Raw genomic sequence first — 57671 nt, 5'->3', positions numbered from 1 at the left:
CGCGCTGCTGGTCGGCGCCTCCGGGGTGTCCGACGACCTGCGGGACGCCCCCGGGCTCTGGGCGGTCGGCCGATGGCAGTCGACCGGCCGTGAGGTGCTCGTCCCCGCCGCTGCCGTGTACCTGCGCCACCGGCCCCCGCCGGGCTGCCGGGCGGCCCTCGGCGCGGGATCCACCGGCCTGGCGGCGCACCCCGACGAGGCGTCGGCCGAAGCGCATGCCCAGTGGGAGATCCTGGAGCGCGACCTGATCCGCCGCAGCTGGTACGGCGACGGCAGCGTGTCTCCCACCACCGTGTCGTGGCAGCCCGAGCCGGTGATGCGCAGCGCACTCGCCCTCCTCGGGGTCGAAGCCGTGGCCTTCCTCCTGCCGGCTCCCGCCGGTGCCGCCTGCGTGGTGGTCTGTGTGCACCGCCCGGACCGGACCGGGCAGGCGTTCGGGGCCCGCTGCGGGCCCGCCGGGCAGGTTCCGGCGCTGGCCGAGAAGGCGGCGTACGAGGCCCTGATGGTCCGGTGGAGCATGGGGACCGAGGTGGCCCGGCGCACCTGGGCGCAGTGGGCCGGCAGGACCAGCCCGGGCACGGCGCTCCAGCATGCGCTCTGGACCTACCACCGACAGGACAGCCTCGGCCTCTGGCTCACCGACCCCGGCCCGGCCGCCCCCCGGCCACCGGTCACCGCGACCACCGGCCCGGCGGCGCTGCTCTCCGCACACACCGGCGAGGACCTGGTCGTCGTTCCGACGCCGACGCCGCTGGCCGAGGAGGCGGGACTGCACGTGGTCCGCGTCGTCGCCCCGGGAGCCCGGCCCCTGCCCGCCCGCCCGCCCGTCACCACCGGGCGGGGCCGCGCCGACCACCCGCACCCCTTCGGCTGACACCCCGACGTCCGCACCGCACCGCCGTGATCAGGAGGGCCGTCCACCCGTGGCCGACCAGGACCCCTACTATGCCGCCGCCTTCGCGGCCCACTACGACGACTGGTTCCCCTCGTACGTCACCGACAGCACCGTCGCGCTCCTGGCCGACCTCGCCGAGTCCGCCGGCGCCGGGCCGGTGCTCGAACTGGGCTCCGGCACCGGCCGGATCGCCGTACCACTGGCCCGACGCGGCCTGGACGTCCACGGCATCGAGGGCACCCCGGCGATGACCGACCGTCTCCGGTCCAAGCCCGGTGGGCACGCGATTCCCGTGACCACGGGCGACTTCAGCCACGTCCCCGTCGACGGCGAGTTCGCCCTGGTCTACGTGGTCAACGGAACGTTCTTCGAACTGCCCACCCAGGAAGCCCAGATCCGCTGCTTCGCGAACACCGCGGCCCGGCTCGGTCCCGACGGCCTCTTCGTCCTCGACGCCCATGTCCCGGAAGCCCTGGCCGCCCCCGAGGCCGCTGTCGCCTCCCTTCCGATCCCCGGCGGGGTCACGGTACGGACGCGCCGGATCAACCGCGCCACCCAGCAGTACACCTCGCACTATCTGGTCCACGAAGGCGGAACCGTGCACCATGTACCGGTCTCCTTCCGGTACGCGGCCACCGGCGAACTCGACCTGATGGCCACCATGGCCGGCCTGCGCCTACGGGACCGCTACGGCGACTGGAGGGGCGGAGCGTACACCTCCGCCAGCACCTATCACGTCTCCGTCTACGAACGCCCGGCCTGACCCGGCCGAGCACGGCCCACCCGCGACCACCCGGCCCGTCACCGCACCGGGCCGCAACCGGCCCGCCACCGCACCGGTTCGGCGGGCCCGCGCCGGAACCACCCGTGGCACGACCGGATGCGGTGGCACCGGTCCGACCGACCCCTCGGACGTACGGGAGGCTTCCCATGCCCACACCAGCCCGCAGGACCGGGCACGCCACCACCGGACACCACGAGATCCTGGAGCTGCACCCCGGCCCCGACAGCCTCGGCGTGCCCCTGCGCCAGGTCGTCGACGAGGGCCGGCTCGTCGTCGTCAAGCACGGCCTGCACCACCTCGACGCGCTGGAACCACTGCTCCGCGCCACCGCCCGCACCGCCGCCGACCATCTTCCCGCCGACGCCTGCACCACCGTCGGACGCGCCGGCATCGAGGCACTGCACACCATCGCGACCGTCGAACAGGCCACGGCCTTCCGCACCGGCCTGGAGGCGAGCCTGCGGCCCCTCGCCGCCGACGCGGCCCTGGCCTTCGCCGCGAAGGCCGACCCCGACGGCCCCCGGGTCTACGTGAGCCACCACCTGGGGGTGCGCCTGATGCTGCCACACACCGCCGTCGCCGGCCGCACCGAACTCGACCCGCTCGCAGGCTTCATGGTGCCCCACGCCCTCCACGTCGACTCGTGGTTCAACACGGCCCTGAACTCCGTCAACCTGTGGATGGCCCTCGGCCGGGTCCGGCCCGGCAACGGCCTGCTGATCTACCCCGACCTCTACCGCGCCCCGGTACGCCGGACCGGCTTCCGCCTCGCCGCCGACCAGGACCGCGGCATCCCCGTCCGGGTCAGCCTCGACCCCGGCGACATCCTGGTCTTCGCCGGCGACCACGTCCACGGCTCCGAGACCAACACCACCGACGAGACCCGCTACATCATCACCAAACGGATCAGCGTCGGCGCACCGCGCTTCAACCCGCAGGGCAGCGGCTGGATCCCGTACCACGACCCGCGCCTGCTCCGCGGACGCCTGCCCGCACTCGCGTCGCTGCGCTCCCGGGCCACCACCGGCTACGCCAGACACCTGCTGCGCACCGCCCTGCGGCGCCCGCCCGCGTACGAGCTCCCCCAGCCGCCCGCGTCCTCCGAGGAGTAGCCGCCCATGCGTATCGCCTACCTGCACGGCGGCAGCATCCCCTCCGTCTACGCCAACGGCATCCACGTCATGCGGATGTGCGACGCCTTCACCGAGGCCGGGCACGACGTCACCCTGTACGCGCTGCCCGGCTCGTACCCGGCCGGCGACCCCCACTCCTACTACGGCACCCGCCACCGGTTCCCCGTGCGCACCGTCCCCGCCGCCGACGGCGGGGCGGCCGGATACCGGGATCGCGCGGCAGAGGTCTCCGAGTTGCTGCTCCGAGGCCCCGCCCCCGACCTGATCTACGGCCGCGACGTCCACAGCCTCGGCCAGGCACCCGCCCTCGCCCCGCTCGTCTACGAGACCCACCTCCTCCGGGACGAGCCGGACCTGCGCCGGGCCGAGCAGGAACTGCTCGAACGGCCCGACCTCGTCCGGATCGTCGTCATCACCCACGCCCTCGCCGATGACTTCCGCCGCGCCCACGCGGCCCGGGACACCGCTCCGCTCCTCGTCGCACCCGACTGCGCCGACCCGCCCACCACCCTCACGTCCCCCGCACCGGCGCCACGGCTGCCGGGCCGTCCCGGCGCACCCAGGGTCGGGTACGTCGGCCACCTCTACGAGGGCCGCGGTATCGACCTGATCCTGGACCTCGCCGGACGGCTCCCCGCGGTGGACTTCCACCTCGTCGGCGGCACCCCCGAGGACCGGGCGCGCTGGGAGCGGCCCTGCCGACTCACCAACGTGCACTTCCACGGACACGTCCCGCCCGGCGCGGTCCCCGCCTACTTCCCGCTCTTCGACGTGGTCCTCGCGCCCTACCGGAGGAAGGTCTACACCGCCGGAGCACTCGCGGAGACCGGCCGATGGGCGTCCCCCTTGAAGCTCTTCGAGTACCTCGCCCACGGACGCGCCGTCATCGCCTCCGACCTCCCCGTCCTGCGCGAGGTCCTCCAGGACGGCGTCAACTGCCTGCTCCGCCCACCGGACGAGCCCGCCGCCTGGGAGCAGGCGCTCACCACGCTCCTCGCCGACCCCGCGCTGCGCGCGTCCCTCGGCGACCGGGGGCGCCGCCAGGTCCTCGACCGGTACACCTGGCGACACCGGGCCGACCAGGTCCTCGCCGGTCTGGACCTCCAGCCGGCTGCGGACCGTGCAGGCCGCCCGCGGAGACCGAACCCGGGGCGGTCGGCGATGCCCTCGACTTGAGCGCGCCCTGGGTGCCTTGCCGGTCGCCAGGGGTTTCGCGGCACCGCCGACCCGGACGGATCGACCAACGCCCCGCGCCGCGCGCCCCGGCGTCCCCGGCGTCCTCGGCGTCCTCAAGGTCGCCACCGCGGACCGACTCCACCGACCGGGGCGCCTTGGCGCGGCGTCCAACAAGCCGTGCCCGCACGTGGGTTGCTCCCGTCGCCGTCCGGCCGGGCGGCGGGCAATGCCGCCCGGCCGGACGGTCGGGCTACAGGGCGCCGGTGAACAGCAGGAGGTTGGGAGTGTCCGCGCCTAGATCGGTCAGGACGTTCTCGGTGGCGGTCCGTCGGAGGAAGGCGGAGGTCTCGGCGGGGTCCGCGTCCGGGTGCTCGGCGGTGTAGAGGGCGGCGGTGCCGGTGACGTGGGGAGCGGCCATGGATGTGCCGCTGCGGGTGGAGCTGCCGCCGCCGGACCGGGCGGACTCGATGGCCTGGCCGGGTGCGTGGAGGGTGACGCAGGGGCCTCGGTTGGAGAAGCCGCTCTGTCGGTCCTGGCGGTCGGTGGCGGCCACGGTGACGACCCGCTTCGCCGAGGCGGGGGAGGCGGTGCAGGCGTCGGTACCGTCGTTGCCGGCGGAGACGACCGGCAGCACACCGCGATCCGAAACGGCCGTAGCGGCGTTGTTGAGGGCCGTGGAACGCTCCTCGCCGACGGAGGCGTTGAGGACGGCGGGGAGCCGGGCGTCGCGGGCGACCCAGTCGAGGCCGGCGATCATCTGGGCGGTGTCGCCGTTGCCGGTGCAGTCCACGATGCGTACCGAGACGAGGCGGGCGGCGGGGGCGACGCCGTAGGTGCGGCCGGCGACGGTGCCCGCGACATGGGTGCCGTGGCCGTGGCAGTCGAGACCGTTCCTGCCGTCGCCGACGGCGTCGAAGCCAGCGGCGGCGCGGCCGCCGAATTCGGGGTGGTCGTAGTCGATTCCGGTGTCGAGGATGTAGGCGGTGGCGCCGGCGCCGCGGCCGTGGGTGGTGAACCGCCCGTCCAACGGCAGGGTCCGCTGGTCGATGCGGTCCAGACCCCAGGTCGCGGCCGGAATTCGGGTGGCGCGATCGAGTCGCCCCGCCTCGTCGTCGGCGTCGTTGCCGGCTTCGGGGGACGGGACGGGGACCCCTACGGCGGCGTTCTCCTCCACGGCCTCAACGGCGGGGCTGGCCCGTACGGCCCGCAACAGGGGCGGGGAGAGGACGGCGGCGAAGCCGTTCAACGCGGCGGTGTAGGTGAACCTGGGGGTGATGCCGAGGGCCCGAAGGACCTCGCCGGGGTCGCGGCCGTGCTTGAGAGTGACGATGTACTGCCCGGGAACGGCTGTGGTGGAGCGCTCGACGCCGACGGCGTCGGCGGGTGGTCGCGCAGCGTGTGCGGCGGGGGCGGTGACGGCTGAGAGGAGCAGCAGGGCCGCCGCGCTCCGGTACAGGGGGAGTGGCACGGTATCGCTCCGAGCGGGTCGGCTCGCCGGGCCGGACGACCCGGGCACCCCGCATCATCGAACGTGGGGGTTCCGCTGCCCGCCGCGACCTGCCGGTGCTGGTTTACGGACAACCCGTGGGAGTGAAGGGGGCGGACGTGGGCACGGCGACGACCGACCTCACCGGGAGCTGCGGCGCGGTGCTGGACCACACGGGCGCGACGGACGCGCCCGCCATCGTCCGCCGTGGCCCGCCCGGCCACCGGCTCCGCACCAGCTGACGGCCTCCGCACCTGGCAGGCGGCAGGGGACGCTCCCGGCCCAGGTGAGGACGGCGGCGCGCCGGCAGGCTATCCGGTGGTCGCCGTCCCGGCGGAGCTCGGATCACCTGGGCCGCGCCTCGGTTGATCGTGACGACGATGATCGCTGGTGGTACCGGCGCTGCCGTTGCGCGCCCCGGCCCGGCCGGGCCTGCACGTGGACGATGGGAGGGCCCGGAGCATCGGGATGCTCCGGGCCGCTCGCGGTCGCCTTCCCGCACCGGGTGGATGGCTCAGGCGTTGACCAACTCCTTCTCGCGCGGCGCGGAAACGGCCGGGACCCGCGGCTGGATGCCCTTGAACAGGATCACCAGGCCCGCCGTGACGACCATGCCGGCGGCGACGGCGACCACGTAGGGCAGCGGGCCGCCGATCAGCGGAAGCACCCAGATGCCGCCGTGCGGGGCGCGCAAGGTGGAGCCGAAGGCCATCGACAGGCCACCTGCGGTCATGCTGCCGACGATACTGGCGGGGATCACCCGCAGCGGATCGGCCGCGGCGAACGGGATCGCGCCTTCGGTGATGAACGAGGCACCGAGCACCCAGGCGGCCTTGCCGTTCTCACGCTCCTCCGTGGTGAACAGCTTGCGGCGCAGCACCGTCGCCAGGGCCAGGCCGAGCGGCGGGGTCATGCCGGCGGCCATCACGGCGGCCATCACCTTGAGGCTGCCGGCATCCGGGGCCGAACCTGCCGTGGTGAGGGCGCCGGCGGCGAAGGTGTACGCGACCTTGTTGAGCGGGCCTCCCATATCGAAGGCCATCATCGCGCCGAGCAGGATGCCGAGCAGGATCGCGTTGGTGCCGGAGAGCCCGTTGAGCCAGTCGGTGACTGCGGTCATGGCGGAGGCGATCGGAGAGCCGAGCAGGACGAGCATGAGGAACCCGACGGCGGCGACGGACAACAGCGGGATCACCACGACCGGCATGATGCCCTTGATCGCCTGCGGAACCTTCCACTTGACCATCCACAGCACCAGGAAGCCCGCCGCCAGCCCGGAGACGATGCCGCCGAGGAAGCCGGCACCTACCGCCACCGAGATCGCGCCGCCGACGACGCCCGCCGCGAGTGCGGCCCGGTCGGCGATGGCATACGCGATGTAGCCGGAGAGGACGGGGACCAGGAAGCCGAACGCGGCCTTGCCCGCCTGGAACAGCATCGCTGCCCAACTGGCCTGCGAGGTCCAGTCGAAGCCGCCGACCACGGACGGCGCGGAGGCGATCTCGTAGCCGCCGATAGCGAAGCCCAGCGCGATCAGCAGCCCGCCCGCCGCGACGAACGGGATCATGTAACTGACCCCGGTCATCAGGTACTTGCGAAGCCTGGAGGCCCAGTGTTCGCTTCGGGGGCCGGAGTTCTGCGCGAGCGCCGGGGCAGCGGCTCCGGCCGGTTCGGCCAGCCGGGCGGCCTGGGCGACCAGTTCGTCGGCCCGGTTGACGCCGGCCTTCACCCCGACGTCCACGAGTGGCTTGCCCGCGAAGCGCTCGCGGTCGCGGACCTCGACGTCGTGCGCGAAGATCACCGCGTCGGCGGCGGCGATCATCGCCGGGTCGAGGGGAGTCGAGCCGGCCGCGCCCTGGGTCTCCACCTGGATCTGCGCGCCGGCCCGGGCCGCTGCCCGCTCCAGGGACTTGGCGGCCATGTAGGTGTGCGCGATGCCGGTCGGGCAGGAGGTCACCGCCACCAGCCGCAGACCGCGGTCGGCGGCCGCGACCGGGCTCGCGACCACCGGACCCGAGACCGTGGTGGCCTGCGGCTTCTCCTTGTCGTCGACCAGCGCGACAACCGCTGCCGGGCTGTCCGCCGAGCGGAGTGCGCCGGTGAACTCCGGTTCCATCAGTCGCCGGGCGAGCGCGGCGAGGATTTGCAGATGGGCGTCGTCCGCGCCGTCCGGGGCCGCGATCATGAAGATCAGGTCGGCCGGTCGGCCGTCCGGGGCGCCGAAGTCGACGCCCTTGGCACTGTGGCCGAACGCCAGACTGGGGCGGGTGACGTGGGCGGAGCGGCAGTGCGGGATACCGATGCCGTCGCCGAGACCGGTCGGGGCCTGTGCCTCCCGGGCCGCGATGTCGGCGAGGAAGCCTTCGAGGTCGGTGACCCGGCCTTCGGCGACCAGCCGCTGGGCCAGCGCGCGCAGCGCCTCGGCCTTGTCCGAGGGGGCGAGGTGGAGGTCCACGAGCGCGGGGGTGATCAGTCTGCCGGTGGGGTCGGCGTTGGAGTAGCTCATCGTTCGGGTCCTTCGGTGCTGGGTGGTGCGTGTGTGGTTTCCTTTGCCCCCGGGATGTGGTCTGCTCCGGTGTGGATCTCACCGGCCGGAGCCGGTTCAACCGTCGAGCAGCCGCTTCAGCGGGATCTCCGCCGTCACGGCCACCGCGGCCGGGTCCAGGTCGGCCGGGGTCGGCATGACGCTCCCCGGCAGTTGCACGGCCGCCGCGCCGTGCGCCAGTGCCGCGGCCAGGGCCTCGGGGCCCGAGCCGCCGGCGCCGAGGAAGCCGGCCAGCGAGGCATCGCCGGCTCCCACGTCGCTGCGCACCGCCACGACGGGGGCGGTGCCGTACCAGGTGCCCTCGTCGGCGACCAGCAGCATGCCGTCCGCGCCGAGCGAGGCGAGGACCTGCTGCGCGCCGAGTTTCCGGAGCTCGCGGGCCGCGTCGACGGCGTCGCCGACGGTGAGCAGTTTGCGGCCGACCGCCTCGGCCAGTTCCTCCCGGTTGGGCTTGACCACGTCCGGGTGAGCGGCGAGCGAGGCGAGCAGGGCGGGTCCCGAGGTGTCCAGGGCGATTCGGGCGCCGCCGAGGTGGGCCTCGGCGACCAGGTCCGCGTACCACGTGGGGTCCAGGCCGCGCGGGAGGCTGCCGCAGCAGGCCAGCCACTCGACTTTGGAGCCGTCGGCGGTGTATGTGGTCGGCGCGCTGCGGACGGCGGTCAGCAGGGCCGCGGACTCCTGCGCGGTCAGGACCGGGCCCCGCGCGTTGATCTTGGTGAGGGTGCCGCCGTTCTCGGCGATCGAGACGTTGATCCGGGTCTCCCCGGCGACCGGGACGGTGGCCACCTCGATGCCCTGGCGGCGCAGCAGTTCGGACAGCAGTTGCCCGGAGAGCCCGCCGAGCGGCAGGACCGCGGCCGTCCGGTGGCCCGCCGCGGTCAGCGCGCGGGAGACGTTGACGCCCTTGCCGCCCGGGTCGAGGCGGTCGCCGGTGGCCCGGTTGACCTCGCCGCGGGCCAGAGCCGGGAGTTCGTAGGTCCGGTCCAGGCTGGGGTTCGGGGTGATGGTGACGATCATGCGCGGATGACTTTCGGTCCGTGGTTCTCGATCGCGGCGGTCTGCTCGTCGGTCAGCCCGGTGTCGGTGACCAGGATGTCGATGTCTTCGAGCGAGCCGAAGCGGGCGAAATGGCGGGCGCCGTACTTGCTGGAGTCGGCGACCAGCACTGTCAGGCGGGCGCCGGCCACCATGGCGCGCTTCACGGCGGCCTCCGCGAGGTCGGGCGTGGAGAGCCCGACCTCGGGGGAGAAGCCGTTGGTGGCGACCACCGCGACGTCGGCGTGGACGTCCGCCAGATCGCGCAGCGCCCAGGCGTCCACCGCGGCCTGGGTGCGGTGCCGCAGCCGGCCGCCCACCAGGTGCAGGGTGAGCGCCGGGTGGTCGGCCAGCCGCGCGGCGATCGGCAGCGCGTGGGTGACCACGGTGAGCGGGGAGTCGAGCGGCAGCAGGGCGGCCAGCCGGGAGACGGTGGTGCCCGCGTCCAGGAGCACGCTGCCTTCGGTGGGCAGCAGGGCCAGCGTCGCGGCAGCGATCCGCTCCTTCTCGCCGGCCGCGGTGGTGTCGCGTTCGGCCAGGCCCGGCTCCAGGTTCAGTACGCCGGTCGGCAGGGCGCCGCCGTGCACCCGGCGCAGCAGGCCGGCCCGGTCGAGGGTGCTCAGGTCACGGCGGATGGTCTCCTGGGTGACGCCGAACTCCTCGGCGAGCGAGGGCACGTCGACCCGGCCGCGCTGCTGGGCGAGGCGGAGGATCTGCTGCTGGCGCTCCGGAGCGTACATGTGGGATTGGGTCCGTTTCATGTCTGTTTAAGCCTGGTTAAGGCTGACCATACGCTTCCTGCGCCAGAAATCAAGGGTTCATCTCCTTTCCCTGTCGGCCAGTTCGCATGCCTGAATGTGTTGACATGCTGGCCGATTCGGGCGTAAAACCAATCGAAACGCCCCACTGGCGGATGTGAAACCACACCGACCGCCCGGCCCGCGGCGCGCCCCCGATCGCGGAGCCGGGCGTACGGCGGCGGCAGCCCGCGCCTCACCCCCCGGCCGCGGCCTGCCGCCGCCCCCTCGGCCTGCGGCAGCGGCCCTCCCCGCAGGTCGCCCAGACACTCCCAGACACTCCCAGGAACTCCGATGCCTCGACTCCTCGCCACCGTCGGCTCTCGCAACGGACTGCACGCGCGTCCGGCCTCCCTGTTCGTGCAGGCCGCCGCCCGCCACCCGGTCAAGGTCAGCGTCGGCAAGCCCGGCGGGACGCCGGTCGACGCCCGCAGCCTGCTCTCCGTCCTCGCACTCGCCGCCCGTCACGGTGAGACCCTGGAACTGCACGCCGAAGGCGACCAGGCGCAGGACGCCCTCGAAGAACTCGCCGGGCTCCTTGCCACCGATCTGGACACGACCTGAACGGTCGGCGCACGGCCGCTACGGCAACAGGCCGTCAGCCCGGCGCCGTTCGGACAGTCACCGGCGCCTGAACAGGGGCCCCGGGTGTGACCCGCCGGGCCGGCCCTGACCGATGTCACCGAGAGCGTGGCCGGCCGGGGGTCGGCCGAGGGCCGCGGCACCCGCTACGACGTCCGCGACGTCCTGATCTGGGCTGCACGCCGCGGCCACGGCCGCGTCCTCGTTCCCGCCCGCCCGCCCGCGGCCGGGCCGCCCCGCTCGCCTTCATCTCCCCCTATCTGCACTACCAACTGCCCCGCACGGGTGATCAATGCCGAAATTCCGTGCCCGTCACCGAGGCGAGGCGCTATACCCGCATACGAACCAGATGTCGTCCGGAGCCGTGTCCTGACCTGGTCTCATCCTGTGACCACGGAGGAACCATGCGACACCCCGCAACCCGTCTGCGCGCGCGAGTGCCGGTCGTGGGACTGGCCGTGCTGGCGGTGACCGCGCTCCTTCCCTCGGTCGCCGCCGAGGGGAGAGGCGACCGCTACGAGTGGGCCGCGTTGGGCGACTCGTACACCGCCGGCCTCTTCGTCGGAGACCCGCGGCCCCCGCTGGGCAGCTCCTCGCGGGACGGGTGCGACCGGACCACCGGCTCCTACCCCGACCTCGTCCGGCGGGCGCTGGCCGCCCGCCCGCTCGACAGGCCCGTGAACCTGACCGACGTCAGCTGCGACAATGCCGCCGTCGGCAACGTCGCGTGGGAGAGGCAGCAGCCGACCAGTCAGGTGCAGCCACCCGACGGGGATCCCGCCAGGTGGCCGATGGTGGATCCCCAGATCCGCCGCGCCCGGCTCGGCGATCGCACCGACGTCGTCACCGTCGGCATCGGCGCGATCAGCTTGCCCTTCGGCGAGTGCCTGGAGCTCAGCCTCGCCCAGCGGTCGTGCAGGCAGTACTACACGAATCCACCCGAGGGCGTGGAGGGCATCGACGCCAAACTCTCCAGGATCCGCGACGAGTACGGTCGGATGCTCGACGCGATCCACCACGCCGCACCGCACGCCGAGGTCATCACGGTCGGCTACCCGGCCATCCTGCCGGAGCGCGGCAGCGCCTGCGGCGGCGGCCCGACGCAGGTCGGCCCGATCAGCCCCGCCGACATCGACTGGCTGCGCGACGACACCCTGAAGGCCCTGAACAAGATCATTCACCGGGAGGCGGCGACGCACGGCGACCGCTACGTCGACCTCTACACCTCCAGCATCGGCCACGACGTGTGCCAACCCGAGGACACCCAGTGGATCGAAGGAATCTGCGGCGACGCCGCACCCTACTGGCCGACCCAGCCGCCCGGTGGCCTGCCGTTCGACTGCGCCGCCATCGGCAAACGCGCCACACTGCTCCACCCCAACGCCAGGGAACACATCAACGCCGCCCCCCTCGTCGAACGCGCCGTGCTCGACGCCCTTGTCGAAGGCTGACTGCGGTGGGGAGTACGTGGCTCGGCGGGTGAAGGTGCCCGCCGCCGCGTGGGCGGACTACGCCTGGCAGGGCAAGACGGATCAACGGCACCGGAGCGAGATCCGCGACCGGCGCGACGAATACCGCGAACAGGTCGCCAAGCTCCACTCACCCGAGCGCCACGCGTACGTCGCGGTCGCCGAGGCCGAGGACAGCATCGCGGGCTACATCGCGTGGAGCGTCGACCCGGCCCGCGGGGACGGCAGCGTCACCATCCTCGCCGTCCCAGCCGAACATCGCCGGCACCATGTTGGCGCCGCCCTGTGCGAACACGCCTTCGACCAGATGCGAACCCTCGGAGCCGAGGTGGTCGAGATCAGTACCGGAGGAGACCCCTTCCACGCCCCTGCCAGAGCCCTGTACGAAAAGCTCGGGTGCACCCCTCTCCCGGTCACCGTCTACTGCCGGCAACTCTGATGAGCCTTCCCCGCTCCGGCGGATATCCCACGCACCCGCCCCGGACCCGGCAAAGCACCCACGCAGTTCCAACTCCGGTACGAGCCCTCGCCGCGCTGCACCAGCGGCCGTACGCGGTCCCGCTCCTCCGCCTCCTCCGGGAAAGGACCGGTCACAGAGCGCCACGCGTCCGTCCGCCGCAGCTGTACGAGAACACCCCCTCTTGGCGTGCCCGCTCCGGCGGACAGCCCCCTTCGGTCCCGCGCGGCGGTCGGCTCGGGTTGAGGAGCCGGCCACGGCTTTGAGTGCCGCACCGGTGGCCCGCCGCGAACAGGGGGAACGCATGCCGCCGCGACGGAGTGCCCCCGTGCGCCCCTCGTGGCATGGAATCCGCTGCCGGACTCCGGGGCAGTCAGTGCTCGTTCGCGAGGGACTGCGGCCGTGCGGTCCATGAATCGTCACCCCCCCGCCGAACCTTGGCATCTCGCACAGTGCTCCGGGAGGGCCCCAGTGATCGAAGCTCCCTACCCCCTGTGCCGCATGCCCCTGCCGGAGTACGGCGCCTCGCCCGCCATGGCGGTGGTGGCGTACACGGCCGAACTGATCGCCGTCAGCCTGGGAGAACGTGCCCCCCGCAGCGTCGCTGCCCACGCGATGGTGGATGTTCTGAGCGACCTCGGCGCCGGGCGCTCCCCGGCCTGGCGCCGGCTGCTGGCCGAGGAGAACGTCCGCTGGATCGAGCGGTACCCGATCGAGATCAGGGCGAGCCGTGCGGGACGCCTGATGCCCCTGCACGACTACCTCGTGCACCGGAGGTACAGCGTCGGGGAACTGAACTTCCTGTACTTCGTGGAGTACGTCCGGGACATAGACCTCCCCACCCCGGTGCGCTTCCTTCCCGCGATGCGGCGGGCCCGCAACCTCGCCGCCGAGTGGGTGGGCATCTACAACGACGTGTGCTCCTTCGAGAAGGAGAGGGCCCTCGGCTACCCGCACAACGCCGTCCTGATGGCCCAGAAGTGGCTGGGCTGCGGCGCGGACAAGGCCGCCGATGTCGTCAACACCCTCGCCGACGGTCTTCTGGACCAGTTCGAGGCGGCACTCGCCGCCGTCCCCGGCCAGCTGCGGATGCTTCCCGGGAACACGCGTCAGGCGGCAGAGGACGTCGCGCGGGTCGTCGAGGGCTACCGCCACCTCGTGCGCGGCAACTGGGACTACCCGCTGACCACCCCCCGCTACGTGGACACCGCCGACTACATCCCGGGCTCCGGGGTGACGGACCGGCGGCCCGACTGGACCCTCACAGCCGCCCTGCGAACGCGACCTGTTTGAAGGACAACGCCGAATCAGGCACTCACGCCGAGGCCGCCGGCACCAGCTGGCTGCACCGTTCCCGGAGGAAGCCGCGCGGCAGGAGTCGACGCAGAACCGAAGGCGACAGGCCACGAGATCCGAAGGCGCCCCAGACGGGCACCCGACCGCGACGGACGATCGCAAAGCCGCGCGCTCCCGCGACCCGGCCTCCCAGGAAGCACCTGGGCGGCCACGTCCCGCAGAACACGCGGACAACCGGAGGAAGAATCCCATGAAGGACAACGGCACGATCGAGGACGCTCCGGGCGCCATGCCCGTGATCGGCCACGCACTGCCCATCCTGCGCGACACCCTCGGCTTCCTGCGCTCTCTGCCAGCCGAGCAGGGCGTGGCATGGGTGAGGATCGGCGGGCTGAAGGGGGCACTGGTCTGCGATCCGGAGCTCACCCACCAGGTCCTCGTCAACGACCGGACCTTCGACAAGGGCGGCATCTTCTACGAGCGGGTCCGCGAGGTCACCGGGAACGGCGTGGCGAGCTGCCCCTACAGCGAGCACCGCCGGCAGCGGCGCCTGCTCCAGCCCGCGTTCCACCACGCCCGGCTCCCCCTGTACGCGCAGATCATGTCCGACCAGGTAGCCGGCGCCCAGTCCTCCTGGTCCGAGGAGAACGTCCTCGACGTGTTCCCGGAGATGATGCGGCTCTCCGCACGGACCGCGGTCGCCTCGTTGTTCGGCGGCTCATTGCCGAACGAGACGTTCGAAGAGCTGCGCGAGGACGTGGCCAACATCCTGGCCGGCTTCACCCTGCGCACCGTGCTGCCGGCGTCCCTCGCCCGTCTGCCCCTCCCGGGAAACCGCCGGTACTGGAGGTCGCGCGCACGCCTGGAGAGCAACGCCACCCGGATCATCCGGCACCGACAGGCAGCCGGGACCGGGGCAGGGACCGGAGACCTGCTCTCCGTGCTTCTGGGAGCGGAAGACGAGACCCACGGGGACCGGTTCTCGGTCCAGGAGGTCGTCGACCAGATGATGACCGTGATCCTCGGAGCGACCGAGAGCACCGCCGCAACGATCTCATGGGTCCTGCACGAGCTGGCCCTCAACCCACACGTCCAACATCGCGTATACGCGGAAGTCCGTTCCCTCGCCGGCACCGTTCCCGCCGTCGAGGAGGTCGCACGGCTCGATCTGCTGGGGCGGACGGTTTCCGAAACGCTTCGCCTACACCCGCCCGGCTGGATCTTCACCCGGGTAGCCCGGGCCGACACCGAGCTCGGAAAGTACCGGATCCCCGCAGGAACCACCATCATCTACAGCCCCTACCTCATCCATCACCTCCCCACCCTCTACACCGAACCGGAGGCGTTCGACCCCGACCGCTGGCTGACACCCACCCCGCTCCACGCCTCGCTCCCGTTCGGAGCAGGAGCCCGCAAGTGCATCGCCGACTCCCTCGCCACCACCCAAGCCGCGGTTGCCGTGGCCTCCATCGTCCGCCGGTGGCAGCTCGGCCACCTGCCCGGCACCGTGGTCCGGACCAAACTGCACACCGCGATCTGCCCCGACGGACTCCGCCTGACGCTGTCCGACCGAGTCACCCACCCGACCTTGGAATGACCCGTTCGGCGTTGGCCCAGGCGATGAAGTCGGTGATGCGGATCGCCATGGCGTCGAGCTTGACGGTGCCGGTCTCGCCGCCGCCGGCGGGGCCGGGGTTGTGGGCGCGGCGGTCGAAGAGCAGGCCGTGGTCGGGGACCATGCGTTCCAGGACACGGATGACGCGGACGACCGGGGCGATCGCGACCCGGGGGACATCCCGACGACCGCTGGTGCGTCCTGGGCTACCCGTGCCCGGAACGGGAGGTCTGCGATGTCAGGAGGACGGGGCGGGCTGCGGCGGGACGGTCTTGTCCCAGTTCTCCTTGACGACGTTGCGGGCCTTCTCCAGCTGTGCCGGGTCGGGGAAGGACGGTGTGCCCTCCACGGTCGGCAGCATGGCGGCGAGGTTCGTGTCGAGGGTGCCGTCCTTGGCCATGGCGGCCATCTGTGCGGGGCGGGCGAATCCCACGAGTCGTAGGTTCTGGCCCTCGGGGCTGGCGAGGTACTCCTCCCACAGCCGGGCCGCCGCCGGGTGTGGGGCGTCCTTGTTGATCGCCTGCGCGTAGTACTGGGAGAAGCTGCCGTCGAAGGGGATGGAGACCCTCCAGTCCACTCCTTGGCCGCGCAGGGCGTCGACGTGCTGCAGGTTGAGGTAGTCCCAGTTGATGGAGATCGAAGTTTCGCCCTTGACGATCGACTCCGGTACGGGGTTGCCGGTGTTGAGGTTGCCGACCGCGGCGAGCCGGCCGAAGAAGTCGATGCCCGGTTTGATGTCGTCGAACGAGCCGCCGTTGGCGAGAGCCGCGGCGTACACGCCGGCGAACGCCGAACCGGCGGTGTTGGGACTGCCGCCGTTCAGCGCGACCATGCCCTTGTACTCCGGCTTGAGCAGCTCGGCGAAGGAGACCGGACAGGTCCTGACCCGCGCCGCGTCACAGCCGATCGACACGTACCCGCCGTAGCTGTTGTACCAGCGGGCCTGCGGGTCCTTCTGGTTCGCCGCGATCTGCCCGTAGGCGGCGACCCGGTAGGGCGCCAGCAGACCCTCCTCGGCGGCGGCCACGGCGAAGGAGTCCCCGAGGTCGAGCACGTCGGGCGCCCGCTCCTGACCGCGGTAGCGCTTCATGTCGTCGATCTCGTCCTGACTGTCACCGTTGGGATTGTCGACGGTGACCTTGATCCCGTACTTCTCCTCGAACCCGTCGATCAGACCCCCGTAGTTCGCCCAGTGCCGCAGCAGCGTGGTGGCGGTCAGAACCCCTTCCTGCTGCGCCGCCCGGATGAGTGCGTCCATGCCGCCGACCTCGGCGGCGGAGGCCGCCACCTTCGGCGCCACCGGCGCGGGCGGGCCCTCACTTCCGCAGCCGGCGCCGCCGAGCGCCACGAGGCCGAGGCAGAGAGTCAGGGCCAGTGCTCGGGGGGAAGCCACGACACCTCCGGAGAGAAGCGCCTCGAGCACCGCTGGTGACCGGGGCTCGCTGACAGGGCGGCCGACGGTTTCAGGCTACTCCGGAAGGGGGCGATCTCCTCCGACGCGCGGCGCCGCTCCGCCGTGAGCGGACCCGGCTCGCCCGTCCGCACCTGGGCCGCTGCCCGCGGCTCGGAGAGCCACGTCCCGATCGCGTGCCCGCCGACCGAGGCCCTGAGCGGGTCGTTCGGAGGGCGGTCGGGCGGTCGGGCGGCGGGTGTTTGGGTGGGGTGAGGGCCGGGGTGGGTGGTTCGGGGGGTGCCTCGATGTCCTTAGGTCAGGGACGGCGCGCTGGACGTGGTGTCGGTTTTGGTTCTGTTTGGGGTGGTTATGCGGCGAGGGTGACGGTTGGGGTCCGGGACTCGTAGAGGGTGCGTGCGCGGAGCATGGCGAACAGGACGCTGATGCGTTGGCGGGCGAGGCGAAGGAGTGCCTGGGTGTGGGTTTTGCCGCGGGCTCGTTGTTTGTCGTGGTGCGGGTGGCCGTGGTGCGGGTGGCCTCGGCGGCGAGGTCCTGGTCGAACCCGGTCAGGACGGTGGCCTCGGCGGTGATCTCGTCCGTGACTTCCAGCGAGCGCAGAGTGTGGGGCATGGTGCGTCCCGCGTCCGTCACGGCTCCGCCGCTGCGCGGCCGGCGCGGTCGCGGCCGGGGCCGGGGCGTCACCCGCGGTGCGGCCGATCCCACCCGGGGAGAAACCCCCGCACCTTGCCTGGCCGGCAGTCCGATCACGGCCAGACGCCGCTTCGGGCCACCCGGTGCACACCTGCCCGGAACTTCGGGCACCGGACCGTGACCTTTTGCCCGCCCCGAACGCCGTCTCGATGACCACCCGTGACCGTCGCCGTAGACCCACCGCAGGCGTTCGTCGACGGTGCCCAGACCGATGCCCGACATCCCGCCCACCTCCCCGGCCAGGATGCGCCGCAGTTCGGCCGGGTCCATGCCGACCCCGTCGTCCTCGATGGTCACCACCGCCTCGGCGCCGGCGTCCTGGGCGGAGATGGAGATCCGGCACTCGCCCCTGCGGCGCGTCCAACCTCGTGCAGGCGCGCACCGCTAGCCGTCGCGTCGGAGTGTGCGGTGAGCGGTCGTGGTCTGCGGTGAGCGGTGCGCCGAACGGTCGAACGGAATCGGGCCCCAGGGTTCGCTCACCGGCGCGCGGAATGGTCCAGGCCACTAGGAGATCTCGGCGGCTCCACCTCTTGACGGTGGTCCCGCTCCAGGGGTGTCATGTGCTCACCGTGTTCGAGCCCCTCGATTCCGAGTACTTCGGCGACGCGTTCGCGGGTGTCGACCGGCCCTGTTCATGAGAGAGGGCTCTCTACTGACGCCCGGTCACCACCACCGGGGAACCCACCAGTCTCGTCGAGAACCTTCACGTCAGGGTGGGCCCCTCGACCGGCCGACTCCTCGATCGAGCCCCTGGTGTCCAGGGGTCGTGACGAACGGTCATGGAGGCGCCCGGTTCGCGCCGTGCCAGCCGGCTCTGCCGACGGGCGACGCACGACTCATCACCGCACGCACCCGGCGGCCGGCACGTGGACACCATCACGTCCGCGCCGTCCGGGTCTGCCGGCCCACCGTCCCTCTGACGAATCCACACCGCCGGCGGCAACGGCTCCACCAAATCCCACACGCCGGCAGGACCGCGCCACGGCCACCCCTTCGCATGCCCCCACAACGGCCCGACGACCACCCCGCTGGACACGCTGCAAGGAGCATCCACCCATGTTCAGAAGACCCGCCTTCCGGGCGCCCTTCAGGCGCACCGCCCCCACCCCCGTCCGCCCGGTCACCTCGCTCGTGGCCGCGCTCGCCCTGCTGGCGGGATCCGCCGCGGTGTTCCCCGCGCTGTCGGCGGCGGAGACCGTCCCGAACCCGTACGGCGCGAATGACGCGCCGGTGCTGATCGTGCTCGGGCAGAGCAATGCGGAGGGGTGGGGTGCACCCTTGGACGCCGCCGACAGCGCGAAGTGCCAGTCCCTCAACCGCGTCAAGGGGCTGAACCGGACGAACAACCGGGTGGCCGGGGCGACGAGTGCCACCTGGTCGCAGTACACCTGCGTCGGCAACAACCTCGGCCAGGAGCACGTAGGGGGCCTCAACTACAACGTCGCGTCGGCGACCGCACTGCGCTGGCAGCGCGCCACGGAGGGGGGCACGACGCTGCCCGACCTCAACGTGATCCACATCGCCTGGGGCAGCCAGGGCATCCAGGACACCGACACGGACTACGGCCCGAACACCCGGTGGTGGCCGGGCCGTGACCCGAGCGACGTCGAGGCCCTGTTCCCGCTGGCGATGAACACGATCACCAACGGTCTGCGGGCCCTGCAGGCCGCCGGCAAGCAACCGCGCGTCATCGGTATCCACTGGAACCAGTGGGAGGCCGAGGCGGGCAACGCGTCGACCATCAGCACCAGCCACATCCAGCAGGCGTTCCTCAAGGTCTTCGACCCGCTGCGAACGATCACCGGCGACACCGCAGCCCCGTTCTTCCTCTACCGTCCGCGTTCGAAGGCCTACAACCTGGCGTCCACGGAGCACGCCACACAGGCGCTGACAGCCATCTCCGCGTCCGGCCCCTACAAGCTGCTCGACGCCGCCAACGCCACCTCGGCGGCCGGTACGCTTCTCTACCAGCCCACCAACGCGCCGAACTTCGGGATCTTCACCGACACGAAGCACTACAGCGCCGACGTGCACAAGTGGTTCGCCGACCAGCAGTGGAAGACCGTCTTCACCGACAGGCAGTACGGCGCGCCGGTGAAGGCCACCGTCAACGCGGCGCTGGGCAAGCCCGCCACCCAGTCCTCCACCAATACGACGGTGGTCGGGCCCCACCTGGCGGGCCTGGCGGTGGACGGAGACCTGAGCGTCTCCACCACCGCGAGCCTCAGCGCCACCACCTCGGAGGCGCAGCCCTGGTGGCAGACCGACCTCGGCGTGCGGCGTCCGATCCGGTCCGTGGAGGTCTTCAACCGGACGGACGGGGGCCCCAATCGTCTCGCAAACCTCTACGTCATGGTGTCGCCCACCGATCTCACCGGACGCAGCCTCGACGCCATCAAGGCCGATCCCACGGTCAGGACGATTTATGTCGCTGGCAGCGCACCGAAGAAGCTGACCGTTCCGGTGGGTGCTGACGGGCGGTACGTCCGGATCCAGCTCGCCGGCACCAACTACCTCACCCTGGCCGAGGTCCAGGTCAACGTCCCCACCGGCTGACGCCGAGCGGGACGCCGCTGCGGAGCGGGCCAGGGGCCCGCTCCGCAGCCCCTTGGAAGGGCGCCGCGTTGTTCGGCGGGTGCCCCGCATGGTACTCATATGCGGGGTGCGGCCCGGCACGGGGCCGCCCTGACCGGCACCACCGCGGTGGCGCACTCGCTCTTCCACCCGGGGCTGATCGCGGCAGTGCTGGACGACACCGATGGGCACACGAACGCCCGTGGGCTGACCAGGCTGCTGAGGAACGCCGGTTTCACCGTGGTGGCTCTGAACCCGAACCAACCGGTGCGGCTGAAGGCCGGGCTGGTCCCGGCTCCGGCCGTGCCGGTCGCGGAGACCGCGCCGGCCGACCCCGCGTCGGCCGGCCCGCAGGACGTGCACCTGGTCGCCTTCGGCAGCTTCGCCAACAGCACCTCGTACTTCACCTTCGTGACGAACCAGCGTAGGGCAGGCCCGCCGGGTCGGTGGTGATGGCCTGGCCCCAGACGCTCCTCCAACCGTCCCAGCTGTCGGCGTGGATCATCGTGCCCGGGAAGCGGGCCTTGATCTTGGGCGCTACCGCCTTGAAGGTCTTGACTGGAGGTGGTCGGAGCTGTCCGCGCGGTCGGCTCAGGCAGCGCCGGGGTAGTGCTCGGGGCGCCGAGGTAGAGGGATGTACCGGTGGAGTGGCATCCGGTTGGCCCGCCGGCACGGGAGCGGCCGCGCACCGTTGCCGGGCGGGTGCGGCCCCGGAGCGGCGCCGGCCGGCGATGCCCGGGTGAGCGCGAGCGCGACGCTCCGTGGCTCGGTCCTTCGGTTCTCCCACGGCCGGAAGGTCGTTCGTCGGGCAACTGTGACGACCCGGCCGCGGAGGCCGTGCAGTTGCCCCGGCGGCCGTCCGCGCAGGGTTGGAACGTCCGGCTTCGGGCTTACAGGGAGCTTCCATGGCGGAAATCCCCCCGTAATGCCAGGGTCGTCTACTGGTAGGCAACGGTGATTCACCGCAGTAGACTCCGGGAGGACCCATGGCGACCGCCGTCCCCGATCTCGCCGAGCTTGTCCGTGCCGACGGCATCGAGTTCGTGCTCGCCGTCTTCGTCGACCTGACCGGAAAGCCGTGCGCCAAGCTCGTCCCGTCCCAGGCAGTGGAGGAACTCCGGGACGCGGGCGTCGGTTTCGCCGGATACGCGGCCGGTGCGCTCGGCCAGCAGCCCGGCGATCCCGATGTCGTCGCACGGCCGGATCCCTCCTCCTACACGCCCGTTCCGTTCGTCAAGCCCGGTCTGGCCCTGGTCCACTGCGATCCGCATGTGGAGGGGGAGCCCTGGCCGTACGCTCCGCGGGTCATCCTGCGCAGGCTGGTGGAGCGGGCCGCGGGGCGGGGGCTGTCCCTCTCGGTGGGGGCGGAGGTCGAGTACTTCCTGGTGAACCGGGACGCGCACGGCGTGCTGAGCGTCGCCGATGCCAGGGACACGGCCGTCCGGCCCTGCTATGACGCACACGGGCTCACCCGGATGTACGACCATCTCACCGCCGTGTCCTCGGCCATGAACGCCCTCGGCTGGGGCAACTACGCCAACGACCACGAGGACGGCAACGGCCAGTTCGAGCAGAACTTCCGGCATGCCGACGCCCTCACCACCGCCGACCGGGTCATCACCATGCGGTACCTGGTGTCGGTCCTGGCCGAACAGCGCGGCATGACCGCCACGTTCATGCCGAAACCGTTCGCCGACCGCACCGGCACCGGCATGCACCTGCACCTGTCGCTCTGGCGGGGTGACGACCCCGCGTTCCCCGACGCCACCGACGGGCGTGGCCTCGGCCTCTCTCCGCTCGCCTACTCCTTCGTCGCCGGGATCGTCGAGCACGCGCGGGCCCTGCAGGCCGTCATCGCGCCGACGGTCAACTCCTACAAGCGCACCGGCGCGGTGGCCACCCGCTCGGGTGCCAGCTGGTCACCGCGCATCGCGGGGTACGGCGGTAACGACCGCACCCGCTTCGTGCGGGTCCCCGACGGCAATCGCATCGAGCTGCGCGGCGGGGACGGCGCTGCCAATCCCTACCTCGCCGCCGCGGTCGCCCTGGCCGCCGGCCTCGACGGCATCGACCGAGGCCTCGACCCCGGCGAGCCGGGCGCGGGCGGGGAGGGGCCCGAGCTCCCGCCGACCCTGCTGCACGCCGTGGAGGCGCTCCAGGCCGATGACGTGGTCAGCGGCGCCCTGGACGTGGCCGGGAGCGGCGTGAGCCGGTACTTCGCCGATCTCAAGCGCGAGGAGTTCTTCGACTGGCACGCCACGGTCGGCCCCTGGGAGCTCGACCGCTATCTGACGGCCTTCTGACCGGTCCCCGAACGTCGTCCGCTTCGCCGTTCTCTGAAGGGATTTGAGATGTGCGGAATCGTGGGGCTCCATCTGCGCGAGCCCTCGCTCGAACCCCGGCTCGGTGAGCTCCTGACCGCGATGCTGGGACAGGTCGTCGAACGCGGGCGGGACTCGGCCGGTGTCGCGGTCTACGGTGACCCGCGCCTGTCCCCGCCGGGCCGGGCCGTCGTCTCGCTGCTCGGCGTCACGCCGGCCGACGCGCGGGCCGCACTGCCGGGCGCCGTGGCCCTCGCGGCCGACGCCACCACGGTCGTTCACGCGGACCTCCCCGTCGCCGGGCTGCTCGCGGCCGTCGCGGACGCGCTGCCGCGGGCGACCGTCATCGGCTCCGGCATCGGAATGGCCGTACTCAAAGGCACCGGGAACCCCGTGGAACTGGCCGAGTCCTTCGGGCTCGCGTCGGTCACCGGCCGGCAGGGCATCGGCCACACCCGGATGGCCACCGAGTCCGCCGTGACGCCCGAGGGGGCCCACCCGTTCTCGGTCAGCCCCGGCCAGTGCCTGGTGCACAACGGCTCCTTCGCCAACCACGCCACCATCCGCCGTGAACTGCGCGCCCGAGGCATGGAGTTCGACAGCGAGAACGACTCCGAGGTCGGTGCCCGCTTCATCGCGCACCAGCTCTCGGAAGGCGCCGACCTCGAAGAGGCGCTGCGGCTGCTGTGCGAGCGGTTCGACGGCTTCTACACCCTGCTGGTGTCCACGAGCGACTCCTTCGCCGTCGTCCGCGACGCCATCGCCTGCAAGCCGGCCCTCGTCGCCGAGACCGACGGGTGGGTCGCGATGGCCTCCGAGTACCGGGCCCTGGACGTCCTGCCGGGCATCGAGAACGCCCGCATCTTCGAACCCGAGCCGGAAGAGGTGTACGTATGGCAACGCTGATCGATCTGGCCGAGACCCCGGTGCGCGAGCTCAACCGGGCTCTGCACACGCCCTCGGCCACGGCCTGGCGCATCCTCAATCCGCGTGGCGCCCACGCCGTGGCCTGCGGAATCCGGGAGGAACTCGTCGTGGACGTCGAAGGCCACGTCGGTTACTACTGCGCGGGAATGAACCAGCGGGCCACCGTCACCGTCCACGGGAACGCCGGGACCGGCGTCGCCGAGAACATGATGTCCGGCACGGTGCGTGTGCGCGGCAACGCCTCCCAGTCCGCCGGCGCGACCGCCCACGGCGGCCTCCTGGTGATCGACGAGGACGCCTCCGCCCGGTGCGGGATCTCCATGAAGGGTGTGGACATCGTGGTGGGCGGAAACGTCGGCCACATGAGCGCGTTCATGGGCCAGGCCGGGCGGTTGGTGGTCTGCGGCGACGCGGGAGACGCCCTGGGGGACTCCCTCTACGAGGCGCGCATCTACGTCCGCGGGACGGTCAGGTCACTGGGCGCGGACTGTGTGGAGAAAGAGATGCGGCCCGAACACCAGGCCGAACTGGCCGAGTTGCTCGGCGCGGCCGGGCGGGGCGAGGATCCGGCCGACTTCCGCCGGTACGGATCGGCCCGCGAGCTGTACCACTTCAAGGTCGACAACACGGCATCGTACTGAGGGAGTTCGAGGAGCATGGAACCCGCATCACACGGCCTTCGCGAGTCCGCGACCTTCGATCGCGCCACCATCCACGCCATCCAGCGTGCCGCCGAGACCGGCGTCTACGCCATCCGCGGCGGAGGCGCCAAGCGCAGAGTTCCGCACTTCGACGATCTGCTGCTGCTCGGCGCGTCCATGTCCCGCTACCCGCTGGAGGGCTACCGCGAGAGCTGTGGCACGGACGTCGCCCTCGGCACCCGGCACGCCTCGCACCCGCTGCGGCTGAAGACACCCGTCACCATCGCCGGCATGAGCTTCGGGGCGCTGTCCGCCCAGGCCAAGGAGGCGCTCGGCCGTGGCGCCAGCGAGGTGGGCACCTCGACGACCACCGGTGACGGCGGCATGACCCCGGAGGAACGCGGCCATTCCCAGCACCTCGTCTACCAGTACCTGCCGTCCCGGTACGGTATGAACCCCGACGACCTGCGCGCCGCCGACGCCATCGAAGTCGTCCTCGGCCAAGGCGCCAAGCCCGGTGGCGGGGGCATGCTGCTCGGCCAGAAGGTCACCGAACGGGTCGCCGGCATGCGGACGCTGCCCGTCGGCATCGACCAGCGCAGCGCTTGCCGCCACCCCGACTGGACCGGCCCCGACGACCTCGCCATCAAGATCCTCGAACTGCGCGAGATCACCGACTGGGAGAAGCCGGTCTACGTGAAGGTGGGCGCGGCCCGGACGTACTACGACGTCAGGCTCGCGGTCCAGGCCGGTGCCGATGTCGTGGTCGTGGACGGCATGCAGGGCGGCACGGCCGCCACTCAGGACGTCTTCATCGAACACGTCGGCATCCCCACCCTGGCCGCCCTGCCCCAAGCCGTACGGGCACTGCAGGAGTTGGGTGCCCACCGTGAGGTCCAGCTGATCGTCTCCGGCGGCATCCGCAGCGGCGCCGACCTGGCGAAGGCGCTCGCCCTGGGCGCGGACGCCGTCGCCATCGGCACGGCCGCCCTGATCGCCCTGGGCGACAACCACCCGAAGTACGACGCCGAGTACCGTCGGCTCGGCTCCGCCGCAGGCTACTACGACGACTACCAGGACGGCCGCGACCCCGCCGGCATCTCCACCCAGGACGAGGAACTCTCCGCCCGCCTCGACCCCGTGGAGGCCGGTCGGCGACTTGCGAACTACCTCCGCGTGATGACGATGGAGGCCCAGACCCTCGCCCGCGCCTGCGGCAAGGCACACCTCCTCCACCTCGAACCCGAGGACCTGGTCGCCCTCACCATCGAGTCCGCCGCCATGGCCCGCGTCCCGCTCGTCGGCACCCGATGGATCCCCGGGGAGGGCCTGTGATCGCCGTCGTCGGCGCAGGCCTGATGGGCGCCGCCACCGCCTGGCAACTGGCCCGCCGCGGCCACGAGGTCACCCTGATCGAGGCGTACGACATCGGCCACCGGCACGGCAGTTCACACGGCAGCTCCCGGATCTTCCGACGCGCCTACGCCGACCCCTTCTACGTCGGCCTGACCGGCAAGGCGGCCGAGCAGTGGTGCGAACTGGAGCACGACAGCGCAACTCCACTGCTGCGCACCACCGGTGGCCTCGACTTCGGGGAGCGACGTGACCTGGAGAGCCTGGCCACCGCGCTGGGCGCGGCCGGAGTGCGCTGCGAGGTACTCGGTGCGCCGGCCGCCGCGGAACGCTGGCCCTCCATCCGCTTCACGGGCCCGGCGCTGTACCACCCGGACGCAGGTGTCATCGACGCCGACCGGACCGTCGCGGCGTGTGTGCGCAGGGCGACCGAGCACGGTGCGGACATCTGGTCCGGCGTACGCGTCACGGGCATCGACGTACCGGGCGCGGTGGTGCTGCGTACGGACGACGGACGTGAGTTCACCTGCGACACCGTGGTCGTAGCCGCCGGTGCGTGGCTGCCCGGCCTCGAACTGCCCGTCACGCTGCCGCCGCTCAAGGTGACCCAGCAGCAGGTCTTCCACTTCCGGCAACGGGAGCCGTCCGTGGCCTGGCCGGTCCTGGTTTGCAAGGACGCGTCGATGCAGGTCTTCGGCCTGCCCTCCGGCGCCGACGGCGGCGCCCTCCCCGCGGTCAAGGTCGCCGAACACGACCGCGGCACCCCCACCACGGCAACCACCCGTACCGGCATCGTTGACCCGTCGTCGCGGATCCGTGTGAGCGCATTCGTCCATGACCGGCTCCCGGGCCTCGACCCCGACCCGGTCGCCGGGACGACCTGCCTCTACACCACCACCGTTGACGACGAGTTCGTCCTCGACCGCCACGGCCCCCTCGTCATCGTTTCCGCGTGCTCCGGCCACGGCGCGAAGTTCGCCCCGGTCATCGGCGCGATGGCCGCCGACCTCGCCACCGGCCGCGCACGGCCCCACCCCCGCTTCCGCCTGGACCGCACGGCGTAGGGGTTCGAACAGAATAGGATGCGTCGGTGACAGAGCGCGCCGAGCACACCGAACCCGCAGCGGACTCCGACGACACGGCCCTGGAGCGCATCATCGCGATCCGGGCCCGCGGGTACCGGCAGGCGGCCGGTCTGTCGGTCGGTGAGATGGCGCGGCGGGTCGGCATCTCCAAGGCCATGCTGTCGAAGATCGAGAACGCTCAGACCGCGTGCAGCCTCACCACGCTCTCCCGGCTCGCGCGCGGTCTCGACGTCCCGGTCACCGCCCTCTTCCGCGGCATGGACGACGAACGCGAGGCCGTCTTCGTCCCCGCCGGGCACGGCGCCCGCATTGTCCGGCGCGGCACCCGCATCGGCCACGAGTACGCCCAGCTCGGCTCCCTGCGGGGCGCTCACAAGCGCATGGACGCCCTGCTGATCACCCTCACCGAGTCCAGCGAGGTCTTCCCGCTCTTCCAGCACGCCGGAACCGAGATCATCTACATGCTCGAAGGTGTCATGGTCTACGGCCACGGGAAGTCCACCTACACCCTGCGCCCCGGCGACGCGCTGCAGTTCGACGGCGAGGCCCCGCACGGCCCGGAACGGCTGGCCGAGCTGCCCATCCGCTTCCTGGCGGTGACGGCCTTCGGGGACAGTCCCCAGCACTGAAACCCGGCCTTAATCGGCCGCGGAGGGATTCGTAACGCACCGTGTGTCTACTGCCGTGAAACGTAGTTTCCTTCTGCTGGACTTCTCTGTGGAGCGTGCGCATGGACACCGGAAGTACCGCTTGGATGCTCGCGAGCACGGCACTCGTCTGTCTGATGGTGCCGGGCCTCGCGCTCTTCTACGGGGGCATGGTCGCCGCGAAGAGCATCCTCAACATGATCATGATGACCTTCGGGTCAGTGGCCCTGGTGGGCTGCATCTGGGTGCTCTACGGCTTCTCGGCCTCCTTCGGTGACTCGATCGGCGGCGCCGGGATCCTCGGTGACGTCACCGAGTATGTCGGTCTGAGCGGGGTGACGGCGGACGATCCGGACGCGGTCATCCCGCTTGCGGTCTTCGCCGCCTTCCAGGCGCTCTTCGCGGCCCTCACCGCCGCCCTGATATGCGGCGCGATCGCCGACCGCATCAAGTTCGGCGCCTGGATGGCCTTCACCGGCATCTGGGTGACGCTGGTCTACCTGCCCGTCGCCCACTGGGTCTTCGCCTTCGACGGGAAGGACGTCGTGGGCGGCTGGATCGTCAACAGGCTCGGCACCGTCGACTTCGCGGGCGGTACCGCCGTCCACGTCAATTCGGGCGCCGCGGCCCTGGCCGTGATCCTCGTCCTCGGTAGACGCATCGGCTGGCAGAAGACGGGGGGCCAGGCGCGGCCGCACAACCTCCCCCTGGTGCTGCTCGGCGCGGGCCTGTTGTGGTTCGGCTGGTTCGGTTTCAACGGCGGCTCCGCGCTGACCTCCGGCAACGCCGCCTCCGTCGCCGTGCTGAACACCTTCACCGCCACCTGCTCCGCGATGCTCGGCTGGCTCCTCGTCGAGAAGCTCCGCTACGGCCGCCCCACCAGCCTCGGCGCCGCGTCCGGTGCGATCGCCGGCCTCGTCGCGATCACGCCGTCCTGCGGTGCGGTCTCCCCGCTCGGCGCCCTCGCGCTCGGCGCCATCGGCGGCGCGGTGTGCGCCCTTGCTGTCGGCCTGAAGTACAGGTTCGGCTACGACGACTCCCTCGATGTCGTGGGTATCCACCTCGTCGGAGGCATCACCGGCACCCTGCTGGTCGGCGTCCTGGCCACGGCGGACGCCCCCAACGCCGTCGACGGCCTGCTCTACGGCGGCGGCTTCTCCCTCCTCGGCAAGCAGGCGATGGGGGCCGTGTCCGTACTGGCGTACTCCTTCTGTGTGACCTGGCTGATCGCCAAGGCGCTCGACAAGACGATGGGCCTGCGGGTCCGCCCCGAGGTGGAGCAGGAAGGCGTCGACGTCCACTTGCACGCGGAGAGCGCCTACGACCTCACCCACGCACCGAGCGCGGCCCCGGTCTCCGAGCCTGCCACCAGGGGATAGTGCGGCCCGCCCCTGACCCGTCTCGCGGCACGACAGGTGCCGAACGTCGTTGGCTCGCCGAGGGGAGGCCGGGGCCTGCCCCAAGGCGGGGTCGTCAACGGAATCGGGTTGGGGGCACGGGGTTTGTCAGGACTCCGGCGTTGGTGGGGAACGGCGGGCGGCGGTCGGTCTCGCACGCACCCGCCGACCATGCTCGTGCTGACCTGTGGCGTCGGCCTGCGATGCCAGGAGGAAGCGGCGAGAGCGCTGTGGTCAGTAGGTCAGAATCACGATCCCTGCTGAGACCTTCTCGCCGGCCTCAGCAGGCGCCGCTCCACCCACGCTGCCGGATCCGACGCGGCCGGCGCCGGTCCCTCCCACACCGCCCGCCGAGGGGAGAGAGCCGTCGATGGGAAACTCCGCAGCCGGGCCGGACCCGCCGCCCCTACCACCGTTGTTACGTCGTCCCGGGTTGCCGGTCCCGCCGGCATTGCCAGGCTTGACGGTGCCCTCGCACCGGCTTGCCCCGGCGGTGCCGCCCTTTCCGTCGGCCCTGCCCGAGCCAGTGCTCCCAGGGGTGGAGGCGTCACCGCCACCCCTGGGCTGGCCGTGATCGGCGGACGCCATCAACGGGGCCGACACGAAAGGAACGATGTCATGACGAAGAACCGGCAAACCGACGCGAGATCCTCAACCGCCCGGTTGTTCGAGGCGTTCAACAACCATCTTGAGGACCTGGAGGAGACCGTCGACTCCTACGCCGAAGACGACGTCCTCGAAGAGCACGCGTCAGGAGCCCGGCTGCAGGGACGCCCCGAACTGCGCGAATACCTGGAGGGCTGGTACAAAGCGTCTCCGGACACGCACTACGAACTCCACAGGATCATCATTGAAGGGGACGCGGTAGCCGTCACCTTCACGGCGAGTGGAACACCGCAACAGGACTTCCCCGGCTACATCGCTCTCCCCGAGAACCGAACCGACCCGATCGAGTACTCGGTCGAATACATGGCGCTCTTCGAACTCGCTCCCGACGGCCTCATTCTGCGCGAGACGGACTACGCCAACCCCGACGAGTTCACCGCAGAGACCGGCGAACGGGCAGCCGCCTGAATCTGCACCCATCGCGCGACGGTCACCCGGCGACAGCGGTTGAGCGGTTGGGCCGGGGACGAGACGCCGTGCACGACCACGACGACATGGCCTTCGTCGGCCAGGCCAGCGAACACCTCACCTCGTGCTCTCCTGTACTGCTCGACCGGTACCCCGATCCGTGCCCTGCGGGGTGGCGACCGGCGGGGGGAGAGGCAGCGATCGCGCGGTGAGGTCCGGGGCCGCGGCCCGGACCCGTGCCGCTCATCCGGTCCGGGAGATCCGGCGCCATTGGCTGGGTGTCACGCCGAAGGTACGGCTGAAACGGCGTGAGAAGTGTGCCGCGTTCGTGAACCCCCAGGACCGGCCGATGGATTCGATCGTCCGGTGGCGGTGGACCGGTGCCGCCAGGTCGTTGCGAGCTCCTTCGAGGCGGCGTCGGATGATCCATTGTTCGAGGCTGAACCCGCTGCTCCCGCACAGCCGGTACAGAGTTCTGACGGAGGTGTTGTGCACCCGGGCGACGCGCTGCGGTGTGAGGTCCGGCTCTCGCAGGTGCAGCCGGACGTAGGCCAGGACGCGTGTGAGAAGGGTTTCCTGCGCGGTCCGGCGGCGCGTGCGGTCGTCGCCGGCGACGGACGCGATCCATGCGCGGGTGAGTTCGGTGGTGGCGTTGACCAGGGCCTCGGTCTCGGGGCCGCCAGTGAGCCGGTCGGCAATGGTGTGCAGGCCGTGGAGGTGGTTCACGAGGAGCGTGCCGACGGGGCTGTGGTGGAGGAGGGGGACCGATGCCCGCACGGTGTCCGTCGGAACGGTGAGCCCTGCGGTGTCGAGCATGAAGGCCAGCGTGCCCCCGGTCCCGGACCATGAGTAGGCGTACCCGTCGGGCATGTGGAGGAGCGACAGGCTGTGGGGCGCGAGGCGGCGCTGATGGTCGCTGGAGGCGAAGGCGCCGTCGCCCCGGACGTGGAGCACCACCGCGACGGCTTCCAGCGCGTCCCGTCGCGCCTGCCTGAGGGAGCGGGTGATGCCGATGCCCGTGCCCCGGCTGTCGAACAGGGTGAGGGACCCGATGCCCCAGACTTCGACCCGCCTCCAGACCGTCTCCTCGGGCTGTTCCTCCTCGACGGCGTCGATCCCGCCCTCGTCCATGGCCACGGCACGGTAGGCCGCGATTCTGTCGCCGCGCGGTAGGTCGTTCGTGTCCAGGACCAGCACACCGTCTCCCCCTTCGCACCCCTGCCCGAATCATCATCCTCGTCCGGCCGCTCCGTGTCAGCCGGGCCTTCCCGCCCCGCCCGGTTCCCGGGGCATGCCGGGCACCGGCCGTGCCGGGTCGGCCGCCGGGGGTGGGGCTGTGGATCCAGCAGCCAGGAGCAAACCGTTGGCAGCCAGGGCAACGCCGGGGAACGGGCACTCTGCCATGCTGCTTCACACGTGGCCCACCTGCCGGGCTCCGGTGCGCGCGGGCTGACGGCCGTGAACCCCGTGGGCCTGGGAACACCGGATCACCCACGACCGGGCCAAGCTTTCGCGTCATCGCCCCCGCCAACCCCGGCTTCGAGGCGGAGGTCGAGGCCCTCGACGCCGACCGGCCCCCGTCGGGGCCGTGACCGTGCCCGCCCTCGTCGCGGCGCTTCCGAACCCGCCGCAGCCCTCCGCATTCCCGACGACACGGCCCCGACCGGCATCCGTACGGGCCCCGGCCCTGCGGCACCCCGATGGTCCCGCACCATCTCGGCGTGATCGCCGCCCGTGGTCCCACCCCACCGCAGGCCGTGGTGGGTCCGACCCGCGCATCGACAAGGAGCTCTGCGTGTTCAACGTCATTCAGTGGCAACGGGTAGGCCGGCGCCTCGCCGGCGTCCTCGCGGCACTCGCCCTCTCCCTGGGCATGCTGGGCACGGCCGCGCCCGCCGCGCACGCCGACCCCGACCGTCCCCTGACGGTCATCGACTGGGACATCAGCGGCCTCGAACACGGCGGCCAAGGCCACCACGACCGGTACTGGAACCTGATCGATCAGGTCCACCGGGTCAGCGGACACGACTTCTACCAGGTCCTGGACGAGACCACGACGACCTACAACCAGCTGATCCAGATCCGGGTGACCTACGCCGGGCAGTACGTCGTCTCGCTGTACTACTGGGCCAACACCCTCTACCTGGCCGGGATCTACCAGCCGGGACAGCCCGACGGTACCGGCAACCGGCACTACGTCTTCCCCGACGGCTACCCCGGCGCCTTCAACCAGGTCCTGGGCGTGCAGGCCCAGCCGCTGCCGTGGAACGGCAGCTACGCCAACCTGCCCGGCGGCGGCAACCGCGCGAGTCGCCAGCTCACCCCGCAGAACCTTCAGAACGGGCTGCTGACGCTGCGCCGGACCCAGGAGCTCCTCGGTTCGGCGGCCGGCACCACGACCCTCGGGTCCTACCTCGTGGACATCATCGGCGCGACAGCCGAAGCGGCCCGCTTCGGCTACATCTTCGACACGGTGCGGCAGAACATCAGGTCCGGCTCGTCGACCCCGATCGGCGCCTTCGGCGCGGACCTCGAAACCAGCTGGGGCCAGCTCTCGGCCTGGGTCTACGCCCGGCTCAACAATCCCGCCGGTGACGGATTCACCATCGGCGCCCCGGGATACAGCAGGTACTACGCCACCGTCGCGGCCCTCATCGCCAACCTCGGATACATCGAACTCAACGGCCACAAACGCAACGGCTGACACCGGACGCCGGACGCCGGACACCGGCCGTCCTGCCGGCCGAGTGGACGGCGAGTCCCGGCCGTGCGCGGTGGCCGAGGGCGGCGTGGGGCGTGCGGTCGAGCAGAGGAGAGACCCTGCCGTCCCGGTCCGCCGGCTGTTCCAGGAAATCAAGGAACTGAGCTACAGCGCCGGCCTCAACCTCCTCAACCGCTACCTCATCCGGGGCCGCGCCGACGGGGACCGCCCGGTGATCGGCCCACGCCGCCTCGCCCGCCTCATGCTCACCCGGCCCGACCGGCGGCGGGACAAGGAAACCGACGTGTTGCAGGCCCTTACCACCGCCTGGCCCGCCCGCGCTCCTGCGCGGACGGGCCACGGCCTGCCGGATCGCGCCGAATCCGCGGTCAGAGCAGGCGCTTGCGTCCCCAGAGGACGACGAACGTGGTGACGGCGGCGGCCAGGGCCAGCAGGATCCCGGCGCCGAGCCACTGCATGACCGGCATCTGGGAGACGGGGAGGTAGTCCACCGACCAACCGACGATGCCCTTCTGGCTCACACAGGCGTCACGCGCGGCCTCCGTCGGGCTGCTGCACGTGCCCCAGCCGAGGAGCTTCCCGGAGGAGGTCACGAAGGACTGGTCCAGGGTGTAGGCGGCCGTCGGGAGCTCCGGGAAGGCGTCGGTGCCGACCCCGTCGCGGGTGACGACCGTGGTGGCGGTGCCCAGCGGCAGCCGGACCGCCGACCAGGCCACCTTGATGGCGACGGCCGCGCCGAGGGTGACCACCATGGCGGCCAGGGAGCGCCGCAGGAGCATCCCGATCAGGGCGCCGACGGTCACGGTGAAGAGGGTCAGCGCGACGGGGACGGGTCCGGTGGCGTCGAACACGGCGCCGGACGTCCAGTCCGAGGAGGTCGCCTTGACGGGGTGGTACCACCAGGTGAAGGCGGCCGACAGCGCCACGGTGGCGACCGCGCTCACCGCCAGGGCCAGTCCGAGCTTGGCGGTCAGCCAGCGCATCCGGCTGACGGACTGCCCGGTGACGAGTTTGGCGGTGCCGGTCTCCAGGTCGGACGCGAACAGCGGAGCACCGAGGAAGACGCCCAGGACCACAGGGACGAGCCCGAGTTGGAAGCCGGTGTCGTTCAGCTGACCGCTGAACGGACCGAAGCCGTTGCGCCACTCGTCACCCGTCGGGTGGGGCCAGTCGAACCGTGCCAGGTGGTCCATCATCCCGGCGCGCCGGTAGGCGATGAACGCGACCCCCACCACGGTCAGCGCCAGCACGGTCCGCAGCGTTGCCCGGTGCTGGCGCCACACCAGCCAGGACAGGCCGTGCAACGCCGGACGGCGGCGCGCCCCAGTCGCGGCCCCGGTCGGGCGGGGGGAGGGAGAGGTGCCGGCCATGGTGCTCATGCCGCCACCGCCCCGTCCCGGGCCAGCCCGCGGACCTGGGCGCTCTCGGTGAGCAGAGGCGGTGTGTCGGGCGATCGAAGGTAGGAGAGGAGGAGTTCCTCAAGGGTGGGGGCATCGCACTGCCAGCGCGCGTCGACCACACCGCCGTGGCGGATCAGGGCCCTGGCCTGGCGGCCGCTGGTGCGGTACTCGACGACGGTGTGCTGGGCGAGGTCGGCGGGCGGCCCGCCCCCGTCGTGCAGCCCGGTGAGCAGGACATGGGCGTCGAGCAGCCTGTCCACCTCGCCGGCCAGCCGCAGCATGCCGGAGGAGACGACCAGGAGGTAGTCGCAGACGGTCTCGATCTCGGCGAGCATGTGGGAGGACATCACGATGGTGGTGCCGCGCTCGGCCGCCTCGGCCAGCAGGGTGCCCGTCAGCTCGTGGCGGACCAGGGGATCGAGGTCGGACATCGGCTCGTCGAGCAGCAGCAGGTCGGGGCGCTTGCCGAAGGCCAGGGCGAACGCGACGCGGGTCCGCTGCCCGCCCGACAGGGTGTTGATCCTGGCGGCGAGGGGTATGGTGCCGGCCCGGACGATGTCCTCGGCGGCGCGCTGGTCCCAGGTGGGGTTGAGCTCCCGGCCCAGGCGCAGGGTCTCCGCCACCGTGAAGCGGCCGAACAGCGGCTTCTCCTGGGACAGTAACGCCGTACGCACCCCTGCCTGCGCCGATGCCGGGGCGGAACCGAACACCCGCAGACTGCCCTCGGTGGGCTCCAGCAGATTGCCGGCCATGGCCATCAGCGTCGTCTTACCGGCCCCGTTCGGGCCCACCAGGCCGCAGATCCGGCCGGCCGGCAGCCGGAACGAACAGTCCCGCAGCGCCCAACCCCGTCGGTACCTGCGGCCCAGCCCCCGCGCCTCGATGGCGGACTCGTCGTCCGCCTCGCCCGTGAACACTTTTTGACCCGCACCTTCATGCATCGCCGCTCCTCGGTATGGGGTTTCCGCGGTGGTGGCCGCCGCCGAGGCGGACTCCGGTGGGGAGGCGTACGCCTCCCCGAGGACGGAGTCGACCAGCGCGGTCACGTCCTCCCGCTCCAGCCCTGCCGTGGCCGCCCGCCACGCCCGGGAGACCGGCTCCTTGCGCAGCGGCGAGTTCGCGGCCCCCGGAGGTCGGGCCGGCGGACGCAAGACGAACGTGCCGGGACCGGGCCTGAGTTGGACCGACCCCTCCCGCACCCGTCCCCGGTACGCCTTGAGGGTCGTGTTCGGATCGACCGCGCAGAGCAGGGAGACGTCCTTCGCCGTCGGCAGCCGGTCGCCCGGCATCAGCAGGCCGAGCCGGAGCTCCTGTGTGGTCTGCTGGACGATCTTCAGGTTTGTCGCGACCCCGCTGCGACGGTCGATGTGGAACTCCACCCCACCACCATTTCACTACTTGATTAGTGAAAGCATGGTGGATGGTGCGGCGGGGGTATGTCAACCGCCGGCCGCGACCACCCGGGGGTGAGTTCGGGCCGGTGGAACCGGGGCGCTGCGCTCTCCAGGTGCGCCACCTGGCCTACGACGACTACAGCGGCCGGGACTACGGCAGGCCGTCCTCGGACGCCGCCCATGGCTGGGGCGACGGAGCCCAGGACGACCGGCAGACCCTTGACACGGACGCCTACGTCGCGGCCGCGCGGACCTGGGGCTGTCAGTTGGCCGTGGGCAGCGGCGAGCCCCGTGGGGGAGCAGCCCGACCTGTGGTGGAGCCCCTGCGGTCACGGGTATCGGCAACGACAGGGCCGGCAAGATCTGGTACCGCGCGCCGGCCCGCGACCCGATACCCAACTCCCACTCCTCAGGAGCTCGCGCCGCGACCCTGCGTGCCGCAGCCGACCACGGCGGCCGAAGCCGTACGGCACCGATCTGCGGGGCCGGCCGCCGCCGGACAGCGGTGAGCAGCGCTGGACAGCAGGTGGCCGAGAAAATGGACACCGCCCACGGGGAGGCTGTCCACATGAACCGAACGGCAAGGAACTGCCGGCCCTCGGAGTGGCCGAGCAGGTGCCTCATCTCGATCCGCACCCTGCCACAGCCCGGGGCACCAGCCGTGGTCCGGAGACCGCACCCGGCCGGGGGCGACGTCCCCGGCCGGCCGGCCGATCGGCCCGGACCGGCGCACCACGACGTCGTGACACCCGTCCTCGTGGTCTGACGAGAAGCCGCACCCTCCCCGCCCTGCGGGGGAGTTCACGGTGACGAAGTACTGCGGGGCCACCGCCGGGCCCGGCGCCGCGCTCGCGGCCACGGCAGCGGCGCCCGGTTCACCGTCCTGCTCGCCACCTCGATCGCGAACGTCGCGCTGCCGCAGATCCGTGACGGCGTCGGACTCTCCGACGCCCGTCCTGGCCGGCACGCCCTGTCGGCGCTCCCACCGACCCGCCGCGGCCCATGCGGCCCCGCTGCCGAACACCAGCCCGCTCCCCGGGCCGGCCGCCCGAGGCCGCCACCGACCACCCGACCAACGCGCACTCCACCAGTACACCGACCGAGAGGAACCACCCGTGCTCACCATCGACGAGAACGCGCCCGTCATCGTCCGCCTGGCCATCGAGATCGACGCCCCGCTGGAGACCGTCTGGTCCCTGCACACCGGCATCGACGACTGGCCCGTCTGGAACACCGATGTCGACCAGGCCCGCCTGGAGGGCCCGCTCGCCGAAGGCGCCTCCTTCACCTGGCGCACCCACGGACTGGACATCACCTCCACCGTCCACGAGCTCGTGCCCGGCACCCGGATCGCCTGGGGCGGCCCCGCGAACGGTATCGAGGGCATCCACGTGTGGACCTTCGAGCAGACCGGCGACCGGGTCACCGTCCACACCGAGGAGTCCTGGAGCGGAGCCCCCGTCGACGCCGCCTCCGACCAGCTCCGCCACGCCCTGCGCACCTCCCTGGAGGACTGGCTCACCTGTCTCAAGAACCGTGCCGAAAAGCGCTCCTGACCACCTGAACCCCGCTCCGGCCGTATCGCCGCTCCGAAGACCAAGAGGACCCGATCATGACTGACAAGCCTTACCTGCTGGGCCACTACACCCCCGCCGCCGACGAACTGACCGCCACCGGACTGACCGTCGAGGGCACCCTTCCGCCCGAGCTGAGCGGCCGGCTGATCCGCAACAGCCACAACCCCAAGCCCGGCGTCACCCCCACCCACTGGTTCAAGGGCAGCGGCATGGTCCACGGCATCCGGCTGCACGAGGGCCGCGCCGAGTGGTACCGCAACCGCTGGGTCCACACCCCCGCCCTGGACGGCGCGCCCTACATGACCGAGCACGGCCCCGACATGACGGCGAGCACCGCGGGCACCCACGTCATCGAGCACGCCGGGCGCCTGCTCGCCCTGTGTGAGGCCAACCTCCCCTTCGAACTCACCCCCGACCTCGACACCGTCGGCCCCTACGACTTCGACGGCAAGCTGCGCAGCGCCATGACCGCCCACCCCAAGAGCGACCCGGTCACCGGCGAACTCCACTTCTTCGGCTCCTCCCCGTTCCCGCCCTACCTGGTCTACTACGTCGCCGACCCGAACGGGCACATCACGCACAGCGCCGAGGTCCCGGGCGCCACCGCCTCCCTCAAGCACGACTTCGCCGTCACCCGCCACCACGTGGTGTTCGTCGAGGGCACCGTCACCTTCGACCCCACCGAGCACTCCGGCATCCCCTACTCCTGGCAGGACGCGCAGCCGGCCAGGATCGGCGTCATGCCGCGCGGCCCGCACGGTGCCGACAAGATCCGCTGGTTCCCGATCGAACCCGGCAACATGCTCCACGCCGCCAACGCCTACGAGGACGCCGCCGGTCGCATCGTCCTGGAGGGCCCCACCGTCGACCGCGAGGGCTTCCAGCTCTCCTGGAACTGGTGGATCGGCGCACCCAGCCGCGGCACCGAGCCCAACACCCGCTCCTACACCCGTCGCTGGGTCGTCGACCCGGCCGCAGGCACCGTCGACGAGCAGGCTGTCGACGACCTCGCCGTCGAGTTCCCCACCCTCAACGAGGACTTCCTCGGCGCCGAGCACCGCTACCAGTACGCGGTCTCCTTCCCCGACCAGCGGGGCTTCGGCGGCTACGGCGTGGTCAAGTACGACCGCACCACCGGCGAGCGCCGCATCCACCAGGTCGGCGACGCCCGGCTGCCCAGCGAAGCGGTCTTCGTCCCCGCCGCCGGCGCCACCCGCGAGGACGACGGCTACCTGCTCACCGTCGTCTCCGACCTCAAGCAGGACGCCTCCCAGCTCCTGGTCCTGGACGCCTCCGGCCTTGAGCAGGTCGCCACCGTCCACCTCCCGCGCCGGGTCACCGCCGGCATCCACGGCTCCTGGATCCCCGACAGCGCCCTGTGACCGGCCGTCCCGGCGCGCGCCGCCCAGGAGCCCCGGCAGACCACCACCCTTCCACGAAAGAGCACTGCCATGCGTACACTCACCGCGGTCATGACCGCCGCCGCCACCGCCGCACTCCTCCTCACCACGTCCCACACCGCCTCCGCCCTCACCGCCGACCGTCGCCCCACCACGGTGGCGGACTCGGCCGCGAGGCACCCCGCGGACGTGCGGATCGACGAGAAGGCCCCGGTCATCACCCGCACCGACATCCTCATCCACGCCCCGCTGCACACCGTCTGGCGGATCCAGACCGACGTCGAGAACTGGCCCACCTGGCAGCCGAACGTCGCCAGGATGGCCAAGGACACCCCCGGCCGCCTGCGCCCCGGCTCGGTGTTCCGCTGGAGCACCGAGGGCCTCGACATCACCTCCACCGTCAAGCAGGTCGAGCCCGGTAGGCGCCTGGTCTGGGGCGGCCCGGCCCAGGGCATCACCGCCGTCCACGTCTGGACCTTCACCCCCACCTGCGACGGTGTCCTCGTCCACACCGAGGAGTCCTGGACCGGCAAGCCCGTCCTGGCCAACAAGGCAGTGCTGCAGGCCGCCCTCGACACCTCCCTGCACAACTGGGTCACCAACCTCAAGCACGAGGCCGAGGCCCAGGCCGCCCGATAGCCCACGCAACTCCCGCGCCCGGATCCGGCAGCAGACCCGGTCCGGGCCGCGGGAGGGCCTGGAGCAGGCCGGGCCGGTTGCCCTTGGCGATGACCAGGTAGTGGGCGCCGTGGGCGTGCGGGTGGCGGGCGTGATCGTGCCGGAGGCGGAGGGCGTCGGCGGTGATCACCGCGTCCTGGATCTCCAGGGTGTCCACGAGCGGGGCGAATGGGACGTCACCGGCTCCCGGCGGTCGAGGCCGCCCTGGACCGGACCGGCCCGCGGCGCATCACCGATCTGGCCGCGGTCGGGGGCGTCACCCAGCCCGCGACGACCGCCCTGGTCCGGGTGATGGAGGGGCGTCGGGCTCGGGCCGACGGCGCTGATGATGGGCGTGGCCCGGGCCCACCTCCCCGAGGAGCGCAGTGCGGCCGTGATCGCCCTGATCTCGGTGGTCTCGACCATCGGGGCCGGCGTCGGCTACCCGCTGGCCCGCACGCCGAGCTCGGCGGGGTACGGGCCGCCTACGGCCTCGGCCTGGTCGTCACCGCCGCCGCCCTCGTGACCGCGTGGCGCTCCATGCCCGAAACCCCCCGAAGGCCGCTCCGCCCACGTGGACGTGGCAGGCGCGGTCCTGGCCGCTGCGCTGCTCTTGGCGCTGTTCCTCGCCGGCGATCGGAATCCGTGGAGCCGGCACCTCGCCGTGGCCGCGGGCCTCGCCGTCGTCACGGTGGTGCTGCTCTGCGTCCGGGCCGTCATCGAGCTGCGCAGCACGACGCCCCTCTCGCCCGCCGCCGCTCGGCCGAGACCAACCCGTACGTCAGATGCACTCATCCCGACACTGTGTTCGCCGTGCCCTCGCACTCTTCGGCGGAGGTCGCGGGTCCGAGCCGGTCGGGCGTGCGGCCAAGGCGGGCCCGTACGCGACGGCTGCTGTACCTGCGAACACCGCGTGCTGCTCGGCGGTGCTCAGGCCGGCGGTGAGGGCCCGGGCGGTGTCCACCACCTCCTGGTAGGAGGCGGCGAGGGTACAGACCGGCCAGTCTGAGCCGAACATCAGCCGCTCGGGCCCGAAAGCCGCCAGCACGGTATCCGAGTACGGACGCAGGTCGGTGAGGGTCCAGTGCTGCCAGTCGGCCTCGGTGACCAGGCCGGAGAGTTTGCAGAAGGTGTTGGGCCTGGAGGCCAGTGCGCGGACCGCCGTGGCCCAGGGCTCGGTCTCGCCGGTGGCTGCGGGCGGTTTGGCGAGATGGTCGAGAACGAGGCTCAGTTCCGGTAGACGGGTGGCGACCTCGGTGGCGGCAGGCAGCTGATGGGGAAGGACGAGCAGGTCGTAGGCGAGCCCGGAGGCCGCCACCGTTGCCAGGCCACGCAGGACGTCGGGGCGCAGCAGCCACTCGGGGTCAGGTTCGGACTGGACTTGGTGGCGCAGGCCCACCAGCTTCCGGCCGCCCGGAAGTTCACGCAGCCGGGCGATGGTGTCGGCGATGCCGCGGTCCGTGAGGTCGGTCCAGCCGATGACGCCGGCGACCAGGTCGTCGGAGGCGGCCAGTGCCAGCATCTCAGGGGTCTCCTGCGGAAGGCAGACGGTCTGCACCAGGACGGTTGCGGTGACGCCCGCCCGACTGGCGGGTAGGTGCAGGTCGGCGAGTGAGAAGTCGCGGTGGATCGGGGCGAGTGCCTCGCCGGTGATCCACTCCTGGTCGCGGACAGCAAGGTCCCACAGGTGGTGGTGTGTGTCGACGATCCCAGGGCCGGTCATAGTTCCCACACCACCGGGAGGCCGGCTGCGGCGCCGTCGACGGAGTAGTCGTGGACGACATCGAGCAGCTCGGCCATCCTGGCCTGCCATGCGATGTTGACCGGCAGACCCTCCAGCCCGGCAAGCAGTGCGGCGTAGTCGGCACACTCGATGAGGTGGAACAGCTCGGTGCCGCTGCGCCAGATGGTCCAGGAGGTGGCGCCGGCCGTCCGGATGGCGGCGGTGAGTTCGATGGGCACCTGTTGGTGGGCCAGCTCATAGGCGGAGATCTGGTCAGCGCGGACGCGGGTATGCAGGGCGACCCTCATTCGGGCTCCATGGGTGTGTGGGGTGGCCCGCGCGATGAACGTGCCGAAGGCTGTGCGCGGGTGGTGGGGGTGTGAGCGACTTGCGTCTGCGGGTCGGTGCGGTCAATGCTCCGGGGTGTCCTCGACGATGAGGATGTCGAGGCTGCGGGGGCCGTGAACGCCTTCGACGCGGTCGAGTTCGATGTCGCTGGTGGCGGACGGTCCGGAGATCCAGGTGAGCGGGCGGGTGGGGTCGAGCGCGGCGAGGGCGTCCGGGACGTCGGCGACTATCTGCGAGGCCCGCACGACGCAGAGGTGGTAGTCGGGGATGAGGGTGAGTGCGCGTCGGCCTTGGCCGGGGCCGCTGTCGAGGACGAGGGTGCCGGTGACGGCGATGGCGATGGTCGCGGTGGTGAGGGCGCCGCCGAGGGTTTTCAGCTCCGGGAGGGTGAGTGCGGGCCGGTCGGATCGCCACGGCAGGTGGGGAAGCCAGTCGGCGGGAAAGCCGTCCGGCACGACGATATTGGTGGCGCCGTGTGCGGCAAGGGCCGCGCCTATGGTTTCCGGCAACGACCTCGGTGCGCAGCGGCGTACGGTGGCGCGGTAGTCGGCGGCGCGTTCGAGGAAGAGTTCGGTCAGGTCGCTGTCGGCGTGGCTGCGGTGGTAGGCCCGGGGGACGGGGACGTCCTCGGGGCGTTCGTCGGAGGGGACGTCGGTGAGTGCGGCGCGGATCCGGGCCAGCATCTCGTGGCGGCTCGTCATGGTGTCTCCCGGTTCCGGCGCCACCAGGAACGGAAGGACTCGGCGGGCGGTACGGGGGTGTCGCGCGAGTCCGACCAGCCGCGCAGCGGCCCGGGGAGCCGTCTGATCCTGCCGCCCCTGGCCAGCACGCTTGCGCCGAGGGCTCCGGCCTTCTGGGCGGCGGTCAGGCGGCCGGGGGAGGAGAGTACCGCGGTCGCGGCCTTCATGACGAGTGCCTCGACGGTGGGGGTGCGGCGACTGCGGCGCTTGCCTTCGACGGCCTCGGCGCGCAGGTGGGCGAGAACCTCCGGGATGTTGATTTTGACGGGGCAGGCGTCGTAGCAGGCGCCGCACAGCGTGGAGGCGAAGGGCAGCGACGCCGCGTGCTCGACGCCGACCAGTTGCGGGGTGAGGACGGCGCCGATCGGGCCGGGGTAGACGGAGCCGTAGGCGTGGCCGCCGGTGCGCTGGTAGACCGGGCAGACGTTGAGGCAGGCGGAGCAGCGGATGCAGGCGAGGGCCTGGCGGCCGACGGTGTCGCGCAGGGTGGCGGTGCGGCCGTTGTCGAGGAGGACGAGGTGGAAGCGGCGGGGGCCGTCGCCGGGCGTGACCCCGGTCCACAGGGAGGTATAGGGGTTCATCCGTTCGCCGGTGGAGGAGCGCGGCAGGAGCTGGAGGAAGACTTCCAGGTCGGCGAACGAGGGGATGACCTTCTCGATGCCCATGACCGTGATGAGGGTTTCTGGGATGGTGAGGCACATTCGGCCGTTGCCCTCGGATTCGACGACGACGACCGTGCCGGTGTCGGCGCAGGCGAAGTTGGCTCCGGAGACGGCGACCTTGGCGGTGAGGAACTTCTGGCGGAGGTGGAGTCGGGCGGCGTCGGCGAGGGCGACCGGATCGTCGCTCAGACCGTCGGGGGCGGGACGGCCCCAGCGTGCCATTTCTCGGGTGAAGATGTCACGGATCTCGGCGCGGTTGCGGTGGATCGCCGGGACAAGGATGTGGGAGGGCCTGTCCTTGCCGAGCTGGACGATGAGTTCGGCGAGGTCGGTCTCGTACGCGGTGATGCCGGCCTCGGCGAGTGCCTCGTTGAGACCGATCTCCTGGGTGGCCATCGACTTGACCTTGACCACCTCGCGCTCGCCGGTGGCGTGGACCAGCTCGGTGACGATCCGGTTGGCCTCCTGAGCGTCCGCCGCCCAGTGCACCGTGGCGCCCGCAGCGGTCAGCGAGGACTCCAGGCGCTCCAAGTGATGGTCGAGATGGCGCAGGGTGCGGGCCTTGAGCGCGGCCGCGGTCTCGCGCAGCTGCTCCCAGTCGTCGAGTTCGGCGATTGCTGCCACGCGTTTGTCGCGGATGGTGGTGGTGGCGCGTTTGAGGTTCTCGCGCAGTTGGCTGTCGGCGAGGGCGGTGCGTGCGGCCTGGGGGAAGGGCGGGGTGCCGAGCCAGACCAGGCCGTGGTTGTCCTTCATCGCGGGTCCTCCTCGATGGTGGCGAGGATCTCGGCCAGGTGCATGGTGCGGATGGGGGAGTTCTGCCGGGACAGGCCGCCGCCGATGTGCAGCAGGCAGGAGTTGTCGGCCGCGCACAGCACGTCGGGGGCGGTGGCGGTGACGTCTGCGGTCTTGTCGGCGAGCATCGCGGCGGAGGTCGCGGCGTTCTTCATCGCGAAGGTGCCTCCGAAACCGCAGCATTCCTCCCGGCCGCCCAGGTCGAGGAGTTCGAGTCCGTCCACGGCGCGCAGCAGCCGTTCGGGGCGGTCGCCCAGGCGCAGCCCGCGCAGCGAGTGGCACGTGGGGTGGTAGGCGACCTTGTGCGGGAACCGGGCGCCGACATCGGTGACGCCGAGGACGTCCGTCAGGAACTCGGTGAACTCGTGGACCCTGGGAACGAGTCCGGCGACCTTGCGCCGGAGGTCTGGCGAGGCGTACCGGTCGGTGAGGAGGGGGTGGTTCTCGCGGACCATGCCGGCGCAGGACGCGGAGGGGGTGATGACGGCGTCGTAGTGGGAGAAGGTGTCGGCGAAGTGCCGCACCAGGGGCATCGCGTCGGTGCGGTAGCCGGTGTTGAAGTGCATCTGCCCGCAGCAGGTCTGTTCCTGTGGGAAGTCGACCGTATGGCCGAGCCGTTCCAGGACCGTGACCACGGCGCGGCCGGTGTCGGGGAGCAGGGTGTCGTTGATGCAGGTGAGGAACAGGGCGATGCGCATCAGTGGTCGCCTTCCGGTACGGGGACGTTGTCCGGCAGCAGGGCCGTGGTGCGCAGGTCGACCCAGAGCGCGGCCGGGACGCGTCGCGCGTACTGCCGCCCGGCGTCCGTGATCTCGTCGGCGGTGCGGGCGCCGACAAGGACACTCGCCACCGCCGGGTGCGCGAGCGCGAACCGCACCGCGGCCGCGCGCAGCGGCACGCCGTGTCGCGCGCAGACCTCCTGCATCCGCAGCGCGCGTTCCACCTGGGGGGCCGGAGCGGTGGTGTAGTCGAAGGTGGCGTCCGGGTGCGGGTCGGCGAGCAACCCGGAGTTGAACACCCCGCCTATGACGACCGAGATGTCGTGTTCGAGGGCTGCGGGAAGCAGCTCCTGGAGCGCTGTCTGGTCGAGCAGCGTGTAGCGGCCGGCGATCAGGACGACGTCGACGTCGGTGTCGCGGACGAAGCGTGCCAGTGGTTCGCAGTGGTTCATCCCGGCGCCGATCGATCCGACGAGGCCCTCGGTGCGCAGGCGTTCCAGAGCTGGGTAGGCCTCGCCCAGTGCCTGGTCCAGGTGGTCGTCGGGGTCGTGCAGGTAGACGGTGTCGACTCGGTCGACGCCGAGGCGGGTCAGGCTTTCCTCCAGGCTGCGGCGGATTCCGTCGGCGGTGAAGTCCCAGCGGCGGGTGTGGGTCGCGGGTACCGCGAAGCCGTTCGCCGCGTCGGACCCGCTTACGGGTTCGACCGGTTCCAGGATCCGGCCGACCTTGGTGGAGAGGTGGAATCCGTCCCGTGGGTGCTCCTGGAGGAACCGGCCGAGTCGTCGTTCGGACAGGCCGAGGCCGTAGTGCGGGGCCGTGTCGAAGGAGCGGATGCCGGCTGTCCATGCTGCGGCGAGGGCGGCGTTCGCTTCCTCGTCTCCGACCGGAGTGAACAGGTTCCCGAGGCCGGCCGCGCCGAATGCGAGCCGGGTGACGGCGGTGTTGGTGCGTCCGAGCGGGACCAGCTCCATCACCGGCCCCCTCACTGTCCGGCCGGGCGTAGGCGCAGGCCCGCCATGCCGCCGTCGACCGCGAGGGAGGTGCCGGTCACCGATGCCGACTCCGGGCTCGCGAGGTAGGCGATGGCGGCGGCGACCTCGCGGGGTGTGACGAGGCGTCCGGTGGGCTGTCGGGCGTTGAGCGCTGCTCGCATCGCCTGCGGGTCGGCGGCGCTGTCCAGCAGCCGACCCACCCACGGGGTGTCGACCGTTCCCGGGGAGACGCAGTTCACCCGCACACCTTCCCTGATGTGGTCGGCCGCCATCGCCAGGGTGAGTGCGAGGACGGCGCCCTTGCTGGCCGAGTAGAGCGCGCGTTGGGGGAGGCCGGCGGTCGCGGCGATGGAGCAGACGTTGACGACCGAGGCGTGCGCGGAGACGCGCAGATGCGGCAGGACGGCGCGGGTGACGCGGGCGAGCCCCACCACGTTGACGTCCAGCACGTGCCGCCACTGTTCGTCCGGGTTGTCCTCGACCGTCCCCACGGCGCCGATCCCGGCGCTGTTGACGAGGATGTCGAGTCCGCCAAGCCGGGCGGTGGCGTCGGCCACTGCGGACTGGACCGCGGCGTCGTCGGCCAGGTCCGCGGCATAGCCGGTCAAGGGGCTGGAAAGTCCGGTCGGTGCGAGGTCCAGCACGGCAACGTGGGCGCCGCGTTCGGTGAGCAGGTGGGCGGTGGTGAGGCCGATGCCGGAGGCGCCGCCGGTGACGATGGCCCGCAGGCCCTGCAGTGCGCTGGTCATGAGGAGCTCTCCGCTCGACGCTCGGGGCGGTCGGCGGCCCAGAAGGTGCCGCTGGGGTAGCTGTAGGTGTGGATGGACTCCGGGTACATCGTCGAGGAGAAGCCGGGTTCGGAGGGAGCGGTGTAATGCCCGTCCTTGATCGTGGCGGGATTCACGAAGTGCTGGTGGAGGTGGTCGACGTACTCGATGACCCGGTTCTCGGTGGTGCCCGAGAGCGCCACGTAGTCGAACATCGACAGGTGTTGGACGAGCTCGCACAGGCCGACGCCGCCGGCGTGTGGGCAGACCGGCACGCCGAAGTGCCTGGCGAGCAGCAGGATGGCCAGGTTCTCGTTGACCCCGCCGACCCGGGTGGAGTCCAGCTGCAGGATGTCGATGGCGCCGGCCTGGAGCAGCTGCTTGAAGACGATGCGGTTCTGGACGTGTTCGCCGGTGGCGACCTTGACCGGGGCGACGGCCGCCCGGATCGTGGCGTGGCCGAGGATGTCGTCGGGGCTGGTGGGCTCCTCGATCCAGTACGGGTCGAACTCGCCCAGCGCCTTGGTCCACGCGACGGCCTCGCCGACGTTCCAGCGCTGGTTGGCGTCGATGGCGATGCGGATACCGGGGCCGACCGCAGCGCGGGCGGCACGGCATCGGCGGATGTCGTCCTCGAGGTCGCCGCCGACTTTCAGCTTGATCTGTGTGAAACCGTCGGCGATGGCCTGGAGGGCGAGCCGGGTGAGCTTCTCGTCGCTGTAGCCGAGCCAGCCGGGGGAGGTCGTGTAGCCGGGGTAGCCGCGCAGGCGCAGGCGGGCTTCCCGTTCGGCGCGCCCGGGCCGGGCGGCGTGCAGCAGTTCCAGGGCCCGCTCGGGGGTGAGGGCGTCGGCGATGTACCGGAAGTCGATCTGGGAGACGAGCCATTCGGGTTCGGCGTCGGCCAGCAGCTGCCAGAGTGGCTTGCCCTCGCGTTTGGCGGCGAGGTCCCATACGGCGTTGACGGCGGCGCCGATGGCCATGTGTATCACGCCCTTCTCGGGGCCGAGCCACCGCAGTTGGCTGTCGCCGATGAGGTCGCGGTTGAGCGATCCGGGGTCGGCGCACAGGTCGGCGACGGGTCGCCCGACCACGTGGTGGCGCAGTGCGTCGAGCGCCGCGACCTGGACCTCGTTGCCGCGTCCGATGGTGAAGGTGAAGCCGTGGCCCTCGAGCCCGTCCCCGGCGTCGGTGCGCAGGACGAGGTAGGCGGCGGAGTAGTCGGGGTCGGGGTTCATCGCGTCCGAGCCGTCGAGCTCGCGCGAGGTGGGGAAGCGGATGTCGTAGGTGTCGACGGCAGTGATCCGCGGTATCGGCCGGGGCACGGTCGGTCCCTTCGGGAGAGGAGGATGGAGGTCAGGCCTGGGCGAAGGTCTGGCGTTGCAGGCCGAGACCGTCGATGGTGAGCTCGACGGTGTCGCCGGGGCGCAGGTAGGGGGCGCCTGGCAGACCGAGGGCGACGCCGGCGGGGGTGCCTGTGTTGATCACATCCCCGGGATTGAGTACCAGGTACTGGCTGAGATAGCGGATCAGGTACGGGATGCCGAAGATCATGTTCTTGGTGTTGCCGTCCTGGCGGAGTTCGCCGTTGACGGACAGCCGCAGGCCGAGTGCCTGCGGGTCGGCGATCTCGTCGGCGGGGACCAGCCAGGGGCCGAGCGGGTTGAAGGTCTCGCAGGACTTGCCCAGGTCCCACTGCGAGGAGAAGTCCAGCTGGAACTCTCGCTCGGACACGTCGTGACTGATGGTGTAGCCGGCGATCACATCGGTGGCCTGCGCGTCGTCCGTGAGGTACCGGGCTCGGCGGCCGATGACCACGGCGAGCTCCACTTCCCAGTCCGTCCGTGTCGAGGTCCGTGGGATCAGCACCTCGTCGTACGGCCCGATCACGGTCGTCGGATCCTTCATGAACACCACCGGGCGGGTGGGGATCGCGGCGCCGGTCTCCTCGGCGTGGTCACGGTAGTTCAGACCGATGCACACGATCTTGCCCGGGCGGGAGATCGGAGCCCCGATCCGCAGACCCGTCGCGTTGATCGCGGGCAACGCCTCCTCCGCCAGCGCACGGCGGACCCGCGCGATGCCGTCGCCGGCCAGGAATGCGGCGTCGATGTCCGAAGTCAGGCCACGCAGGTCGAACGTGCGGCCGTCGGCGGCCTGGACCGCGGGTGTCTCGTCGCCTGTGGGACCAAGACGGAGAAACTGCACGACAGGAACCCCCTCCAGAGGTGGCGGGCCTACATACCTGCGACCTCAATACATCTGATGAATTGGTGGATGCCTGACCATACGATCGCCCCTCGGTGAGCGCAAGAACCTGTGCGCACCGCGTGAGCAGGAAACGGGCACATCGGGGCAATTCGCCCCTGGGTTGGCTCAAGTTTGAAGATCTTCGCTGGTGTCGAGGTTACGGTTGGGATTCGTCGAAGCACGTCCCTTGTAACGATGTCGACCTGCTCTTAGAGTCCTCTCCACCGAAAGCCATCCGATGAATCCGTCTGGATTGCTGGAGCTCTCGGCAGCCCGGGGCTTCGGCCCCGCCGACGCGGTCCGGGTCCGCCCTGACACCGGCACCGCGCCGGGCGGCGGCGCCGGTACCCGCGTGAGGGCTGGGCCACCGGCCCCGCCCGCCCCCCCCCCACACGCCGACGCCGCCTCCCGCCCGCAGCGCGGGCATCCGACCCCTCTTCCCCGACGCCACCCGCAGTGGCGCGGCCAGCTCAGCCAAGGAGATCTGCACCATGAACGCTCGCATCCCCCGCACCACGGCCACCGCAGCCGTAGTCCTCCTGCTGGGCGGCCTCGGCAGCGCCTGCAATCGCGGCAGCGAAGTGACGCCCTCCGCCGACGGCACCGCCAAGCCGGCCATCGGCATCGACCTCCCGCGCGCCGATTCGGACTTCTGGAACTCCTACGCCCAGTACGTGAAGCAGGGCGTGGCGGCCCAGGGCCTGAACGCCCTGCCGGTCAGCAACTCGCAGAACGACGTCACCAAGCTGGTCGCCAACGTCCAGGTATTCCAGAACACCGGAGCCAAGGCCGTCGTGATGGCCCCCCAGGACACCGGCGCGATCGCCTCCACCCTCGACCAGCTAGCCGCGAAGAAGATCCCCGTCGTCAGCGTCGACACCCGCCCCGACAAGGGCCAGGTCTTCATGGTGGTGCGCGCCGACAACAAGGCCTACGGCACCAAGGCCTGCGAGTTCCTCGGCAAGCAGCTCGGCGGAAAGGGCAAGGTCGCCGAACTCCAGGGAGCCCTGGACTCCATCAACGGCCGCGACCGCTCCGAGGCCTTCGCCGCCTGCATGAAGACCAGCTTCCCCGGGATCCAGGTGATCGAGCTGGCCACCGACTGGAAGGGGGACGTCGCCTCCGCCAAGCTCCAGTCCACCCTGGCCGCCCACCCGGACCTCGGCGGTATCTACATGCAGGCCGGCGGCGTCTTCCTGCAGCCCACCCTTGCCCTGCTGCAGCAGAAGGGCCTGCTCAAGCCTGTCGGCGAGGCCGGTCACATCGCCATCGTCTCCAACGACGGCATCCCGCAGGAGTTCGACGCCATCCGGCAGGGCCAGATCGACGCCACCGTCTCCCAGCCCGCCGACCTCTACGCCAAGTACGCCCTCTCCTACGCGAACGCCGCCGCCCAGGGCAAGACCTTCAAGCCCGGCCCCACCGACCACGGCTCCACGATCATCGAACTGCCCAACGGCCTCGAGGACCAGCTCCCGGCCCCCCTGGTGACCAAGGACAACGTCGACGACGCGAGCCTGTGGGGCAACGGCGTCGGCAAGTGAACCTGCGGGCGGCGGCCGCACCGGCCGCCGCGATCCCCAGCGGAAAGGAACCCCTCACCATGGCGGACAGCCGCCCGACGGCCCCGCTCGTCGAGGCACACGGCATCAGCAAGCGATTCGGCGCCACCGTCGCCCTCTCCGACGCTCACCTGACGGTCGCCCCCGGCGAGTCCCACGCCCTCGTCGGCCGCAACGGCGCCGGCAAGTCCACCCTCGTCTCCGTCCTCACCGGCCTGCAGAACCCCGACACCGGCACCCTGCGCTTCAACGGCCAGGCGGCACCCGCCCCGGGCGACACCGACGCCTGGCGCTCCAGGGTCGCCTGCGTCTACCAGCGCTCCACCGTCATCGGCTCCCTCACCGTCGCCGAGAACCTCTTCCTGGACCGGCAGAGCGACCGGACACTGCGCCCGATCGGCTGGCGGCGCCTGCGCGCACGCGCGACGGACCTGCTCGCCGAGTACGGCGTGGACGTCGACCCCGCCGCCCGCGCCGACCGACTCACGGTCGAGCAGCGGCAGTTCGTCGAGATCGCCCGGGCGCTGTCCTTCGGCGCCCGGTTCATCATCCTCGACGAGCCGACCGCCAAGCTCGACGCCCACGGCATCGGCCGGCTCTTCGCCAAGCTCCGCGAACTTCAGAGCCAGGGCGTCGCGTTCCTGTTCATCTCGCACCACCTCCAGGAGGTCTACGACCTCTGTACCACGGTGACCGTCTACCGCGACGCCCGGCACATCACCACCACCCCCGTCGCCGGCCTCGACCACCACACCCTGGTCGAGGCGATGACCGGCGAGAGCCGCACGACCGACGACGGGGCGCAGCCGCGCTCAGGCCCCGCGCCCGATGCGCCGAACCTGCTCGGACTCGACCGTCTCACCCTGCGAGGAGCGTACGAGGACCTCACGCTGACGGCCCGGGCCGGCGAGGTCCTCGGCCTGGCCGGCGCCGCCGCCAGTGGCAACGTGCAGGCGGGGGAGAGCATCGCCGGCCTGCACCGCCCCACCGCGGGTCGGATCACCGTCGCCGGCCGACCGGTCCGCACCGGAAACGTCCCGGCCGCACTGGCCGCCGGCGTCGGCTTCGTCCCCGAGGACCGCCACATCCAGGGCCTGGTCCCCAACCGCAGCGTCGCCGAGAACGCCACCCTCACCGTCGCCAATCAGCTGGGCCCCCTCGGCACCGTCCTGCCCTCCCGGACCAGGGCCTTCGCCGAACGCATGATCGCCGACCTGGACATCAAGACCCCCGGGCCCGGCGCACCGGTGGACGCCCTGTCCGGCGGCAACCAGCAGAAAGTCGTCATCGCCCGCGCACTCGCCACCCGCCCGCACGTCCTGGTCGCCATCCGGCCGACCAACGGCGTCGACATCAAGTCCAAGGAGTCCCTGCTCGGCAGCGTTCGCAAGGTGGCCGACGACGGCAGGACCGCGCTGATCGTCTCGGACGAGCTGGACGACCTGCGGGTCTGCGACCGGGTGGTGGTCATGTTCCACGGCCGGATCGTCGCGCAATTCCCCCGCGGCTGGAGTGACGAACAGCTGGTCGCCGCCATGGAGGGCATGGCCAGCACTGACACGAAGGAAAGCCATGCCCCCCGTGACTGAACTGAACCCCCACTCCACCACGGCCACGACCACCGCCCCTCCGGCCGCCCGGCCGGGCCTGGACCTCGCCCGCTACCGGGACCTGTCACTGCTACCCGTACTGCTGGTCCTCGGCGTCATCGGCTTCATCGTCTCTCCGGCCTTCCTGACCTCGGACAACCTGCTCGGCGTCGGACAACAGGCCACCGAACTCAGCCTGCTGGTGCTGGCCGAGGCCCTCATCCTGATCGCCGGACGGATGGACCTCTCACTGGAGTCCACCATCGGTGTCGCCCCGGTGATCGCCGTCTGGCTGGTGCTTCCCACTCACGGCGACCGCTTCAACGGCCTTGGCCTCTTCACCGGCTGGGCCGCCGTCCCCCTCTGCCTGCTGGTCGGAGCCCTGATCGGCGCCGCCAACGGATTCCTGATCCTCAAACTGCGCCTCAACGGCTTCATTGTCACCCTCGGCGCCCTCACCCTGCTGCGCGGCCTGCAGATCGCGATCTCCCAGGGCCAGTCGATCGTGAACCTCCCCTCCTCCTTCACCTACCTCGGCCGGGCCTCCTGGCTCGGAGCCCCCGCCGCCATCTGGATCTGCGGCACGCTCTTCCTGCTCGGCGGCGCCGCACTGGCCTGGTTGCGACACGGCCGCGCGCTCTACGCCATCGGCGGCAACGCGGAGGCCGCCCGCGCGGCGGGAATCCGGGTCGACCGGATCACCTGGGCCGTCCTGATCGCCGGCAGCGTTCTGGCGGCCTTCGCCGGCATCCTGTTCACCGGCCACTACGGTTCCGTCTCCGCGGACCAGGGCAGCGGATGGATCTTCCAGGTCTTCGCCGCCACCGTGATCGGCGGCGTCAGCCTCAACGGAGGCCGCGGCACCCTCTTCGGAGCCCTCACCGGCGTCCTCACCCTCCAGCTCGTGGTCAACGTCATGACCCTGGCCGGCGTACCACCGCTGTGGAACCAGTTCCTCAACGGCGCCATCATCATCCTCGCGCTCATCGTTTCCCGCTTCGCCTCCGGCGAGAAGCAGGAGTAGCGGGCCGCCACCATCACCACCGAGACGGTACGGACGGCCACCCGGCCGCCGTACCGACTTGGCGTCCCCCCGCACCGGGCCATAGATCAGACCCCTGGCCCTCACCGTCCCCGCATGCCCGAGGAGCACGCCAAAACGGAACCCAGGGCCTCAGCGTTGCGAATCCGCAGCCCTACCGTCTCCCAGTGGCGTTTCCCCGGGGAGTACCGTCATCCCCACTGCTCAGGATTAACGGCCAGGCCATACTGATACATCAGATGTCCAAACCAACGGGAGGGACGCACATGCCGGTAACCGACGAGGCGATCGACAGGATCAAGGCCATGATCGTCAGCGGTGAGCTACGCCCGGGGGCGCGACTTCCCAAGGAGGCCGACCTCGCCGAGAGACTGGGCCTGTCGCGCAGTTCCCTGCGCGAGGCGGTCAAGGCCCTCTCCCTCATCCGCGTGCTCGACGTCCGGCAGGGCGACGGCACCTACGTGACCAGCCTGGAGCCGAACCTGCTCCTGGACGCGCTGGGCTTCGTGGTCGAGTTCCACCAGGACGACACCGTGCTGCAGTTCCTGGAAGTGCGGCGGATCCTGGAACCGGCCGCCACCGCGATGGCCGCCCGCCGCATGCCGGACGCCGAGATCGACGGGCTGCGCCTCATCCTCGATCGGCTCGGCGACGACCCGAGCCTGGACGAACTGATCGCCAACGACCTCGAGTTTCACCAGCGGATCGCCGCAGGCGCGGGCAACCTCGTGCTCTGCTCCCTGATCGAGGGACTCTCCGGTCCGACCACCCGGGCCCGGATCTGGCGGGGCGTCACTGAGGAGGGCGCGGTGGAACGCACCCTCCAGCAGCACCGGGCGATCCTCGACGCGATCGCCGCCCGCCGGCCCGACCTCGCCACCGCCTGGGCCACCGTCCACATCTCCGGTGTCGAGGACTGGCTCCGCGGCACCCTGGGCTCGGCCGAATCCGCCCTGCCGCCGTTGGCGTAGCGGCCCGGTCGCATCCGGACCCGTGCCCGCGCTCCGGCTGCCGGACCCGTGCCCGCGCTCCGGCTGCCGGACCCGTGCCCGCGCTCCGGCTGCCGGACGCGGGTGCGCGCTCGCGGCTGGTTGCGAGATACATCGGACGAAAACCAATGGAGCCCAAGGGTGAACGGCACAGTTCCTGCCGAAAGGCCTGCTGAATGCCTTGTTATAGCCCGATTCATCTCGTAAGGTCCCGGCCATGACTCCCTCAGTACATCGGATGAATGGCCCAGGTGATGACCCGGATGGAGCCCTCCAGACTCAGACACATTGCGGCCTGCCTGGCCGCCGTCCTGTTCGCCGCCAACGCGGCGGGCTGTGAGAACACACATCAGAACGGACCCCAAGAGCCCCTCATCGGCATAGATCTCCCGCGCACCGACACGGACTTCTGGCGCGCGTACGCGGGCTACCTCACCGAGGAGCAGGCCAGGACCGGGGCGCGGATCGCCGCTACCACCACCTCGCAGGGCGATGCCGGGAAACTGGCCGCCAACCTGGATGCCTTCGAGCGCGGCGGAACGAAGGCGCTGGTCGTGTCGCCGCAGCAGACCCAGCACCTCGATCTCACCTTGGACTCGCTGTTCGCCAGGGGGATAACCGTGGTCAGCGTCGACGCCCGGCCCGAGAGCGGCACCGTGTTCATGGTCGTGCGGGCCGACAATCGTGCGTACGGGACCAAGGCCTGTGAGTACCTGGGCGCGCAGCTCGCGGGGAAGGGGAAGGTCGTCGAACTGCAGGGCAGCCAGGAATCGATCAATGGTTTCGAGCGTTCCGAGGCCTTCGCGCACTGCATGCGGACCAAGTTCCCGGGAATCACTGTCATCGCGCTGCCCACGGAGTGGAAGGCGGACATCGCCGAGCAGGAACTGCGTGCCGCACTGGCGCGGGAGAAGAACGTGAACGGCCTCTACCTCCAGGCCGGTGGTGTCTTCCTGGAACCCGTGCTGGCGGTCCTGCGCGAGAAGGGCCTCCTCAAACCGGCCGGCCAGGCCGGCCATATCGGCATCGTCTCGAACGACGGAACTCCGCAGGAGCTCGACGCGATCCGCTCCGGCGAGATCGACGCGACCGTCTCCCAGCCCGCCGACCTCTACGCCAAGTACGCGCTGTACTACGCGCGGGAGGGCGCGGTAGGCCGTCACTTCAGCCCGGGCCCGACGGATCACGGCTCGGTGATCGTCGCCCTGCCCAACGGTCTGGAGGACCAGCTGCCCGCGCCCCTCGTCACGCGGGACAACGTCGACGACCCCGCCTTGTGGGCCAACCGGCGAGCCACGCGCTAGCCCTGCGGGCTCCACACCGCCCACGAGGCATCAAGGCATCGGATGAATATTCCGACACTGGAGTGATTCAAGGTCCTCGGTGATATGAGATCGCCGGTCATTAAGCGTGTTCAGCCGTGACCACGCGGCCTGATTCCGGCGAGACCGCCCCAGACGGCTGACTGCGTCAGAGAGCACGCCAGGTGGCTTGCTCGATAACAAAGATGCAGTACAACGGGTGTGGATCCATGGCTCTCGCCATGCCCGATCCGAGGCATCGCCTCCTGGGTTCCTGAGACATCCGATCGTAACGGCGAAAGCTGTTCTGCTTAACATCTATCTCACCAGGCGCATTGCCTATACAGTACCGGCCTACCTAGACATCGGATGTGTGTTCAGGAAGCGCGCAGATCAACCCGCGCAGCGACGCCCTCCGGTGGACTGACCCAGCAGCCGATCGCCCGCGTGGCGGGCGTTGGTCATCAACCCGAGGAGAGACATGAGAAAGAGACGGATGGCCCTACCGGCCATAGGGCTGCTGGTGGGCAGCCTGATCAGCACCGGAATGACCGTATCGGCGGTGGCGGCGGGGACGACGGACTTCTACGCCTCGCCCACGGGTAGCGGAACGACCTGCTCCAGCAGCACCCCGTGCGCTCTGACGACGGCGCGGGACAAGGCCCGGGCGGTGGCGGGCTCGATGTCGGGCGACATCCGCGTTCTGCTCCGCGGTGGCGTCTACACGCTGAGCGAGCCGCTCACCCTGGACGTGCGGGACTCCGGGACCAACGGCCACCAGGTCGTCTACACGGCCGCGCCCGGTGAGAAGCCGGTGTTCAGCGGTGGCCAGAAGGTCACCGGGTTCTCGGTGTTCGACTCCACCAAGGGGATCTGGCGGGCGACCCTGCCTGCCGGCGCACTGAACGCCGCGGCCCGGAACAGCAGGGACGTCTCCATCGACGGAGTGCCGGCGCAGCGGGCCAGAACCGTGACCTTCAGCAACGCGGTCTGGCCGACGGCCACAGGCGGCGCCTGGACTAGCGTGCACTACACGGCAGAAGGGAACGCCGCCCTCAGCGGCATCGACTTCGCGCAGATCTCCAGCCCCGAGCGGGTCGAGGTGGTCGACAACTACTACTGGAAGCAGCTGCGCTGCCCGCTGGAGAGCATCACCCCGACCACGGTCACCATTCCGGCCACCGCAAGCACCGTGCCGCCATTCCAGCCCGGCGGTACGAGCTCCGAGGTACGCATCAAGACGAACGCGGCCTGCTGGGCCAACCAGCACCTGCCGTTCCCGGGCTACCCCTTCAACGGCGCCGGAGCCCCTGCCCTCAGCAACGTCAGCTGGCTCGAGAACTCCTACCAGTTCATCGACCAGCCCGGCGAGTTCTACGTCGACGCCGCGGGCGGATTCCTCTACTACAAGCCGCGAAGCGGCGAGAACCTGGCCACCGCCAACGTCCAGGTCGGCGCGGTCGAGCAGTTGGTGAGCATTTCCGGCACGCCGGGACACCTCGCCCCGGTGAACGCCACACTGTCGAACACCTCCACCACCGGGACTGTGACGCTCGCCGACGACACCCCGCCCACCCCGCCGGCAGGGCAGGCCGCAGGCAAGGTCTTCGGAGACCTGAACCATGACGCGCTCAGAACCCAGCAGGTGGGCGCCTCGTTCAGCTACACCTTCACCGGCGTCGGGATCGACGTCCTCGGCGAGAAGATGGTGGACGGCGGCAACCTCGCCGTCTCCATCGACGGCGGCACTCCGACCATCGTCTCCAACCGCGGTACGACCCGCCTCGCCCAGCAGGTCCTCTTCTCCGCCAGAGGACTCACCGAGGGCACCCACACCGTCAAGGTCGTCAACCAGGCCGCCGGCACGGTTCGCATCGACGCCTTCACCGTGATCCCCAAGGCCGTCCAGCCGGTCCACGACATCACCTTCCAGGGCATCACGTTCGCCAACACCACATGGACCCAGCCCAACACCAAGGGGTTCATCGACGGCCAGGGAGGCGTCATCTGGGACCCGGACACCCACCTGAACGTCCGAGTCCCCGCAGCTGTCCAGGTCCATCGCGGCAAGAACATTGTCTTCGCAGGCAACGAGTTCGCCGCCCTCGGCGGATCAGGCCTCGATCTGGCGGACGGGACGCAGAACTCCACCGTCACCGGGAACTGGATCCACGACACCGGCAGCAACGCCGTGGCCGTCGGCGAGGTCGACGACTACTACCTCACCGACACCGTGCTCATGACGAGCGGCAACACGATCACCCAGAACCGGGTCGAGCACCCTGCCCGGAACTTCGCCGGATCTGTCGGTATCTGGGCCGGCCACGGACGCGACATCGAAATCTCCAACAACGACGTCGGACACACCCCGTACTCCGGAATCTCCCTCGGATGGGGCTGGGGCTTCGCCTCGGACTGCTCCATGCAGGCCGCCGAGGCCAACCAGGCGGGCGCCAGTCCCCAGTGGACCGCCTCGACGCCGTGCACCCAGGGAACCATCTACTCGGGCCGAAACAAGATCCTCAACAACTACGTCCACGACGTGATGGGCCTGCTCGTGGATGGCGGCCCGATCTATGTCCTCGGCGGCCAGGGCGCCGGGGCGGACAGCAGGTCCGTCATGGCCGGCAACGTCGTGAGCGGCTACAACAACGCGATCGGCGTCACCGCCAACAAGGACCTCTACATCGACGAGGGAAGCTCCTACTGGGACGTCTACGAGAACGTGGTCCGCTACGCGGACAAGACTCTGTGGACGCGCCTGTGGACGCCCACCATCCACGACATCAACGTGCACGACACCTACTCCAGCATCGCCGCGTACTCCACCAACGGCACCAACAGCACGGTCCAACCGGCCACCCTCGTCTCCAGGGGCGAATGGCCCGCTGCGGCCCTGGCCATCATCGCCGCGGCCGGGACCACCGAAGAGCACCTCTCCCCGGCCACGAAGGTCGACAACGACGACAGGAGGATCGACTACCGCGGAATCTGGACCGCTTTCGGCTTCCGAGGCAACGGTGACCGGGATGACAACGTTCACTCCACGCCCGAGAACGGAAGCTACGCACTCCTCACCTTCCAGGGAACCGGTGTGACGTTCATCGGTCCCAAGGCCCCCGACCAGGGCAACGTCGAGATCTACGTCGACGGCGTCTCCAAGGGCCTGGTCAACACCTACGCCGCCAGCCGTACGGCCCAGCAGAGCATCTACACCGTGAACGGGCTCACCCCGGGCAGCCACACCATCAAGATCGTCAAGCGCACCGGGGCCAAGGCCACCGTCGACGGGTTCGACATCACCCCCTGACCGCAATCGTCCCCACGCCGTGCGTACCGCGCAGGGCGCTGCAGGCAAATGAACTCTCCATACCCGGATGCGCCCGGTTTCACCGGGCGCATCCGGCCGACGCCCCCGAACAGCCTTTTCCCACTGACGCAGTTCCACCACATCGCCGCCGCAGCGCGAGTCGGGCAGACGCCGGACCGGCAGGGCTCGCAGATCCTGTCGTCGTGAGTGGACGTTAAGTCCGCTTTCTCTCGGTTCATGATCGCTCGTTCGTGTGAACGTCGGCCGTACTGGCGTGCCAGTCGGGGTTCGGGTGATGTTCTGCGGCGCATGGACAGACGGGCGTATCCGAGCGACTTATCGGAT

General features: G+C 71.0%; 49 protein-coding genes and 3 pseudogenes (1 of these 52 running past the window's edge). 31 read left to right on the top strand and 21 right to left on the bottom strand.

Annotated features, from left to right (window positions below):
* From PUR61_RS03655 to PUR61_RS03640, 4 genes are all read left to right on the top strand, one after another.
* Positions 1-874 carry the 3' portion of a YcaO-like family protein gene (locus tag PUR61_RS03655; RefSeq protein WP_329875530.1) on the top strand. 356 nt of this gene lie to the left of the window's left edge, so the window shows 874 of its 1230 coding nt (coding positions 357-1230); its start codon lies beyond the left edge, outside the window; the stop codon is at positions 872-874.
* Between the two features lie 49 nt (positions 875-923).
* Entirely contained in the window at positions 924-1658 is a 735-nt protein-coding gene (locus PUR61_RS03650) for a class I SAM-dependent DNA methyltransferase (protein ID WP_329875528.1), read from the top strand.
* 167 nt (positions 1659-1825) lie between these two features.
* A complete protein-coding gene (locus tag PUR61_RS03645) occupies positions 1826-2791 on the top strand; it encodes a phytanoyl-CoA dioxygenase family protein (protein WP_329875526.1) in 966 nt (321 codons plus the stop codon).
* A gap of 6 nt (positions 2792-2797) precedes the next feature.
* Positions 2798-3988 carry a glycosyltransferase family 4 protein gene (locus PUR61_RS03640; protein ID WP_329875524.1) on the top strand — a complete coding sequence of 397 codons (1191 nt, stop codon included), beginning with the start codon at positions 2798-2800 and terminating at the stop codon, positions 3986-3988.
* Between the two features lie 250 nt (positions 3989-4238).
* On the opposite strand, the gene PUR61_RS03635 is transcribed toward PUR61_RS03640, so the two are convergent.
* Complete coding sequence (locus PUR61_RS03635) at positions 4239-5456, bottom strand: S8 family peptidase (protein WP_329875522.1); 1218 nt, start codon at positions 5454-5456, stop codon at positions 4239-4241.
* Between the two features lie 137 nt (positions 5457-5593).
* Between PUR61_RS03635 and PUR61_RS03630 the strand changes: the two genes are divergently transcribed.
* A complete protein-coding gene (locus PUR61_RS03630) occupies positions 5594-5716 on the top strand; it encodes a hypothetical protein (protein ID WP_329875520.1) in 123 nt (40 codons plus the stop codon).
* A 272-nt stretch (positions 5717-5988) separates the two neighbouring features.
* Here PUR61_RS03630 and PUR61_RS03625 read toward each other — a convergent pair whose 3' ends face one another.
* From PUR61_RS03625 to PUR61_RS03615, 3 genes are all read right to left on the bottom strand, one after another.
* Positions 5989-7980: a PTS fructose transporter subunit IIABC gene (locus PUR61_RS03625; RefSeq protein WP_329875518.1), complete on the bottom strand. Its 1992-nt coding sequence runs from the start codon at positions 7978-7980 to the stop codon at positions 5989-5991.
* Between the two features lie 96 nt (positions 7981-8076).
* Positions 8077-9036 (bottom strand): 1-phosphofructokinase, encoded by a 960-nt coding sequence (pfkB, locus tag PUR61_RS03620; RefSeq protein WP_329875516.1) that lies wholly within the window; start codon positions 9034-9036, stop codon positions 8077-8079.
* Positions 9033-9794 carry a DeoR/GlpR family DNA-binding transcription regulator gene (locus PUR61_RS03615; protein ID WP_329875514.1) on the bottom strand — a complete coding sequence of 254 codons (762 nt, stop codon included), beginning with the start codon at positions 9792-9794 and terminating at the stop codon, positions 9033-9035. The genes pfkB and PUR61_RS03615 overlap by 4 nt, the downstream gene beginning before the upstream one ends.
* 351 nt (positions 9795-10145) lie before the next feature.
* On the opposite strand from PUR61_RS03615, the gene PUR61_RS03610 reads away from it, so the two are divergent.
* The 5 genes from PUR61_RS03610 to PUR61_RS03590 all read left to right on the top strand — a co-directional run bounded on the left by PUR61_RS03610 (position 10146) and on the right by PUR61_RS03590 (position 15252).
* Positions 10146-10415 carry an HPr family phosphocarrier protein gene (locus tag PUR61_RS03610; RefSeq protein ID WP_329875512.1) on the top strand — a complete coding sequence of 90 codons (270 nt, stop codon included), beginning with the start codon at positions 10146-10148 and terminating at the stop codon, positions 10413-10415.
* A 422-nt stretch (positions 10416-10837) separates the two neighbouring features.
* Positions 10838-11884: an SGNH/GDSL hydrolase family protein gene (locus PUR61_RS03605; protein ID WP_329875510.1), complete on the top strand. Its 1047-nt coding sequence runs from the start codon at positions 10838-10840 to the stop codon at positions 11882-11884.
* A gap of 16 nt (positions 11885-11900) precedes the next feature.
* Complete coding sequence (locus PUR61_RS03600) at positions 11901-12341, top strand: GNAT family N-acetyltransferase (RefSeq protein WP_329875508.1); 441 nt, start codon at positions 11901-11903, stop codon at positions 12339-12341.
* 519 nt (positions 12342-12860) lie between these two features.
* On the top strand, positions 12861-13652 hold the full coding sequence (locus PUR61_RS03595) for a terpene synthase family protein (protein WP_329875506.1): 792 nt from the start codon (positions 12861-12863) through the stop codon (positions 13650-13652).
* A 253-nt stretch (positions 13653-13905) separates the two neighbouring features.
* The gene (locus PUR61_RS03590; RefSeq protein WP_329875504.1) at positions 13906-15252 is read left to right on the top strand and encodes a cytochrome P450; all 1347 of its coding nucleotides are present in this window, start codon (positions 13906-13908) and stop codon (positions 15250-15252) included.
* Here the strand turns inward: PUR61_RS03590 and PUR61_RS03585 are convergent.
* The 5 genes and pseudogenes from PUR61_RS03585 to PUR61_RS45150 all read right to left on the bottom strand — a co-directional run.
* Positions 15230-15394 carry a hypothetical protein gene (locus PUR61_RS03585; protein WP_329875502.1) on the bottom strand — a complete coding sequence of 55 codons (165 nt, stop codon included), beginning with the start codon at positions 15392-15394 and terminating at the stop codon, positions 15230-15232. The genes PUR61_RS03590 and PUR61_RS03585 overlap by 23 nt on opposite strands.
* Positions 15395-15508: 114 nt before the next feature.
* Positions 15509-16663, bottom strand: coding sequence for an ABC transporter substrate-binding protein (locus tag PUR61_RS03580; protein WP_329875500.1), 1155 nt, complete (start codon positions 16661-16663; stop codon positions 15509-15511).
* Between the two features lie 367 nt (positions 16664-17030).
* Positions 17031-17171 (bottom strand): annotated as a pseudogene (locus PUR61_RS03575) (IS110 family transposase); the annotation flags it as partial.
* A gap of 14 nt (positions 17172-17185) precedes the next feature.
* Positions 17186-17308: pseudogene (locus tag PUR61_RS45155) on the bottom strand (IS110 family transposase); the annotation flags it as partial.
* Positions 17309-17427: 119 nt separating this feature from the next.
* Positions 17428-17719: pseudogene (locus PUR61_RS45150) on the bottom strand (ATP-binding protein); the annotation flags it as partial.
* 711 nt (positions 17720-18430) lie between these two features.
* Between PUR61_RS45150 and PUR61_RS03565 the strand changes: the two are divergent.
* The 10 genes from PUR61_RS03565 (at position 18431) to PUR61_RS03520 (ending at position 29393) form a co-directional block, all read left to right on the top strand.
* The gene (locus PUR61_RS03565) at positions 18431-19930 is read left to right on the top strand and encodes a galactose-binding domain-containing protein (protein WP_329875496.1); all 1500 of its coding nucleotides are present in this window, start codon (positions 18431-18433) and stop codon (positions 19928-19930) included.
* 99 nt (positions 19931-20029) lie between these two features.
* Positions 20030-20401: a hypothetical protein gene (locus PUR61_RS03560; RefSeq protein WP_329875494.1), complete on the top strand. Its 372-nt coding sequence runs from the start codon at positions 20030-20032 to the stop codon at positions 20399-20401.
* A 533-nt stretch (positions 20402-20934) separates the two neighbouring features.
* Positions 20935-22251 carry a type III glutamate--ammonia ligase gene (gene glnT / locus PUR61_RS03555; RefSeq protein WP_329875492.1) on the top strand — a complete coding sequence of 439 codons (1317 nt, stop codon included), beginning with the start codon at positions 20935-20937 and terminating at the stop codon, positions 22249-22251.
* Positions 22252-22299: 48 nt separating this feature from the next.
* On the top strand, positions 22300-23175 hold the full coding sequence (locus tag PUR61_RS03550) for a class II glutamine amidotransferase (RefSeq protein WP_329875490.1): 876 nt from the start codon (positions 22300-22302) through the stop codon (positions 23173-23175).
* Complete coding sequence (locus tag PUR61_RS03545; protein ID WP_329875488.1) at positions 23163-23837, top strand: glutamate synthase; 675 nt, start codon at positions 23163-23165, stop codon at positions 23835-23837. Before PUR61_RS03550 ends, PUR61_RS03545 begins: the two co-directional genes overlap by 13 nt.
* Before the next feature lie 15 nt (positions 23838-23852).
* Complete coding sequence (locus tag PUR61_RS03540; RefSeq protein ID WP_329875486.1) at positions 23853-25172, top strand: FMN-binding glutamate synthase family protein; 1320 nt, start codon at positions 23853-23855, stop codon at positions 25170-25172.
* Positions 25169-26254: an FAD-dependent oxidoreductase gene (locus PUR61_RS03535; protein WP_329875485.1), complete on the top strand. Its 1086-nt coding sequence runs from the start codon at positions 25169-25171 to the stop codon at positions 26252-26254. Before PUR61_RS03540 ends, PUR61_RS03535 begins: the two co-directional genes overlap by 4 nt.
* A 26-nt stretch (positions 26255-26280) precedes the next feature.
* On the top strand, positions 26281-26904 hold the full coding sequence (locus PUR61_RS03530; RefSeq protein ID WP_329875483.1) for a helix-turn-helix domain-containing protein: 624 nt from the start codon (positions 26281-26283) through the stop codon (positions 26902-26904).
* A gap of 101 nt (positions 26905-27005) precedes the next feature.
* Positions 27006-28301 carry an ammonium transporter gene (locus tag PUR61_RS03525; protein WP_329875481.1) on the top strand — a complete coding sequence of 432 codons (1296 nt, stop codon included), beginning with the start codon at positions 27006-27008 and terminating at the stop codon, positions 28299-28301.
* Positions 28302-28937: 636 nt separating this feature from the next.
* Complete coding sequence (locus PUR61_RS03520) at positions 28938-29393, top strand: ester cyclase (protein ID WP_329875479.1); 456 nt, start codon at positions 28938-28940, stop codon at positions 29391-29393.
* Between the two features lie 243 nt (positions 29394-29636).
* Here PUR61_RS03520 and PUR61_RS03515 read toward each other — a convergent pair whose 3' ends face one another.
* Positions 29637-30590 (bottom strand): helix-turn-helix domain-containing protein, encoded by a 954-nt coding sequence (locus PUR61_RS03515; protein WP_329875477.1) that lies wholly within the window; start codon positions 30588-30590, stop codon positions 29637-29639.
* 598 nt (positions 30591-31188) lie between these two features.
* Here PUR61_RS03515 and PUR61_RS03510 point away from each other — a divergent pair.
* Entirely contained in the window at positions 31189-32097 is a 909-nt protein-coding gene (locus PUR61_RS03510) for a ribosome-inactivating family protein (protein WP_329875475.1), read from the top strand.
* A 386-nt stretch (positions 32098-32483) separates the two neighbouring features.
* Here PUR61_RS03510 and PUR61_RS03505 read toward each other — a convergent pair whose 3' ends face one another.
* A complete protein-coding gene (locus PUR61_RS03505; RefSeq protein WP_329875473.1) occupies positions 32484-33494 on the bottom strand; it encodes an ABC transporter in 1011 nt (336 codons plus the stop codon).
* The gene (locus tag PUR61_RS03500; protein WP_329875565.1) at positions 33491-34456 is read right to left on the bottom strand and encodes an ABC transporter ATP-binding protein; all 966 of its coding nucleotides are present in this window, start codon (positions 34454-34456) and stop codon (positions 33491-33493) included. Before PUR61_RS03500 ends, PUR61_RS03505 begins: the two co-directional genes overlap by 4 nt.
* Before the next feature lie 1568 nt (positions 34457-36024).
* Between PUR61_RS03500 and PUR61_RS03495 the strand changes: the two genes are divergently transcribed.
* The 4 genes from PUR61_RS03495 to PUR61_RS03480 all read left to right on the top strand — a co-directional run bounded on the left by PUR61_RS03495 (position 36025) and on the right by PUR61_RS03480 (position 39069).
* Positions 36025-36465: an SRPBCC family protein gene (locus PUR61_RS03495; RefSeq protein WP_329875471.1), complete on the top strand. Its 441-nt coding sequence runs from the start codon at positions 36025-36027 to the stop codon at positions 36463-36465.
* Between the two features lie 56 nt (positions 36466-36521).
* On the top strand, positions 36522-37868 hold the full coding sequence (locus PUR61_RS03490; RefSeq protein ID WP_329875469.1) for a carotenoid oxygenase family protein: 1347 nt from the start codon (positions 36522-36524) through the stop codon (positions 37866-37868).
* 69 nt (positions 37869-37937) lie between these two features.
* A complete protein-coding gene (locus tag PUR61_RS03485; RefSeq protein ID WP_329875467.1) occupies positions 37938-38525 on the top strand; it encodes an SRPBCC family protein in 588 nt (195 codons plus the stop codon).
* 373 nt (positions 38526-38898) lie between these two features.
* Positions 38899-39069 carry a hypothetical protein gene (locus tag PUR61_RS03480; RefSeq protein WP_329875567.1) on the top strand — a complete coding sequence of 57 codons (171 nt, stop codon included), beginning with the start codon at positions 38899-38901 and terminating at the stop codon, positions 39067-39069.
* Positions 39070-39324: 255 nt separating this feature from the next.
* Here the strand turns inward: PUR61_RS03480 and PUR61_RS03475 are convergent, their stop codons facing one another.
* The 9 genes from PUR61_RS03475 to PUR61_RS03435 form a co-directional block, all read right to left on the bottom strand.
* A complete protein-coding gene (locus PUR61_RS03475; RefSeq protein WP_329875465.1) occupies positions 39325-40266 on the bottom strand; it encodes an amidohydrolase family protein in 942 nt (313 codons plus the stop codon).
* Complete coding sequence (locus PUR61_RS03470; RefSeq protein WP_329875463.1) at positions 40263-40574, bottom strand: L-rhamnose mutarotase; 312 nt, start codon at positions 40572-40574, stop codon at positions 40263-40265. The genes PUR61_RS03475 and PUR61_RS03470 overlap by 4 nt, the downstream gene beginning before the upstream one ends.
* A 102-nt stretch (positions 40575-40676) precedes the next feature.
* Positions 40677-41315, bottom strand: a complete 639-nt coding sequence (locus PUR61_RS03465) for a LutC/YkgG family protein (RefSeq protein WP_329875461.1) — start codon at positions 41313-41315, stop codon at positions 40677-40679.
* On the bottom strand, positions 41312-42769 hold the full coding sequence (locus PUR61_RS03460; protein ID WP_329875459.1) for a LutB/LldF family L-lactate oxidation iron-sulfur protein: 1458 nt from the start codon (positions 42767-42769) through the stop codon (positions 41312-41314). The genes PUR61_RS03465 and PUR61_RS03460 overlap by 4 nt, the downstream gene beginning before the upstream one ends.
* On the bottom strand, positions 42766-43506 hold the full coding sequence (locus PUR61_RS03455; RefSeq protein WP_329875457.1) for a (Fe-S)-binding protein: 741 nt from the start codon (positions 43504-43506) through the stop codon (positions 42766-42768). Before PUR61_RS03455 ends, PUR61_RS03460 begins: the two co-directional genes overlap by 4 nt.
* Positions 43506-44498 carry an aldo/keto reductase gene (locus tag PUR61_RS03450; protein ID WP_329875455.1) on the bottom strand — a complete coding sequence of 331 codons (993 nt, stop codon included), beginning with the start codon at positions 44496-44498 and terminating at the stop codon, positions 43506-43508. The genes PUR61_RS03455 and PUR61_RS03450 overlap by 1 nt, the downstream gene beginning before the upstream one ends.
* A gap of 11 nt (positions 44499-44509) precedes the next feature.
* Positions 44510-45268, bottom strand: coding sequence for an SDR family NAD(P)-dependent oxidoreductase (locus tag PUR61_RS03445; RefSeq protein WP_329875453.1), 759 nt, complete (start codon positions 45266-45268; stop codon positions 44510-44512).
* On the bottom strand, positions 45265-46608 hold the full coding sequence (locus tag PUR61_RS03440) for an enolase C-terminal domain-like protein (protein WP_329875451.1): 1344 nt from the start codon (positions 46606-46608) through the stop codon (positions 45265-45267). Before PUR61_RS03440 ends, PUR61_RS03445 begins: the two co-directional genes overlap by 4 nt.
* 31 nt (positions 46609-46639) lie before the next feature.
* Positions 46640-47491 carry a fumarylacetoacetate hydrolase family protein gene (locus tag PUR61_RS03435; RefSeq protein ID WP_329875449.1) on the bottom strand — a complete coding sequence of 284 codons (852 nt, stop codon included), beginning with the start codon at positions 47489-47491 and terminating at the stop codon, positions 46640-46642.
* Between the two features lie 533 nt (positions 47492-48024).
* On the opposite strand from PUR61_RS03435, the gene PUR61_RS03430 reads away from it, so the two are divergent.
* The 6 genes from PUR61_RS03430 (at position 48025) to PUR61_RS03405 (ending at position 57326) form a co-directional block, all read left to right on the top strand.
* Positions 48025-49077 (top strand): sugar ABC transporter substrate-binding protein, encoded by a 1053-nt coding sequence (locus PUR61_RS03430; protein ID WP_329875447.1) that lies wholly within the window; start codon positions 48025-48027, stop codon positions 49075-49077.
* A 59-nt stretch (positions 49078-49136) separates the two neighbouring features.
* Positions 49137-50684 carry a sugar ABC transporter ATP-binding protein gene (locus PUR61_RS03425; RefSeq protein WP_329875445.1) on the top strand — a complete coding sequence of 516 codons (1548 nt, stop codon included), beginning with the start codon at positions 49137-49139 and terminating at the stop codon, positions 50682-50684.
* Positions 50668-51708 carry an ABC transporter permease gene (locus PUR61_RS03420; protein ID WP_443034459.1) on the top strand — a complete coding sequence of 347 codons (1041 nt, stop codon included), beginning with the start codon at positions 50668-50670 and terminating at the stop codon, positions 51706-51708. The genes PUR61_RS03425 and PUR61_RS03420 overlap by 17 nt, the downstream gene beginning before the upstream one ends.
* A gap of 284 nt (positions 51709-51992) precedes the next feature.
* Positions 51993-52697, top strand: coding sequence for a FadR/GntR family transcriptional regulator (locus PUR61_RS03415; protein WP_329875443.1), 705 nt, complete (start codon positions 51993-51995; stop codon positions 52695-52697).
* Positions 52698-52957: 260 nt separating this feature from the next.
* Positions 52958-54019, top strand: a complete 1062-nt coding sequence (locus PUR61_RS03410; RefSeq protein WP_443034458.1) for a sugar ABC transporter substrate-binding protein — start codon at positions 52958-52960, stop codon at positions 54017-54019.
* A gap of 478 nt (positions 54020-54497) precedes the next feature.
* Positions 54498-57326, top strand: coding sequence for a hypothetical protein (locus PUR61_RS03405; protein ID WP_329875441.1), 2829 nt, complete (start codon positions 54498-54500; stop codon positions 57324-57326).
* Positions 57327-57671: the final 345 nt, after the last annotated feature.

The organism is Streptomyces sp. BE20 (assembly GCF_036322525.1).
In the GTDB taxonomy this organism is placed as follows: domain Bacteria; phylum Actinomycetota; class Actinomycetes; order Streptomycetales; family Streptomycetaceae; genus Kitasatospora.
Note: the sequence above shows the minus strand (reverse complement) of the source record. Positions and strands in the feature narration are given on the sequence as shown.

Bases quoted from the DNA above. Each gene is read 5' to 3' on its own strand.
- PUR61_RS03645 (WP_329875526.1), top strand. From the start codon at position 1,826: ATGCCCACACCAGCCCGCAGGACCGGGCACGCCACCACCGGACACCAC.
- PUR61_RS03640 (WP_329875524.1), top strand. From the start codon at position 2,798: ATGCGTATCGCCTACCTGCACGGCGGCAGCATCCCCTCCGTCTACGCC.
- PUR61_RS03625 (WP_329875518.1), bottom strand. From the start codon at position 7,980: ATGAGCTACTCCAACGCCGACCCCACCGGCAGACTGATCACCCCCGCG.
- pfkB (WP_329875516.1), bottom strand. From the start codon at position 9,036: ATGATCGTCACCATCACCCCGAACCCCAGCCTGGACCGGACCTACGAA.
- PUR61_RS03615 (WP_329875514.1), bottom strand. From the start codon at position 9,794: ATGTACGCTCCGGAGCGCCAGCAGCAGATCCTCCGCCTCGCCCAGCAG.
- PUR61_RS03610 (WP_329875512.1), top strand. From the start codon at position 10,146: ATGCCTCGACTCCTCGCCACCGTCGGCTCTCGCAACGGACTGCACGCG.
- PUR61_RS03605 (WP_329875510.1), top strand. From the start codon at position 10,838: ATGCGACACCCCGCAACCCGTCTGCGCGCGCGAGTGCCGGTCGTGGGA.
- PUR61_RS03595 (WP_329875506.1), top strand. From the start codon at position 12,861: ATGCCCCTGCCGGAGTACGGCGCCTCGCCCGCCATGGCGGTGGTGGCG.
- PUR61_RS03590 (WP_329875504.1), top strand. From the start codon at position 13,906: ATGAAGGACAACGGCACGATCGAGGACGCTCCGGGCGCCATGCCCGTG.
- PUR61_RS03585 (WP_329875502.1), bottom strand. From the start codon at position 15,394: ATGGTCCCCGACCACGGCCTGCTCTTCGACCGCCGCGCCCACAACCCC.
- PUR61_RS03565 (WP_329875496.1), top strand. From the start codon at position 18,431: ATGTTCAGAAGACCCGCCTTCCGGGCGCCCTTCAGGCGCACCGCCCCC.
- PUR61_RS03560 (WP_329875494.1), top strand. From the start codon at position 20,030: ATGCGGGGTGCGGCCCGGCACGGGGCCGCCCTGACCGGCACCACCGCG.
- glnT (WP_329875492.1), top strand. From the start codon at position 20,935: ATGGCGACCGCCGTCCCCGATCTCGCCGAGCTTGTCCGTGCCGACGGC.
- PUR61_RS03550 (WP_329875490.1), top strand. From the start codon at position 22,300: ATGTGCGGAATCGTGGGGCTCCATCTGCGCGAGCCCTCGCTCGAACCC.
- PUR61_RS03545 (WP_329875488.1), top strand. From the start codon at position 23,163: ATGGCAACGCTGATCGATCTGGCCGAGACCCCGGTGCGCGAGCTCAAC.
- PUR61_RS03540 (WP_329875486.1), top strand. From the start codon at position 23,853: ATGGAACCCGCATCACACGGCCTTCGCGAGTCCGCGACCTTCGATCGC.
- PUR61_RS03525 (WP_329875481.1), top strand. From the start codon at position 27,006: ATGGACACCGGAAGTACCGCTTGGATGCTCGCGAGCACGGCACTCGTC.
- PUR61_RS03520 (WP_329875479.1), top strand. From the start codon at position 28,938: ATGACGAAGAACCGGCAAACCGACGCGAGATCCTCAACCGCCCGGTTG.
- PUR61_RS03505 (WP_329875473.1), bottom strand. From the start codon at position 33,494: ATGAGCACCATGGCCGGCACCTCTCCCTCCCCCCGCCCGACCGGGGCC.
- PUR61_RS03500 (WP_329875565.1), bottom strand. From the start codon at position 34,456: ATGCATGAAGGTGCGGGTCAAAAAGTGTTCACGGGCGAGGCGGACGAC.
- PUR61_RS03490 (WP_329875469.1), top strand. From the start codon at position 36,522: ATGACTGACAAGCCTTACCTGCTGGGCCACTACACCCCCGCCGCCGAC.
- PUR61_RS03485 (WP_329875467.1), top strand. From the start codon at position 37,938: ATGCGTACACTCACCGCGGTCATGACCGCCGCCGCCACCGCCGCACTC.
- PUR61_RS03475 (WP_329875465.1), bottom strand. From the start codon at position 40,266: ATGACCGGCCCTGGGATCGTCGACACACACCACCACCTGTGGGACCTT.
- PUR61_RS03470 (WP_329875463.1), bottom strand. From the start codon at position 40,574: ATGAGGGTCGCCCTGCATACCCGCGTCCGCGCTGACCAGATCTCCGCC.
- PUR61_RS03465 (WP_329875461.1), bottom strand. From the start codon at position 41,315: ATGACGAGCCGCCACGAGATGCTGGCCCGGATCCGCGCCGCACTCACC.
- PUR61_RS03460 (WP_329875459.1), bottom strand. From the start codon at position 42,769: ATGAAGGACAACCACGGCCTGGTCTGGCTCGGCACCCCGCCCTTCCCC.
- PUR61_RS03455 (WP_329875457.1), bottom strand. From the start codon at position 43,506: ATGCGCATCGCCCTGTTCCTCACCTGCATCAACGACACCCTGCTCCCC.
- PUR61_RS03450 (WP_329875455.1), bottom strand. From the start codon at position 44,498: ATGGAGCTGGTCCCGCTCGGACGCACCAACACCGCCGTCACCCGGCTC.
- PUR61_RS03445 (WP_329875453.1), bottom strand. From the start codon at position 45,268: ATGACCAGCGCACTGCAGGGCCTGCGGGCCATCGTCACCGGCGGCGCC.
- PUR61_RS03430 (WP_329875447.1), top strand. From the start codon at position 48,025: ATGAACGCTCGCATCCCCCGCACCACGGCCACCGCAGCCGTAGTCCTC.
- PUR61_RS03425 (WP_329875445.1), top strand. From the start codon at position 49,137: ATGGCGGACAGCCGCCCGACGGCCCCGCTCGTCGAGGCACACGGCATC.
- PUR61_RS03420 (WP_443034459.1), top strand. From the start codon at position 50,668: ATGCCCCCCGTGACTGAACTGAACCCCCACTCCACCACGGCCACGACC.
- PUR61_RS03415 (WP_329875443.1), top strand. From the start codon at position 51,993: ATGCCGGTAACCGACGAGGCGATCGACAGGATCAAGGCCATGATCGTC.
- PUR61_RS03410 (WP_443034458.1), top strand. From the start codon at position 52,958: ATGGCCCAGGTGATGACCCGGATGGAGCCCTCCAGACTCAGACACATT.
- PUR61_RS03405 (WP_329875441.1), top strand. From the start codon at position 54,498: ATGAGAAAGAGACGGATGGCCCTACCGGCCATAGGGCTGCTGGTGGGC.